General features: G+C 71.7%; 39 protein-coding genes and 1 tRNA gene. 16 read left to right on the forward strand and 24 right to left on the reverse strand.

Translation table 11 applies throughout. From position 1 onward, the window contains the following. The 3 genes from GSY69_RS06715 to ybaK form a co-directional block, all read left to right on the forward strand. Window positions 1-561: integrase core domain-containing protein (locus GSY69_RS06715; RefSeq protein WP_160953105.1), on the forward strand; the 561-nt coding region annotated here is incomplete at its 5' end. 117 nt (window positions 562-678) lie between these two features. Next, a complete protein-coding gene (locus GSY69_RS06720; RefSeq protein ID WP_160953106.1) occupies window positions 679-1,062 on the forward strand; it encodes a metallopeptidase family protein in 384 nt (127 codons plus the stop codon). 295 nt (window positions 1,063-1,357) lie between these two features. Beyond that, the gene (ybaK, locus tag GSY69_RS06725; protein WP_160953107.1) at window positions 1,358-1,858 is read left to right on the forward strand and encodes a Cys-tRNA(Pro) deacylase; all 501 of its coding nucleotides are present in this window, start codon (window positions 1,358-1,360) and stop codon (window positions 1,856-1,858) included. A 195-nt stretch (window positions 1,859-2,053) separates the two neighbouring features. Here ybaK and GSY69_RS06730 read toward each other — a convergent pair whose 3' ends face one another. Beyond that, window positions 2,054-2,680, reverse strand: coding sequence for a YigZ family protein (locus GSY69_RS06730; RefSeq protein ID WP_160953108.1), 627 nt, complete (start codon window positions 2,678-2,680; stop codon window positions 2,054-2,056). Window positions 2,681-2,985: 305 nt separating this feature from the next. Here GSY69_RS06730 and GSY69_RS06735 point away from each other — a divergent pair, with 305 nt between their 5' ends. After that, window positions 2,986-4,344 carry an aspartate aminotransferase family protein gene (locus GSY69_RS06735; RefSeq protein WP_160953109.1) on the forward strand — a complete coding sequence of 453 codons (1,359 nt, stop codon included), beginning with the start codon at window positions 2,986-2,988 and terminating at the stop codon, window positions 4,342-4,344. Window positions 4,345-5,152: 808 nt separating this feature from the next. On the opposite strand, the gene GSY69_RS06740 is transcribed toward GSY69_RS06735, so the two are convergent. The 7 genes from GSY69_RS06740 to GSY69_RS06770 all read right to left on the reverse strand — a co-directional run bounded on the left by GSY69_RS06740 (window position 5,153) and on the right by GSY69_RS06770 (window position 14,878). Continuing rightward, complete coding sequence (locus GSY69_RS06740; protein WP_160953110.1) at window positions 5,153-6,406, reverse strand: M20 family metallo-hydrolase; 1,254 nt, start codon at window positions 6,404-6,406, stop codon at window positions 5,153-5,155. A 431-nt stretch (window positions 6,407-6,837) separates the two neighbouring features. Continuing rightward, the gene (locus GSY69_RS06745) at window positions 6,838-8,469 is read right to left on the reverse strand and encodes an amidohydrolase (protein WP_160953111.1); all 1,632 of its coding nucleotides are present in this window, start codon (window positions 8,467-8,469) and stop codon (window positions 6,838-6,840) included. Between the two features lie 378 nt (window positions 8,470-8,847). After that, the gene (locus tag GSY69_RS06750; RefSeq protein ID WP_160953112.1) at window positions 8,848-10,518 is read right to left on the reverse strand and encodes a thiamine pyrophosphate-dependent enzyme; all 1,671 of its coding nucleotides are present in this window, start codon (window positions 10,516-10,518) and stop codon (window positions 8,848-8,850) included. Window positions 10,519-10,731: 213 nt separating this feature from the next. Further along, the gene (locus tag GSY69_RS06755; RefSeq protein ID WP_268526187.1) at window positions 10,732-12,057 is read right to left on the reverse strand and encodes an MFS transporter; all 1,326 of its coding nucleotides are present in this window, start codon (window positions 12,055-12,057) and stop codon (window positions 10,732-10,734) included. A 329-nt stretch (window positions 12,058-12,386) separates the two neighbouring features. Next, window positions 12,387-13,196 carry an amino acid ABC transporter ATP-binding protein gene (locus tag GSY69_RS06760; protein ID WP_160953114.1) on the reverse strand — a complete coding sequence of 270 codons (810 nt, stop codon included), beginning with the start codon at window positions 13,194-13,196 and terminating at the stop codon, window positions 12,387-12,389. 2 nt (window positions 13,197-13,198) lie between these two features. Further along, window positions 13,199-13,990 (reverse strand): amino acid ABC transporter permease, encoded by a 792-nt coding sequence (locus GSY69_RS06765; protein WP_268526189.1) that lies wholly within the window; start codon window positions 13,988-13,990, stop codon window positions 13,199-13,201. Window positions 13,991-14,056: 66 nt separating this feature from the next. Continuing rightward, window positions 14,057-14,878, reverse strand: coding sequence for an ABC transporter substrate-binding protein (locus GSY69_RS06770; RefSeq protein WP_160953115.1), 822 nt, complete (start codon window positions 14,876-14,878; stop codon window positions 14,057-14,059). A gap of 241 nt (window positions 14,879-15,119) precedes the next feature. On the opposite strand from GSY69_RS06770, the gene GSY69_RS06775 reads away from it, so the two are divergent. Next, window positions 15,120-15,860, forward strand: a complete 741-nt coding sequence (locus GSY69_RS06775) for a hypothetical protein (protein ID WP_160953116.1) — start codon at window positions 15,120-15,122, stop codon at window positions 15,858-15,860. A 64-nt stretch (window positions 15,861-15,924) separates the two neighbouring features. Here GSY69_RS06775 and GSY69_RS06780 read toward each other — a convergent pair whose 3' ends face one another. Both GSY69_RS06780 and GSY69_RS06785 read right to left on the reverse strand, forming a co-directional pair. Then, the gene (locus tag GSY69_RS06780; protein ID WP_160953117.1) at window positions 15,925-16,527 is read right to left on the reverse strand and encodes a TetR/AcrR family transcriptional regulator; all 603 of its coding nucleotides are present in this window, start codon (window positions 16,525-16,527) and stop codon (window positions 15,925-15,927) included. Then, window positions 16,517-18,235: an MFS transporter gene (locus tag GSY69_RS06785; protein ID WP_160953118.1), complete on the reverse strand. Its 1,719-nt coding sequence runs from the start codon at window positions 18,233-18,235 to the stop codon at window positions 16,517-16,519. Before GSY69_RS06785 ends, GSY69_RS06780 begins: the two co-directional genes overlap by 11 nt. A 175-nt stretch (window positions 18,236-18,410) precedes the next feature. Here GSY69_RS06785 and GSY69_RS06790 point away from each other — a divergent pair, with 175 nt between their 5' ends. Further along, window positions 18,411-19,697 (forward strand): NRAMP family divalent metal transporter, encoded by a 1,287-nt coding sequence (locus tag GSY69_RS06790; RefSeq protein WP_160953119.1) that lies wholly within the window; start codon window positions 18,411-18,413, stop codon window positions 19,695-19,697. A gap of 243 nt (window positions 19,698-19,940) precedes the next feature. Here GSY69_RS06790 and GSY69_RS06795 read toward each other — a convergent pair whose 3' ends face one another. The 8 genes from GSY69_RS06795 to GSY69_RS06830 form a co-directional block, all read right to left on the reverse strand. Beyond that, window positions 19,941-20,753 carry a GntR family transcriptional regulator gene (locus GSY69_RS06795; RefSeq protein WP_160953120.1) on the reverse strand — a complete coding sequence of 271 codons (813 nt, stop codon included), beginning with the start codon at window positions 20,751-20,753 and terminating at the stop codon, window positions 19,941-19,943. Continuing rightward, complete coding sequence (locus GSY69_RS06800; RefSeq protein ID WP_160953121.1) at window positions 20,750-22,588, reverse strand: acetyl/propionyl/methylcrotonyl-CoA carboxylase subunit alpha; 1,839 nt, start codon at window positions 22,586-22,588, stop codon at window positions 20,750-20,752. The genes GSY69_RS06795 and GSY69_RS06800 overlap by 4 nt, the downstream gene beginning before the upstream one ends. Continuing rightward, window positions 22,581-24,341, reverse strand: coding sequence for a 5-oxoprolinase subunit B/C family protein (locus GSY69_RS06805; RefSeq protein WP_328698788.1), 1,761 nt, complete (start codon window positions 24,339-24,341; stop codon window positions 22,581-22,583). Before GSY69_RS06805 ends, GSY69_RS06800 begins: the two co-directional genes overlap by 8 nt. Next, window positions 24,338-25,096 (reverse strand): LamB/YcsF family protein, encoded by a 759-nt coding sequence (locus GSY69_RS06810; RefSeq protein ID WP_160953122.1) that lies wholly within the window; start codon window positions 25,094-25,096, stop codon window positions 24,338-24,340. Before GSY69_RS06810 ends, GSY69_RS06805 begins: the two co-directional genes overlap by 4 nt. A gap of 230 nt (window positions 25,097-25,326) precedes the next feature. Next, a complete protein-coding gene (locus GSY69_RS06815) occupies window positions 25,327-26,061 on the reverse strand; it encodes a LutC/YkgG family protein (protein ID WP_160953123.1) in 735 nt (244 codons plus the stop codon). A gap of 1 nt (window position 26,062) precedes the next feature. After that, on the reverse strand, window positions 26,063-27,691 hold the full coding sequence (locus GSY69_RS06820) for a lactate utilization protein B (protein ID WP_160953124.1): 1,629 nt from the start codon (window positions 27,689-27,691) through the stop codon (window positions 26,063-26,065). Further along, window positions 27,688-28,506, reverse strand: a complete 819-nt coding sequence (locus tag GSY69_RS06825; protein WP_160953125.1) for a (Fe-S)-binding protein — start codon at window positions 28,504-28,506, stop codon at window positions 27,688-27,690. The genes GSY69_RS06820 and GSY69_RS06825 overlap by 4 nt, the downstream gene beginning before the upstream one ends. A gap of 355 nt (window positions 28,507-28,861) precedes the next feature. Beyond that, complete coding sequence (locus tag GSY69_RS06830) at window positions 28,862-30,100, reverse strand: MFS transporter (RefSeq protein ID WP_160953126.1); 1,239 nt, start codon at window positions 30,098-30,100, stop codon at window positions 28,862-28,864. Between the two features lie 510 nt (window positions 30,101-30,610). Here GSY69_RS06830 and GSY69_RS06835 point away from each other — a divergent pair. Next, the gene (locus GSY69_RS06835) at window positions 30,611-31,252 is read left to right on the forward strand and encodes a YitT family protein (protein ID WP_160953127.1); all 642 of its coding nucleotides are present in this window, start codon (window positions 30,611-30,613) and stop codon (window positions 31,250-31,252) included. A gap of 89 nt (window positions 31,253-31,341) precedes the next feature. Here the strand turns inward: GSY69_RS06835 and GSY69_RS06840 are convergent, their stop codons facing one another. Continuing rightward, window positions 31,342-31,656, reverse strand: coding sequence for a hypothetical protein (locus GSY69_RS06840; protein ID WP_160953128.1), 315 nt, complete (start codon window positions 31,654-31,656; stop codon window positions 31,342-31,344). 264 nt (window positions 31,657-31,920) lie between these two features. Between GSY69_RS06840 and GSY69_RS06845 the strand changes: the two genes are divergently transcribed. Genes GSY69_RS06845 through GSY69_RS06850 form a run of 3 tightly spaced genes read left to right on the forward strand, consistent with a single transcriptional unit; the run spans window position 31,921 to window position 33,811 of the window. Then, on the forward strand, window positions 31,921-32,466 hold the full coding sequence (locus GSY69_RS06845) for an RrF2 family transcriptional regulator (protein ID WP_160953129.1): 546 nt from the start codon (window positions 31,921-31,923) through the stop codon (window positions 32,464-32,466). Beyond that, a complete protein-coding gene (locus tag GSY69_RS15165; protein ID WP_328698789.1) occupies window positions 32,463-32,900 on the forward strand; it encodes a globin family protein in 438 nt (145 codons plus the stop codon). Before GSY69_RS06845 ends, GSY69_RS15165 begins: the two co-directional genes overlap by 4 nt. Next, window positions 32,897-33,811, forward strand: a complete 915-nt coding sequence (locus GSY69_RS06850) for an FAD-binding oxidoreductase (RefSeq protein WP_328698790.1) — start codon at window positions 32,897-32,899, stop codon at window positions 33,809-33,811. The genes GSY69_RS15165 and GSY69_RS06850 overlap by 4 nt, the downstream gene beginning before the upstream one ends. Window positions 33,812-34,065: 254 nt before the next feature. Here the strand turns inward: GSY69_RS06850 and GSY69_RS06855 are convergent, their stop codons facing one another. From GSY69_RS06855 to GSY69_RS06870, 4 genes are all read right to left on the reverse strand, one after another. Then, window positions 34,066-34,338, reverse strand: a complete 273-nt coding sequence (locus GSY69_RS06855; RefSeq protein ID WP_160953130.1) for a GlsB/YeaQ/YmgE family stress response membrane protein — start codon at window positions 34,336-34,338, stop codon at window positions 34,066-34,068. 380 nt (window positions 34,339-34,718) lie between these two features. Next, window positions 34,719-35,726: an inorganic phosphate transporter gene (locus tag GSY69_RS06860; protein WP_160953131.1), complete on the reverse strand. Its 1,008-nt coding sequence runs from the start codon at window positions 35,724-35,726 to the stop codon at window positions 34,719-34,721. Then, the gene (locus GSY69_RS06865; protein WP_160953132.1) at window positions 35,727-36,338 is read right to left on the reverse strand and encodes a DUF47 domain-containing protein; all 612 of its coding nucleotides are present in this window, start codon (window positions 36,336-36,338) and stop codon (window positions 35,727-35,729) included. 565 nt (window positions 36,339-36,903) lie between these two features. Continuing rightward, on the reverse strand, window positions 36,904-37,491 hold the full coding sequence (locus tag GSY69_RS06870; protein WP_160953133.1) for a hypothetical protein: 588 nt from the start codon (window positions 37,489-37,491) through the stop codon (window positions 36,904-36,906). 188 nt (window positions 37,492-37,679) lie between these two features. Between GSY69_RS06870 and GSY69_RS06875 the strand changes: the two genes are divergently transcribed. Together GSY69_RS06875 and GSY69_RS06880 are read left to right on the forward strand one after the other, a co-directional pair. Next, a complete protein-coding gene (locus tag GSY69_RS06875) occupies window positions 37,680-38,663 on the forward strand; it encodes a hypothetical protein (RefSeq protein WP_160953134.1) in 984 nt (327 codons plus the stop codon). A 214-nt stretch (window positions 38,664-38,877) separates the two neighbouring features. Next, window positions 38,878-38,950, forward strand: a tRNA-Lys gene (locus GSY69_RS06880). Here GSY69_RS06880 and GSY69_RS15360 read toward each other — a convergent pair. Then, window positions 38,912-39,265 (reverse strand): helix-turn-helix domain-containing protein, encoded by a 354-nt coding sequence (locus GSY69_RS15360; RefSeq protein WP_160953140.1) that lies wholly within the window; start codon window positions 39,263-39,265, stop codon window positions 38,912-38,914. The genes GSY69_RS06880 and GSY69_RS15360 overlap by 39 nt on opposite strands. A gap of 357 nt (window positions 39,266-39,622) precedes the next feature. On the opposite strand from GSY69_RS15360, the gene GSY69_RS06890 reads away from it, so the two are divergent. Genes GSY69_RS06890 through GSY69_RS06905 form a run of 4 tightly spaced genes read left to right on the forward strand, consistent with a single transcriptional unit; the run spans window position 39,623 to window position 43,312 of the window. After that, the gene (locus tag GSY69_RS06890) at window positions 39,623-40,483 is read left to right on the forward strand and encodes a hypothetical protein (RefSeq protein ID WP_160953135.1); all 861 of its coding nucleotides are present in this window, start codon (window positions 39,623-39,625) and stop codon (window positions 40,481-40,483) included. Continuing rightward, window positions 40,483-41,523 carry a DUF2637 domain-containing protein gene (locus tag GSY69_RS06895; RefSeq protein ID WP_160953136.1) on the forward strand — a complete coding sequence of 347 codons (1,041 nt, stop codon included), beginning with the start codon at window positions 40,483-40,485 and terminating at the stop codon, window positions 41,521-41,523. Before GSY69_RS06890 ends, GSY69_RS06895 begins: the two co-directional genes overlap by 1 nt. Beyond that, window positions 41,520-42,095, forward strand: a complete 576-nt coding sequence (locus GSY69_RS06900) for a hypothetical protein (protein ID WP_160953137.1) — start codon at window positions 41,520-41,522, stop codon at window positions 42,093-42,095. The genes GSY69_RS06895 and GSY69_RS06900 overlap by 4 nt, the downstream gene beginning before the upstream one ends. Continuing rightward, a complete protein-coding gene (locus GSY69_RS06905; RefSeq protein WP_160953138.1) occupies window positions 42,092-43,312 on the forward strand; it encodes a helix-turn-helix domain-containing protein in 1,221 nt (406 codons plus the stop codon). Before GSY69_RS06900 ends, GSY69_RS06905 begins: the two co-directional genes overlap by 4 nt. Window positions 43,313-43,374: the final 62 nt, after the last annotated feature.

Here is a 43,374-nt window from a genome sequence, read left to right on the forward strand (position 1 = left end):
TTCGGGAACATCCCCGATGGCGGTGGCTGGCGCTACGTGGGCCGCCGCCAAGGAGAGAAGAACCGTTCCGCCACCCCCGACAAGCCGAAGAACAAGTGGCGCGATCCCAAGCTCGGGTACGCCTTCATCCACACCGTGATCGACGATCACTCACGAGTGGCGTACTCCGAGGCCCACGACGACGAGACCGCCACCACTGCGGTCGCTGTGCTGCACCGTGCGGTCGAGTGGTTCACCGATCGTGGCGTCACTGTCGAACGAGTCTTATCAGACAATGGCGGTGCCTACCGCTCGCACCTGTGGCGCGACACCTGCGAGGCGCTGTCCATCACCCCGAAGTGGACCCGCCCCTACCGGCCGCAAACCAACGGCAAGGTCGAACGCTTCCATCGCACAATGGCCGACGGATGGGCTTACGCTCGCTGCTACACCAGTGAGCAGGAGCGTCGCGACGCACTCACTGACTGGCTCCACCAGTACAACCACCACCGGCCGCACACGGCCTGCGACTACCAGCCGCCCATCTCCCGATTGACCAACGTCCCCGGTCAGTACACCTAGAGGCCCGCGCCCCGGCCGCGACGGGCCCGTTCTGAGCAGCCTCGTATTTCGGTCCCCTCTCGAGGAGAGCGGCCTTTTAAACAGAGCGGCCTTTTAGACTGGGGCGATGGAGGGCACATGGAAACGGTAGGCGACGAGTCGGCTGGGGGCGGGGCGTTCGCTGGGGACGGAGTCTTCGACGGACTCGTCGAGGAGGCGATGGCGGCGCTGCCCGCCGAGGTGACCGAGCGCCTCGACAACGTCGCCTTCTTCATCGCCGACGATCCGCCGCCGGAGGCGCCGAGCATCCTGGGACTCTACGAGGGCATCGCCCTCACCGAGCGCGACGCGGCTTACGGATTCGTGCCCCCGGACACCATCACGCTGTTCAAGAACCCGCTCATCGCGTGCGCGCGGGACGAAGACGAGCTCTACGAGCAGATCTACATCACGATCGTCCACGAGGTCGCCCACCATCACGGCATCGACGATGACGAGCTCCACGAGCTGGGCTGGGGGTGAGGCGGGGGTGCCCCTTGCGGCTGCCGCGCGCGGTCCTTCGCGCCCGTGCGCGGTAGCGGCAAGTGGTCGGTCGCGCCCGTGCGCCGTCAGGTGGCTCCCGAGCGGTGAAGTGGGGTAGGCCAGGCGATATCGGTGCCGGTGTGACCCGCGCGACCTCTCAGTTGGCCTCGCCGCCCGCCTCTCCCTTACCCTTGGAGCAATTGCAGTCCGTCCACCCCCCCCAAGACCCGCTCGTCGAAGCACCGCCCCGGCCCCGCCGCCGCAGCTTCCCCGGGCAGGAGGCACGTCAGTCCACATGTCGATAGCAGCTCGTTCGCACACCGCATCCACTCCCGCACTGCGTGTGCTCAACCTGGCCGGCGTCGAATACAGCGTCTTCGAATTCGAGCACGATCCCAACGTCCGCCGCTATGGCACGGAGGTCTCGGAAAAGCTCGGGATCGCCTCCGACCGCGTGTTCAAGACGCTCATGATCCTCGTCGACGGCGAGCCCATCACCGCCCTCGTCCCCGTCTCCGGGCAGCTCGACCTCAAGGCTCTCGCTACCGCGATCGGCGGCAAGAAGGCGCAGCTGGCCGGCATCGCCGAAACGGAGCGCCGCACCGGCTACCAGACCGGCGGGGTCAGCCCGTTCGGCCAGCGCCGCACCTCGCCGGTCGTCATCGACCGCACCGCGCAGGACCACGAGACGGTCTACATCTCCGGCGGGCGGCGCGGCCTGGAGATCGAGATGCGCCCGGACGACCTGGCCATGCTCACCGACGCCCGGATCGCGAAGATCGCCGCCATCGACTGATCGCTGCTGCCCTGTTGGGGTGCTGCACAGACTCTTCACCTGATCGGCCCTGCCCGGGCGGGTGAAGACTTTTCGAGCGCAATCGCAGTGTTGCCGTGCAGAAGTCTTCACCGGATTGCGGCCGCGCCATCGCGTGGAGACTTCGCGCAGCACCCCCTCGGCCGCCCCGCTGCAGGCACCGCTACGCGCTCAGCGCTACAGGTACTCCGGCGCGCCCCGCTCCGGTGCCGCGCGGCCCCCGCTGAGGTCGGCGAGGAGGGCCAGCAGTGCCTCCGCCTCGGCCTCCGGAGCGCCCAGGCGCAGGCGCACCGCGGCATCGTAGTCCGCGCTCAGCACCCGCCACCCCTGCTGCTCGACGCGCGCCTTGACCTGCTCGGCGAGGCCGTAGTCGAACTCCGCGGCGACCGGGACGACGAGCTCGCGGGTGTCGATGCGCAGCCGGTCGGCCGCGTGGGCCGCGGCCCCGCCGTACGCGCGCACCAGACCGCCGGCTCCCAGCAGCGTGCCGCCGAAGTAGCGGGTCACTACCGCCACGACATCCGTGAGCTCCCGGCCGGCGAGCACCTCGAGGATGGGCGCTCCCGCGGTGCCGGCGGGTTCGCCGTCGTCGCTGAAGCGCTGCGTCTGGCCGCGCGGGTCCAGCACGAACGCCATGCAGTGGTGGCGGGCCTTCGGGTGAGCGGCGCGCTGCTCGTCGACGATTGCGCGCGCAGCGGACTCCGATTCCGCGTGCGCCACCCGGGCGATGAAGCGGGAGCGCTTGACCTCGATCTCCGCCACCGCCTCCCCACGGGGCGTGCGGTAGCTGGCAGCCTCGGACATGCCAGCCACCCTACGCGGTCGCACGTGCGATGAGCGCGCGGCGGCCGACGGGGTGAGCGCGGGCAGCCGGCGGGGTGACCACCGAACCGCCGGCGCGAGGAGCGCGCACCGGCCAGCGCCTCGGCGGCGTGTGGGTGCCCGTGTCCGCACTGCGGCCGTGGCCCGAGCGGGCAGTGCCCGTCCCCTACGATGGGGGCACCGCAGCGGTGCACGCGCAATCCGCCGTGGCGGGCCCGCCGGACAGCGCAGTTCGACGGGAACGCGCCCCATGACCACCAGACTTCGCACATTGTGGAAGGACGACAGTGACCAACTTCAGCGAGTCCGAACTCGACGACATCCGAGCCGAATCCGCCCGCGCCTACGAGCTGGACCGCGCGCACGTGTTCCACTCGTGGTCCGCGCAGAAGCAGCTCACCCCCATGACGATCTCGCGCGCCCAGGGCTCGCGGGTCTACGACGGGGAGGGCCGCGAATACCTCGACTTCTCCTCGCAGCTGGTGAACACGAACATCGGCCACCAGCACCCCAAGGTCGTGCAGGCGATCAAGGACCAGGCCGACATCCTCACGACCATCAACCCGGCCCACGTGAATGCGGCCCGCTCGGAGGCCGCGCGGCTCGTCACCGAGCGCCTGCCCGAGGGCCTCGACCACGTGTTCTTCACGAACGGCGGTGCGGAGGCCAACGAGCACGCCATCCGCATGGCCCGCCTCTACACCGGCCGGCACAAGGTGCTCTCCCGCTACCGCAGCTACCACGGCGGCACGAACCTCACGATCAACGTCACCGGCGACCCCCGCCGCGTGCCCAACGACCACGGCGATTCGGGTGTCGTCCACTTCTTCGGGCCCTTCCTCTACCGCTCCGAGTTCGCCGCCCAGACCGAGGCGGAGGAGACGGAGCGCGCGCTGCACCACCTGCGCCGGACGATCGAGCTCGAGGGCCCCGCCACGATCGCCGCCATCGTGCTCGAGACCATCCCGGGCACTGCCGGGATCATGGTGCCCAGCCCCGAGTACGTGCAGGGCGTGCGCGCGCTGTGCGATGAGTTCGGCATCGTCTACATCGCCGACGAGGTGATGGCCGGCTTCGGCCGCACCGGCACCTGGTTCGCGTTCGAGCAGGCCGGCATCGTGCCGGACATCGTCACCTTCGCCAAGGGCGTGAACTCCGGTTATGTGCCGCTGGGTGGCGTCGTCATGAACAATGCGATCTATGACCGCTTCGCCGACTCCCCCTACCCCGGCGGCCTCACGTACTCCGGCCACCCGCTGGCCACCGCGTCGGCCGTGGCGACGATCAACGCGATGGCCGAGGAGGGCATCGTCGAGAACGCCGCGAAGCTGGGCGAGGAGATCGTCAAGCCCCGCCTCGAGAAGATCATGGCGAACTCCAAGCACGTGGGCGAGGTGCGCGGCGTCGGCATGTTCTGGGCGATCGAGCTCGTTGAGGACAAGGACTCCCGCGAGCCGCTCGCACCGTACGGCGGCGGGTCCGAGGCGATGACGGACATCGTCGGCAAGCTCAAGGCCGGCGGGGTGCTGCCGTTCGTCAACTTCAACCGACTGCACATCGTGCCGCCGCTCAACATCACGGCCGAAGACCTCAACGCGGGCCTCGACGTCTACGAAGAGGTGCTGACGAACGCCGACTACAGCTGAGCGCTGAGCGGCATGGTCCCCTGAGCGGGCACGGCGTGGCTTCGCGTCCCTGAGCGGGCACGGGCCCCTGAGAGGCACTGCGCGGCTTCGCGCCCGTGAGCGGTGCGGCACCGCTTCCGCCTCGCAGCCCGCCGCGCCCTGCACTCGCTACGCCGAGCGGTCATTGTCGTACGGAATCTCCTGAGGAGACCGAACGACAATGACCGCTCAGCTGTTTTCCCGGGGTGGAGTGGGGCGCGGGATTTGCGAGGTGGGGGTGGGGGATGTGCGAGGCGTCCGTGCCGGTGGCATGTGCCCGGGGCGCCCTGGGGTCCGTGAGTGGTCGTTCCTGTTCGGTTCCGCGCTCTCGGACCCTACGAGAGTGACCGCTCGGTGCCCGCTTCGGTGGTACCGCTGCTGAGGTGGGGGTGGGGGAAGAACCGCGTTCGGCGGCTGTTCCCGTGGCTTGGCCCGGTGGCGCTGCGCGAGGCTGTGAGCGGTCGTTCCTGTTCGGTTCCGCGCTCTCGGACCCTACGAGAGTGACCGCTTGGTGCCCGCTTCGGTGGTACCGCTGCCGAGGCGCGGGGAGGCGGAGAACCGCATGAGGCGGCCGTGCCGGTGGCTTGGCCCGGTGGCGCCCCGCAGGTCTGTGAGTGGTCGTTCCTGTTCGGTTCGGCACCCTCGGACCGTATGGGAGTGACCGGTCGGGCTACTGCCTCTGAGCGAGAGGTCAGTCCTGTGCGGTCTGCGGGCGCTTCACCGCACGGGACTGACCACTCGACCGCCGCCGGGCGTGCCAGCGGCCGCACCACCGGCGGAAACCCGGCTGCTACTCGTCCAGCGCGCCGTCGAGGAGGCGGGTCGCGACCTCGGTGAAGAGGTTGACGCCGGCGCACATATCCTCGTCCTTCGTATACTCGCCCTCGTTGTGGCTGATGCCATCCACGCTCGGCACGAACAGCATGACGGAGGGCACAATGTCCTTCATGTTCGTGGAGTCGTGCCCGGCCACCGTCATGATGGGCCGGTGGCTGAGGCCCAGGTCCTCGGCCACCCGCCGGGAGAGCTCCACGCCGCGCGGGTCGTAGGGCAGCAGGTCCCACTGGTGGGCGGTGTCCTCCTCGATGCGCACGGCGGCGAGCTCCTCGATCTTGCGCATCCGCTCGCGCAGCCTGGCGTCGGCCGCCTCGACCAGGGCGGAGTCCGGGGAGCGCATGTCCAGGTGCAGGCGGGCCTCGCGCGGCACCACGACCGGCGAGTTCGGCAGCACCACGAGCTGCCCCACGGAGGTGTGGATGCCGAACTCGTCGGCGATCTCGCGGGCCAGCACCACGAGGTGGGAGGCGCCCAGCAGCGCGTCGTGGCGGTCGGAGATGATCGTGGAGCCGGTGTGCGCCTGGTCGCCGTGGACGATGAGGTGGTACTTCTTCGCCGCCCACGTCGCCTCGACCAGCCCGATCGCCACGCCCTCCTCGTCGAGGATGCGGCCCTGCTCGATGTGGATCTCCGCATACGCGGCGGCCTGCGGGCCATCGCCGGAGCCCAGGAAGCCGCCGTCCTCCAGCGCCTCGGCCACGCTGACGCCTGCCAAGTCCTCCGTCTTGAGCACCGTGTCCGCGTCGAGCTTGCCCGTGTAGACCCCGGAGCCCATCATGGAGGGCTCGAACCGGGAGCCCTCCTCGTTGAACCAGTTGACCACGGCGATGTTGTACTGCGGCACGTGCCCGGACTCGTCGCAGGCCCGCTTGATGCGCCAGGCGGCCTCGGCGGCGGCGATCACACCGTAGGCACCGTCGAACTTCCCGCCCAGCGGCTGGGAGTCCATGTGCGAGCCCAGCAGCACGTAGGGTGCGCCCGGGGTCCACTCGAACGTGCCGAACTGGTTGCCCACGCGGTCGATGTCCACGCTGAACCCGCGCTCCTCCAGCCATCCGCTCAGCCAGCGGCGCTGCTCGACGTCCGGCTGCGTCATCGCCTCGCGGTCCACGCCGCCGCGCGGCGTCTCGCCGAAGGCCGACATCGTCGCGAAGTCGGTGAGCAGCTCCGAATCCAGCTGCTCCTGTGGTGTGTCTGCGAATCCCATGGCCGCCCGTCCTTTACGCCAGTGCCGCCCGCGGCGGCCTGGCATTGTCGAAAACCGTGTCTCTGCCATTATCTGCGCATCACCCGCACCCGAGGCGCCTCGGGCGCCCGCAGAATCCGGGCTGCCGCTCACCGGCCCGCCGCGCACGGGGAACCCGCTCACGCGCGGCACCCGCTCATGAACAGCCCGCCCAAGCGGCAGCCTCTCAAACGCGGCCCCCGCTCGCCTGCGCCAGAGCCCGGCCCGCACAGCCCGGACCAGGGCCGGCCCGCACAGCCCCCACAGGGGCCGGCCCGCACAACCCCCACCGGAACCGGCCCGCACAACCCCCATCGGACCCGGCCTGACCAGTGGCACCCGTATCCCTGCCGCCGGACCGCCGGAGCGCGCCGCGTCGCCCAACAGCGCCGTCGCCCTACACCACCCTCGCCCTACAGTGCCGAGTGCGTGAACTCCCCGCCGCGCAGCGTCGCGCGGACCTCGATGTCGCGGATGGCCTCCGGATCCACCTGCGTGGGATCGGCGCCCAGCACCACCATGTCGGCGAGCTTGCCGGCGCTCAGCGTGCCCTTCGAGTCGAGCTGGCCCGAGGCCTCGGCGGCGACGCACGTGTAGGCGCGCACCGCCTCGAGCGGGGAGATGCACTCCTCGGGCACGCCGAACACGCCGCCGGAGCGGGTGCGGCGGTCCACGAACGCCTGGATCCCGCGCAGCGCGTTGCCGTCCGCACACGGCCGGTCGGAGGAGCCGGCGAGCATGACACCCCCGTCGACGAACGACTTGCCGCGGTAGAGCATCCTCACGCGGTCATCGCCCAGCGAGCGATTCATGCCGTCGCCGATCGCGTCGGCGAACGCCGCCTGCGGCGTCACCGCGATCCCGTAGTGCGCGAGCTTGGCCAGCGCGGCGTCGGAGACCATGCCGGCGTGCTCGATGCGGCTGGGGATCGCGTGGCGGCCATAGCGGTCGATCGCGTCGCCGATGTTCTTCACCGCCTCGTCCACGGCCAGGTCGCCGATCGCGTGCACCGCAACGGACCAGCCCGAGCGGTAGGCGTCGAGCGTCTGGCGGCGCAGCACCTCAGGGTCCTCCTGGAGGTAGCCAGGGTGGTCGCGGCCGGCGTAGTTGGCGTGCATCGCCGCCGTCTCGCCGGACATCGCGCCGTCCATGAAGATCTTCGTGGGGCCGATGGAGATGTCATCGTCGCCGAAGCCCGTGACGACGCCCAGGTCCAGGCCCAGCCCGAAGTCGTCCGCGCTGTTCGCCGCGACCTCGTGGAGCGCATAGATCGAGGGCATGAGCTGGGCGCGCACGCGCAGCCTGCCCTGTGCGAGCGCCCGCATGTAGGCGGTCACCTCGATGGGGGAGTGGCCGATCCAGCCGCCGCTGATCCCCGCCTCTCCGATGCTCGTGATGCCCTCCTTCGCGTACTGCGCGGTGGCGCGGTCCAGGCAGTCGACGATCGTGTCCGCGGAATAGGGCTTGATGAGGTCCTGCACGGCCTGCTGGGCGGTCTCCTCGATGAGGCCGGTGGGCCTGCCGTGCTCGTCGCGCACGACCTTGCCGCCGGCGGGGTCCGTGTAGCCGGGCTCCAGCATCCCGGCCATCTCCAGCGCCTTCGTGTTCACGATCGCGGCGTGCCCGCTGACCTGGCGCATGAACAGCGGCCGACCGCCCGTGATGCGGTCGAGCACCTGGATGTCAGGGTATGCGTTGTCGTAGTCCTGCTGCGAGAACCCGGTGGCCTCCACCCACTCGCCCTCGCCGGCGGCCCGCGCGCCCTGTTCGAGCGCGGCGTAGACGGCGTCCATGCCCCCGGGCAGGGCCTCGACGTCCACGCTGGCCAGCGTCAGCCCGAACCACGTCGTGTGGCAGTGGACATCGTTGAAGCCCGGCAGCACGGCGGCCCCGTCGAGGTCGACCGTCTGCCTCGCGCTCAGGCCGTCGAGCTCCTCATCGAAGCCGACGAGCCGGCCCTGCCACACCCCGATCCGGGCGGCGGTGGGACGGGAGTCGTCGAGGGTGAGCGCGCGGGCGTTGGTGAGCAGGAGGTCGAGTTCCACGGCGATCGGGGCCTTTCGTGTAAGGGAGCGGTGGTGGAGCGGAGAGCGGCTGGCGGATGCTGGCCGCGGGGTGGCGCGGGGTCAGTCGGTCGGGCGGGGAGGCGGCGCTGGGAGGTGGAGGTGGAAACGGGCGGTCGGAATGCGTGTGCGCGGCCTCGGGCCCCGTAATCCCGGCCCCGTAATCCCGGGCGCGTAACCCCGGGCCCCGTAACCCTGGGCCCCGGCTCCGCAACCCCGGGTCCGCAATCCCGCACCCCGTAGCCCCGGGCCCGTCGGGCGGTGAGCGCGGGCAGCGCCCGCGCGGCGGCGATGCGCGCCCGCCGTGCCCGCACAGCGCCTCCCCGGCGCGCACCCCATACGTAGCGACCACCGCGGCGCTCAGCGCCGCGTGGTGCGCACCTCGGGGTCGACGATCGCGTGGACGATTGCGGGTCCCGGGTAGTCGAGCGCCTGGGCGAACGCGTCGCGGAAGTCCGCGGTGCGCTCCACGCGGATGCCGAACCCGCCGAATGCCCGTGCGTACTCCGCGAAGTCCGGGTTCTGCAGGCCGGTGCCGGACGGGCGGTTCGGGTACTCGCGCTCCTGGTGGCCCACGATGGTGCCGTAGACGGAGTTGTCGTCGACGATGATCGTGATGTCCAGGCCGTGCGCCACGGCGGTCGCGAACTCCTGCCCGTTCATCATGAAGCAGCCGTCGCCGGCGATAGAGAACACCTTGCGGTCGGGGAAAACCAGCGCCGCGGCAACCGCGGCGGGCACCCCGAAGCCCATGGCGCCGTTGCGCGGGCCCAGCAGCGAGGCGGGCCCGTGGGTGGGCAGGTAGCGCGAGGCCCAGCCGGAGTGGTTGCCGGCGCCGTAGGCGATGACCGCATCGTCCGGCAGCAGCTCCCGGACGGAGGCGAACGCGACGTCGAGGTCGAGGTAGCCCTCCCGGGCGCGGTCGTCCGACGGCGTCTGGCGCCAGGCCGTGTAGGCCGAGCGGGTCTCCCGCACCCAGGCGGGCAGCTCGGCCGTGCGCGCGGGGCGCCCGGCCACGGCGGCCGCGAAGTCGGGCGTGCGGGCGACGACCTGCATGTCGAGCGGCCCCGTGTGCTGGCGCAGCTCCGCGTCGGGGTTGACGACGATCGTGTGCGCGGGCTCCATGCCGCGTTCGAAGCCGTTGGTCATGACGTCGGCGCGCGCGCAGCCCAGGAACACCTGCAGGTCCGCCCGGGCCAGCGCCTCGGCGGTGCCGGGCCAGGAGCCGTAGCCTGCGGCCCCCAGGTAGGCGGGGCAGTCGTGGTCGATGCCGTCGGTGGCGCGGAAGTCCGCGATGATCCCCATGCCCTGGCCCTGCGCCCAGGCGGCGATCGCCGCGGATCCCTCGTCGGTCCAGCCCTCGCCGCCCACCACGAGCAGCGGGCGCTCGGCGCGCGCCGCGGCGTCCTCGATCGCCGCGAGCTGGTGATCCGAGACGGGGGTGGCCGCCAGCGGCAGCGGCGGGACGGTCCGCCCGGAGGTCGGGGCGAGCAGCGTCTCCTCCGGCAGGCCGATGATGACGGGCCCCGGGCGCCCGGAGGTCGCGATGTGGAAGGCGCGGGCGACGAGGTCCGCGGCCTCACCCGGGCTGTCGAGGGTGAAGACCCGCTTGGCCGTCGTGCCGAACCAGCCCTCGAGCGAGAACTCCTGGAACGCCTCGTGCCCGCGCATGGTCTCCGGGATGAGGCCCACGAGCACGATGAGCGGCGTCGCGTCCTGGAACGCGGTGTGGACCGCGATCATCGTGTTCGCCGCCCCGGGCCCGCGGGTCACGGCGGCGACGCCGGGCAGCCCGGTGAGGCGGCCCTCCGCGACGGCCATGTTGCCCACGCCGCCCTCCTGGCGGCACACGACGGTCTGGATCTGCGAGTCGTAGAGCCCGTCCAGCACGTCCAGGTAGGACTCGCCGGGCACGCAGTAGACGCGCTCGACGCCCTGGCGCTCGAGCTGGCGGACGATGAGGTGGCCCGCGGAGCACCCGGGCTCTGCGGCGGGGACGGGTTCAGAGCGGCCATCGGTCTGAGTTCTCATGTGCTCACCCTAGCCCGCACCGGCCGCGCGCAGGCAGGCGCTCGCAGAGCAGACCGCGCCCGAGGCGCGGGCCAGGGAGATCCTGGCCTGCACCTCGGGCGCGGGGCTGGCTGTGCCGCCTGGAGGCGCGAGTGCCACCGGGATGGCGGCACCGCCGGCCGGGGCGAGGGCAGCCGAGGCGCCGGCGCGGTCGACGGGCGCCGGCGCCGCCGGTCAGTGGCGGTAGCCGGGCACGTCGATGCTGAGCCGCGGGGCGAGCACCGAGCACACGGCGGTGATGCCGGCGATGACGACGAGCATGATCGGGGCGGGCCACCAGGCGTCGCCGGCCATGTGCTGGAAGGCCGTGGCGAGCATGGGGATGAAGCCGGCGAAGATCGCGGAGATGTTCGCGCACAGGCTCACGCCCGACAGGCGGTAGTGGGCTGGGAAGAGCGCGGTGAGCAGGGCGCCGTTGACGGCGTAGGGGATCGACAGGCAGCACACGCCGATCGTCATGCCGAGGATGACGAGCAGCGGCTGCTTCGTGTCGACCATGAGGAAGATGGGGAACGCGACGAGGACCGTGGCGATGCCGCCGAACGTGGAGACCTTCGCCGCGCCCCAGCGCTCGCCCAGGCGGCCGAAGAAGACGATGATGAGGATCTCGCACGCCGCGGCGACGAGCGTGGCGCCCAGCATGAGGCTGTTCGACAGGCCCAGCGTGTTCTTGCCGTAGGAGACGACGAACGTCGTGACGAGGAAGAAGCCGCCCAGGCCCACGAAGTTCGTGCCGAAGCCCACGATGACCTGCAGCCAGGAGTGCTTGAGCACCTGGACGATGGGGGCGGCGGCCTTCTCGTGCTCGGCCTCGATCTCCTGGAAGACCGGGGTCTCCTCGAGCTTGCTGCGCACATAGACGGCGACGAGCAGCAGCGGCAGGGCCAGCAGGAACGGGATGCGCCAGCCCCACGAGTCGAATGCGCCGGGCTGGGTGATGAGCAGGCCGACGAGGAAGAACCCGCCGGAGGACAGGAGCGTGCCGATCGGGGAGCCGATCTGCGGGTAGGCGGCGTAGCGGGCGCGCTTCTCCGCCGGCGCGGACTCGACGGCGGCGGTCACGGCCCCGCCCCATTCGCCGCCCACGGCCAGGCCCTGGCAGATGCGCAGGACGACGAGGAGGACGGGTGCGGCCACGCCGATCGTCGCGTAGTTCGGCAGCACGCCGATGAGGCCGGTGGTGATGCCGATGCCGACGATCGTGATCATGAGGACCGTCTTGCGGCCCACCCGGTCGCCCAGGTGGCCGAAGATGAGCCCGCCGATGGGCCGGGCCACGAAGCCCACCGCCATCGTCGCGAATGACGACAGCGAGGCGAGGAACGGGTCGCCCTTGTCGAAGAACTGGACGTTGAACACGAGCGCGGAGGCGGTCGTGAAGAGGAAGAAGTCGTACCACTCCATCGCGGTGCCGACGAGGGCCGCGGTGGCGGCGGTGCGCGCCGTCTTCTCGTCCGCGACGAACGCGGGCGCGGGCTTGTCAAGGCGGGGGCTGGTCACGGGGTCTCCTGTGATCGGTGCCGCGCGGCGGCCGCTGCGTGTGCGGGCGCCGCGCGCCGGGGTGGGGCGGCGGACGTGCATCGGGTGGACCTGCGCGACTCTACGCGCATTCCGCCCGCGATGTGATGTCGGACTCACCAGCGGGACGGGTGCGGGCGGCGAGTGCGGGCCACGGGGCCGGCCGGAGCGCTGGGACGGGCACGGGCCGGTCGCCGCAGAGCAGAGCCGGGTCGCCTGAGTGCTCGGTGGCTGCAAGGCCAGGCGGCCGCAGTGCCGGGGGTATCCGTGCCAGGCGGCCGAAGCACCGGGAGACTCAGAGCCCGCCCGCCTCAGAGCCCGCCGGGGTGGAGCACGCGGGAGAGGAACGTCTGCGTGCGCTGGTGCTGCGGGTTGCGGATGACCTCGCTGGGCGGGCCCTGCTCGACGACGACCCCGCCGTCCATGAACACGACCTTGTCCGCGACCTCGCTGGCGAACGCCATCTCGTGGGTCACGACGATCATCGTCATGCCGGCCTGGGCGAGCTCGCGCATGACGCGCAGCACATCGCCCACCGTCTCCGGGTCGAGGGCGGAGGTGGGCTCGTCGAAGAGCATGAGCGCGGGCTCCATGGCCAGCGCCCGGGCGATCGCGACGCGCTGCTGCTGGCCGCCGGAGAGCTGGTCCGGGTAGCGGTCCGCCAGCTCGCCCAGGCCCACCATGTCGAGGCGGTCCTGGGAGATCCGGTTGGCCTCGCCGGTCTCGCGGCCCAGCACGCGGCGCTGGGCGATCGAGCAGTTCTCCAGGGCGGTGAGCTGGGGGAACAGGTTGAAGTGCTGGAAGACCATGCCCACGTGCCGGCGCATGACGTCGAGGTCCGTGTCCGGGTCCGTGGCGGTGTAGCCGGCGACTTCGATCGTTCCGGCGTTCGCCTTCTCCAGGACGTTGATGCAGCGCAGCAGCGTGGACTTGCCGGAGCCGGAGGGGCCGATGAGGCACACGACCTCGCCCGGGGCCACCGTCAGGTCGATGCCCTTGAGCACCTCGACGTCGCCGTAGGACTTGTGCAGGTCGGTGATCGTCACGTCCTCGGCGTGGATGTCCTCGGCGTGGAGGTCCGGGGCGCCTGCGGTGCGCCGGCGCGGGGTGGAATCGGCCATGGTCACTTCCTCATCTTTGCGGTGCGGGCTTCGAAGCGGCGGGCCAGCCAGCCCAGCGGCAGGGTGATGACGAGGTAGCAGGCGCCGGAGACCACGAGCGGCGTGAGGCCGGCCGAGGGCTCGGTGATCCCGTTCTGCCCGAACAGCGCCAGCTCGTACTGCTTGGCGGAGAGGCCCACGAGGAAGATGAGCGAGGAGTCCTTCGTCATCATGATGATCTCGTTGGTCAGCGGGGGCAGGATGATCCGGAACGCCTGCGGGATGATGATCGAGATCATCGCCCGGGTGTGGGTCATGCCCAGCGAGCGGGCCGCCTCGTACTGCCCGCGCGGCACCGCCTGCAGGCCGGCGCGCAGCGTCTCCGCGATGTAGGCGCTCTCGACGATGCCCAGCGACAACATGACCGTGAGGTAGGTGTTGAGGCTGAAGCCGAATGCGGTGGGAATGCCCAGGCCGAACGCGATGAAGACGATGAGGGCGGGCACGCCGCGGAAGAACTCGATGTAGCCGGTGGCGATCCACCGGTACGGGCCCACGGAGGATATCTTCATGAGGGCCAGGACGATGCCCATGGCCAGCGCCAGCACGAAGCCCAGCGCGGTGTAGATGATGGTGTTCTTCAACGCGATGGTGAGGACACCGGGGAACTGCTCGGCGATGACCTTCGGGTTGAGGAACGCATCGACGAACGTCTTCCAGTCCACCACGACGATGAGGACGATGACGATGATCGCGAAGATCGCGTATTGGATGCCGCGCGAAAGGCGGGCGCGCTGGCGCATGTTCAGTGCCACAGATGCTCCTCGGCATGGTCGAGGCGGCGCTCGCGCTGTGGCGAGCGCCGCCCGGGGCGGTGGGGGTCAGCCTTCCTTGGCCTCGGTGACCTTGGCGGCCTTGCCCACTTCGCCGAACCACTGGTCGACGAGCTTGGAGTAGGACCCGTCGTCCAGCTTGGACTTGAGCATCTCGTTGAAGGAGTCGGCGAGCTTCGTGTTGCCCTTCTTCACGGCGGCGCCGATGAGCTCGCCGGTGCCGAAGTCCTGGACCATCTCGAGGTTGTCGTGGGCCTGGGTGGCCGCGTAGATCGTCGAGATGTTGGCGACGGCGGCGTCGACCTTGCCCGAGGCCATCGCGTTGTTGAGCAGGCCCGTGTCCTTGAACTGGACGGGATCCACACCGTGGTCCTTCGCGTACGCCTCGCCGGTGGTGGCCTTCTGCACGCCCACGGACTTCGACTTCGCATCGTCGAGCGTCTTGATGCCGGAGCCCTTCTTCGTCATCATCGCAAGGTTGTCCTTGAGGTAGATGTCGGTGAAGTCCATCTTCGTCTTGCGCTCGTCCGTGGCGCCCATGCCGGACAGGGCGATGTCGCACTTGCCCGTGTTGAGCGCCACCCCGGACTCGATGGACTCGAACGGCGTGGTGATCGTGTCGAGCTCGACGCCCAGCTTCTTGGCCAGGGCGTCCGCCATGTCGATGTCGAAGCCGACGTTCTCGTTGTCCTTGGTGAACTCGAACGGCTCGTAGGGGATGTCCGAGCACAGGGTCAGCTTGCCCTCGTTGACGAGGTCGGGGCCGTCGGAGTCCCCGCCCTTGCTGTCGCCGCTGTCTGAGCCGCCGCACGCGCTCAGCGCGAGGGTCGCTGCCGCGGCCAGGGCGAGTATCGATACAGAACGCTTCACTGCTGCCTCCAGGGGTGGTCTCGGACTGGTCCCGAGCGCGTGAGTCCAGAATACAGTGGTTCACGTCACAATCCGCCGCCGGTTTCCGCATGAATCCGATGATCGTGCTCGAATCGTGTCCAACGGCCCGAAAGGGCGTTCTCGCCCGGACGGGTGGCCGCATTCGCTGCGCGCGCCCGGACAGCCGGGGCGCCACGGGCCGTCGCTAGACTGGCAGCCAACCGAGCATGAGGGGGAAGCGGTGGCCGAGGAGCCGGAGACCAGGCGGGCGCGCCGACGCGCCCAGCGCTCGCAGCAGCCCAGTGCGGCAGGCGAACCGGACGCGCAGGTCGTGCGCGCCTCGGCGGCGGATGGCCAGGCAGGCCCGGGGCGCGAGGCGGGCACAGGACACGAGGCGGCCCCGGGACCCGAGGCGGGGGCCGAGGACGGTGCGCCCGTCATCCGCGCGGGCTCGACGAGCACGGCGGGGCTGCCCAGCCGCCGCGAGCTGCGCGAGAGCTTCGATCCGGCCGAGCTCAGCCGCGGCCTCGCCCGCTACGCGAACGTGCTGCGCTGGGGCCTGGTCGCCTCCTTCGCCGCGTTCATCGCCCTGGCCGGGGCCTTCGCCTACTGGTGGACGCTGTGGACCGTGGCCGGGGTCGTGCTCATCCTGCTCATCCTGTGGGCTGCGCTCTACGTGGCCGCCCGGCCCGCCCGCGATCCCGTCCGGCCCATCGTCGACCCCATCAAGAACCGGATCGACCGGTGGGCGATCATCCCGTGGATCGGCTTCGGCGTCTCGATCGTCTTCGTCTCGCTCAAGAGCAACGCGCTCGAGGACGGCGGCGCCGGCCTCTGGGCGCTCGTCCCCCTGGTCTTCCTGCTGCTCACCCTGCTGCCCGACGCCCTGTTCGTGCGCACGCTCAACCGCATGTCGTATGACGCGGAGATCGCCGCCGGCGGCCGGGAGGCCGTCGAGGGCGAGCGCTCGCGCCCGCGGTGACGGCCGGATCCCAGGCGCGCTGAGCGCTTCCGCCAGGGTTCCGCGCGGTCGGGGTGTGCCGGGGTCACTCGTGGGGTGACGGCGCCTCCGCCAGCGCGAGCAGGCGGGTGCGGGTGAGCGCGAGCTCCTCGGCGGAGAGGAACACCGAGCCAGCGTTGGCCGCGAGCCCCTCGGCCGCGCAGCGCAGTGCCAGGCCGAGGTCGGTCGGCAGGCCGTCGGCGGCGAAGGCCGCGCGCCAGCGCTGCGCCTCCGCGGCGCTGTGGGCATCAACGAATTCGCCGCTGCCCAGGCTCAGGAGGATCGAGGACGGGAAGAAGACGGCGCGCGTGGCCTCGCTGTCGGAGGCGAGCACGCGGATATAGGCCCGGGTGAACATGCCGGGACGGGCCTCGGAGAGGTCGACGTCTGCGCTCACCTCGTCCCACAGGCGCTCGCCCACGTCCTCGATGAGGGCGGCGTGCAGCGCGGCCCGGGACGGGAAGTGGTGGGTCAGCGCGCCCTTGGAGACCCCCGCCTCGGCGGCGATCGCCGCGAGGCTGACCCCCGAGCCTCGCTCGGCGATGAGCCGACCGGCGGCGGAGATGATGGCCGCGCGGGTGCGCTCGCGGTCCCGGGTGGGCTGCCCGGCGCCCGCGGGGCCGCCGCGGTCCGGCGGCTCATTGCGCATGCGCGCCCCCCTTCGTCGCGGGCCGGGCGCCCGCCGCGGACTGGCTCTCCATCGCGGGCTGGGCCTCCGCCGCGGGCTGGGTTTCCGCTGCGGGATAGGTCGCCACGGTGGACTTGGCTTCCGCTGCGGGACGGGCTTCTGCCGCGGGCCGGGCCTCCGCCGCGGGCTGGGCGAGGGCATCCGCACCCCGTGGCGACGGGATGACCCGCCAGGCCACGACCGCCGCCGCGGCGAGCAGCAGGGCTGCGATGGCGGCCGTCATCTGCATGCCCTGTGTGAACGCCTCCTGGGCGGCCAGCAGCAGCCCGGTGTCCGGCCCGCCCGCGGGGCCCTGGGCGGCCTCCACGGCGGCGGCAAGGGACTCCCGCGCCGCCCGGCCCGCCGCCTCCGGCGTGCCCGCGGGGACGTGCAGGAGACCGCGGTACAGGGCGGTCTGGAGTGAGCCCAGCAGCGCGATGCCCAGGGCGATGCCGAGCTCGAACGAGGTCTCGGAGATCGCCGAGGCCGCCCCCGCCCGGTCCGGCGGGGCAGCGGAGACCACGGCATCGGTCGACAGCGTCATCGCCAGCCCCGTGCCCAGCCCGGTGATCGCCAGCGCGAGGCCCAGCCACGCGTAGGTGTCGCTGCCCTCCGCGATGCCGATCCCCACGAGGCCCGCGGCGCTGAGCAGCAGGCCCGCGGCGATCGCGCGGCCGGCACCCAGCCGGCGCAGCGCCGCGCCCACGATGACGGCGACGGCCATCGAGGCGAGCGTCGCGGGCATCTCCGCGAGCCCCGCCCAGAAGGGGGAGTAGCCGCGCACCAGCTGGAGGTACTGGGAGAAGAAGTAGAGGAAGCCGAAGAAGCCGAGCACGGAGAGCCCGTTGGCGATGACGGCACCGCGGAAGGCAGGGATGGCGAAGAGGGAGAGGTCGAACAGCGGCTGGGCGAGCCGGCGCTGGCGGCGCAGGAACAGCCAGCCGCAGACGACGCCGATCGCCGCAGCCCCGCCTGCGTCCAGGGTGGGTCCGTGCTCGACCACGGCCTTGACCGCGTAGACGAGCGGGACGATCGCGAGGACGGACAGCCCGGCCGAGAGCAGGTCGATGGGCGCGCTGCGCCGGGTCGGGGCGCCGGGCAGCAGGACGGAGCCGGCGACGATGATGAGCGCGACGACGGGCAGGTTGATGAGGAAGACGGATCCCCAGGCGAAGTGCTCGAGCAGGACGCCGCCCACGAGCGGGCCCACCGCCCCGCCCGCCATGGCCCCCGCCGACCACAGGGCCACCGCGCGGGTGCGTAGGGCGGCGTCCGGGAAGAGCGCGCGGATGAGGGAGAGGGTCGAGGGCATGAGCGTCGAGCCCGCCAGGCCCAGGAGCGCCCGCGCGAGGATGAGCAGCCCGGCGGTGGGTGCGAAGGCCGCCAGCAGGGAGGCGAGCCCGAATGCCGCGCTGCCCACCAGCAGCAGGCGCTTGGCGCCGAAGCGGTCGGCCAGGTTGCCCATCGTGATGAGGAGCCCGGCCAGCACGAACGAGTAGATGTCGCCGATCCAGAGCACCTGGGCCGCGGTGGGCGCCAGATCGCGGCTGAGGGCGGGCAGGGCCAGGTAGAGCACGGTGCCGTCGATCGCGAGCAGGGTGACCGCCAGGATGAGGACGGCCAGCGCCGCGCCCCGGCGGGCACCGATGCGCGTGTCCGCCGCGGCGGCGGGCGGATTCGGTGCGGTCATACCCCGAGGGTACGAACCAAATGGTTTGTTGTCCAGTCTAATTGGTTCACATCGACACGGGGTGCTGCAGGCGGTGCGCCGGGAGTAGGGGGATTGTTCAACAATCGCTTGCGCACCGCGTGTGATCTGGCCTACATTTGGCTCACCGCCTCGCCCCCCTATCGGAAGCCCCGCCATGACTGACGCCCCCTCCGAGCCCCAGGGCACCGAGCCCCAGGGCTCTGCGCCCCAGAGCTCCGCCGCCGAGCCCGCCTCCCCGGACACCGCCGCGGGCCTGGCCAGCAGCCGCAGGCTCACGATGATCGGCGCCATGTTCCTCATGGCGACGAGCGCGATCGGCCCCGGCTTCATCACCCAGACCTCCGTGTTCACGGTCCAGATGGGGGCGGCGTTCGCATTCGCGATCCTCATCTCCGTCCTCGTCGACATCGCCATCCAGCTCAACGTGTGGCGGGTGATCGGCGTGAGCGGCCTGCGCGCCAACGAGCTGGGCAACCGCGTGCTGCCGGGCCTCGGGTGGGTCCTCGCCGTCTTCGTGTTCGTGGGCGGGCTCATCTTCAACATCGGCAACGTGGGCGGCACCGGGCTGGGCCTCAACGCGATGCTCGGGCTCGATCCCAAGATCGGCGGCGCGATCTCCGCGCTCGTGGCGATCGCGATCTTCGTCTCCAAGCGCGCGGGCGTGGCGCTCGACCGCATCGTCGCCGTGCTCGGCGCGCTCATGATCGCGCTCATGCTCTACGTCGCGATCGTCTCGCAGCCCCCGCTGGGCCAGGCGCTGGCCAACACCGTGGCCCCCGAGCACGTGGACTTCCTCGTCATCACCACGCTCATCGGCGGCACGGTGGGCGGCTACATCACGTTCGCCGGCGCCCACCGGATGGTCGATTCGCGCGTCACCGGGATCGAGCACATCCGCGATATCACCCGCGCCTCGGTCATGGGCATCATCGTCACCTGCATCATGCGCGTGCTGCTGTTCCTCGCCATCCTGGGCGTGGTCGCCGGCGGCGTCCACCTGGCCGGGCAGAACATCGCCGCGGACGCCTTCGAGGCCGCCGCGGGGCAGATCGGCCTGCGGTTCTTCGGCGTCGTCCTCTGGGCCGCCTCGGTCACCTCCGTCATCGGCGCCTCGTACACCTCCGTGAGCTTCGTGACGAAGCAGTCGACCTCGCCGCGGGTGCGCAATGGGCTCACGATCGCGTTCATCGTCGTGGCCACGGCCGTCTACCTGGTGCTCAACCAGACCCCGCAGACGCTCCTCATCTTCGCCGGCGCAGTCAACGGCCTCATCCTCCCGCTGGGCTTCTTCGTCGTGCTGTGGGTGGCCTGGCGCCGCCGCGACCTGCTGGGCGGCTACCGCTATCCGCTCTGGCTGCTCATCCTGGGCGCGGCCGTGTGGCTGCTGACGATCTACCTGGGCTGGAATTCGGTGGCCGGCATCGCAAAGCTCTGGGCCTAGTTCCCCTGCCCACCGCCGAGGTGCGGGCCGGCCGGGTGCTTCCCGCGCCTCGGCGGCGGGCGGGCGCTGCCCGCCCTCTGGGTCGGCGCGCTGCTGCCCGCACCGCGGGCGCGCGGCAGCGGCACGGCCCGTGTGGCCGAGACCGCCTCGGGACTGTCTGCCCAGCACGGCCGTCCCAGTGCCGCCACCCCGGTGCCGCCACCCCGGTGCCGCCGCCTTCGTGCTGCCGTCCCGCCGCCGGCCTCAGCGGCCGGGCGGGGCGGGCGGATCGCCGAGTGCGCCGAGTTCTGCGCGCGCATCGTCGAGGTAGGCGCGCATCGATGCCGCAGCGCCCGCCCGGTCGCCGCGCTCGAGCAGTTCGACGACGCGCAGGTTGCCCTCGGCGAAGCGCGCGTGGAACTGGTCCTCGAGCCGGCTGGCGCGGGCGAACGCCAGGCGCATGAGCGCGGAGACGCGCCGCATGAGCGCATCGGCGTGGCGCGAGCCGGCGGCGGCGACGATCGCGGTGTGGAAGTCCTGGTTGGCCGCGGCCGTGCCCACGTGGTCGCCCGCGCTGCGGGCCGCCAGACCGCGCTCGACGATCGCGCGCAGGCCCGCGGTGTCGAGGCCGTCCGCCCACTGCAGGGCGCCGGCCTCGAGGAGGATGCGCAGGCGGTAGATCTCCGCGATCTCCCGCTGCGTGGGCTCGGCGACGAAGACCCCGCGGTGGGGGATCCGCTCGACGAGGCCGTCGGCGGCCAGTGCTGCGAACGCCTCGCGCAGGGTGTTGCGCGACACGCCCAGGCGGGCTGCCAGCGCCACCTCGCTGAGCTTGTCGCCCACGCTCAGCTGCCCGCCGGCGATGAGGCCCATGAGCTCGGCGTGCGCTCGGCTGCGGGCCGTCCCGTCCTCCGCGCCGCGGTCCTCGGTGTTGCGGTCCTCGGTGCTCCGGTCAGCCGCGCCCCCGTCTGCCGTGCCCCCGTTCTCCGCGGCCCCGGTGCATGCGGTGTGCGCGATGGGTGCGGAGCTTCGCTGCCCACCGTCGGCTCCCGCGGCCGCGGTGCCCGCGTGCCTCATGCGAGCTCCGCGAGCACCTGGCCCGCGGCCACCTCGTCGCCCTTGGCCAGGTCGCGCAGCCGCACGGTGCCGGCGGCCGGGGCGAGCGCCTCGGATTCCATCTTCATCGCCTCGATGACCGCGACCGCCTGGCCCGCCTCGACCTCATCGCCGTCCGAGACGGAGAACGCCACGAACGAACCGGCGTAGGGGCTCGTGACGGCGGTCTCGGATGCCTGCGCCCCGGAGTCCTCCCCACCTGCGGCGCCACCCCCGTTGCCCCCGAACTGCGCGCGATCGGATTGCACACCCCCGGCGCCCTCGCCCGCGCCACCGGCCGGGCCGCTGCGCCCGGCCAGCAGCGCCAGCGCCTCGGCGGGCAGGGCGATCTCCCGGCGGCGGCCGTCGATCTCGATGCCGAAGCGGCGCAGCTGCGCCCCGCCGTGCGCGGGCAGGACCGCCCCGGCGGCGCGGTCGGTCATGCGCTCCTGCGCCGCCTCGTCCTCCGCGAAGTCCGTCTCGATCCACCGGGTGTGCACGGCGAAGCCGTCCTCGGCCGTGAAGTCCGGATGCTCGAGCACGGCGGCATCGAAGGGCACCACGGTGGCCACGCCCTCGATGACGAGTTCGTCGAGGGCCGCCCGGGCGCGGCTCAGCGCCTGCTGCCGGTCCGCGCCCACGACGATGAGCTTGGCCATGAGGGAGTCGTAGGCACCGGGGACCTCCGAACCGGTCCGGACCCCGGAGTCCATCCGGATGCCGGGGCCCGTGGGCGCCTCGAAGCGCGTGACGGTCCCGGGGGAGGGGACGAAGCCGTGCACGGCATCCTCGGCGTTGAGCCGGAACTCCAGCGCGTGGCCGCGCGGCGCTGGCGCCTCGGAAACGGAGAGCGGCTCGCCCGCGGCGATGCGCAGCTGCTCGGCCACGAGGTCGACCCCGCTCGTCTCCTCCGTGACCGGGTGCTCCACCTGCAGGCGGGTGTTGACTTCGAGGAACGAGATCGTGCCGTCCTCGCCCACGAGGAACTCGACGGTCCCGGCGCCCACGTAGCCCGCCGCCTCGCACACGGCGACCGCGCCGGCGCGCAGCCGCTCCTCCTGCTCCGCGGTGAGGAACGGTGCGGGGGCCTCCTCGATGAGCTTCTGGTTGCGCCGCTGCAGCGAGCAGTCGCGCAGCCCCACGACCACGGTGTGCCCGTGCTCATCGGCGAGGATCTGCGCCTCGACGTGGCGGGGCCGGTCGAGGAACTTCTCCACGAAGCACTCCCCGCGCCCGAACGCCGCCTCGGCCTCGCGCTGGGCGGCGATGAACGAGGACTCGATGGAATCGAGCGAGCGGGCGACCTTGAGCCCGCGCCCACCGCCGCCGAAGGCCGCCTTGATCGCGATCGGCAGGCCGTGCTCCTGGGCGAAGTCGCGGGCGTCCTCCCAGCTCTCGACGGGCCCGTCGCTGCCGGGAGCCAACGGCGTCCCCACCGAGGCCGCGAGCTCGCGGGCGCGCACCTTGTTGCCCAGCGCCTCGATCGTCTCCGCGCGGGGGCCGACCCACGTGAGGCCGGCCCGTTCGACCGCGCGGGCGAAGTCCGCGTTCTCCGACAGGAACCCGTAGCCGGGGTGGACGGCATCCGCGTGGGCCCGCCGCGCGGCGTCGAGGAGTGCCTCGATGCTCAGGTAGGTCTCCGCGGGGCTGGTGCCGGGCAGGGCGAGGGCCTCGTCGGCCAGCCGGGTGTGGACGGCGTCCGCATCCGGGTCGGCGTAGACCGCAATCGAGGTCAGCCCCGCATCGCGAAGCGCGCGCACGATGCGCACGGCGATCTCCCCGCGGTTGGCGATGAGGACGCGGCTGAGTTCAGCCATGGTCGGGCTCCTTCGGTGGGGCGAGCGCGAAGCGCAGCGCGGTTCCGGGCGCCGCCTGCGCGGCAATGGGCAGATCGGCGGTGATGACGGTGGCGATGACGGGATAGCCGCCGGTGACGGGGTGGTCGGCGAGGAACACGACCGGCTGGCCGCTGGGCGGTACCTGCACGGAGCCGAAGACCATGCCCTCGCTGAGCAGCTCGCCCTCGCGCGCCCGCTTGAGCGGGCGCTCGCCCTCCAAGCGCAGGCCCACCCGGTTCGAGCGCTCCGTGACCGTCCATGCACCGGCCGTGAGCGCCTCGAGGGCGGCGGGCTCGAACCAGTCCGCGCGGGGCCCGGGGATGACGCGCAGCACGGCCTCGCGCAGGGTGGTGGGCTCGGGGTCGCCCGCCGCGCTGAGCCCGCACCCCGGGTTCGGCGAGGCGCCCGCCGGGTCCGCGGCCCCGCCCGGTGCGCTGGCGGCGGGAATGGGGGCGCGCAGCTCATCACCGGCCGCAAGCGGGGGCGGGCCCAGACCGGAGAGCACGTCCGAGGCGCTCGAGCCCAGCGTGCGGGGAAGGTCGAAGCCGCCGCGCAGCGCCAGGTAGGCGCGCATCCCGGCGCTGGGCCGGCCGAGTGACAGGCGTGCGCCCGCGGGCACCGCGAAGGGGGCGCACAGCGGCATGCGGTGGACGGCGCCGTCGTACTTGACGTCGATCGGGCACTGCGCGCCGGTGACCGCCAGCGCGCAGTCGGCCAGCGCGGTGGCGGTGAGGCCGCCCAGCAGGATCTCGATGGCGGGCGTGCCCTCCGGGTTGCCCACCAGGCGGTTGGCCTGGGCGAAGGCCTCCCGGTCCGCGGCCCCCGAGCGGGAGACGCCCTGATCGCCCAGGCCGGCCCGGCCGGCGTCCTCGCTGAGCGCCTGCAGCCCGGGGGACTCGATGCGCAGGACGCGCGAGCCGGGCTGCGGCCGGGCGGCGGGCGCCTCGGCGGGGGGCGCGGCAGCCGAAGGAGTGGGGGAGGTGCCGGAGGCGGTGGCGGCAGGGCCATGCGCGGCCTGGGACGCCGGCTCCGCGGGCTGGGCCCCGGCCGCCGGCTCCGCGGTCTGCGGGCGGTCCCCGGTGTCCGCGGCGGCTCGAGTGCCTGCGGTGGCCTGGGCGCGCACCGCCCGGTAGCGCACCCGGTCGCCGGGCGCGATGAGGGCGGGCGGGGTGCGGTCGGGGTCGAAGAGCCGAGCGTCCGTGCGGCCGATGAGCTGCCAGCCGCCGGGCGAGGCGGTGGGGTACACGGCGGAGAATGCGCCCGCCAGGCCCACGGAGCCCGCGGGCACGCGCGTGCGCGGCTCGTCCCGGCGCGGGGTCTCCCAGCCGCCATCGGGTGCATCGCAGTAGACGAAGCCGGGCGCGAAGCCCGCGAACGCCGCGCGCCAGGCCTGGCGGGTGTGGCGCTCGATGAGCGCCTCGGTGCCGATCCTCAGGGCATCGGCGGCGACCTGGAGGTCCTCGCCGTCGTAGACGACGTTGATGGCAATCTCCCGGCCCTCGGGAGCGTGTGCGGCGTCGACGTCGAGTGCGCGCAGGCACTCGGCCCCGCTCGCCGCGGACCGCGGGGTCTCGAAGCGCACGAGGACCGTGGCCGCGGCCGCGACGGCCTCGACCTGGCCGGGCAGCGGTTGGGCGGTCAGGGCGGCGTGCGCGGCCATGACGGCGTCGATCGAGCCCAGCTCCACGAGCAGCGCGCGGTCGCCGGCGGGCAGCACCGCCCGGGGCCTCACGCGAAGCTCCGGACCTGCACGCCGGCCTCCTCGAGCCCCGCGCGGACGCGACGGGAGAGCTCGACGGAGTCGGGCGAGTCGCCGTGGACGCACACGGACTCCGCGCTCAGGCGGATGACGCTGCCGTCCACGGCCTCGAGGGTGCCGTCTGTGGCCAGGCGCACCACGCGGTCGGCCGCGGCCTGCGGATCGGCGATCACGGCACCGGGCTGCGTGCGGGGGACGAGCGTGCCCTCGGGGGTGTAGCCGCGGTCGGCGAAGGCCTCCGCGACGGCCCGGATGCCGGCCGCCTCGGCCAGGCCGATCGCGACGGAGCCCGGCAGCAGGAGGAGCGCGAGACCACCGCCGAAGGCGCGCACGGCGTCGACGACCGCCCGGGCCTGCTCCTCGTCGTGGACGATGCGGTTGTACAGGGCACCGTGCGGCTTGACGTAGGACACGCGGGTGCCGGCCGCGCGGGCCAGCGTGTCGAGCGCGCCGAGCTGGTAGAGCAGCTCATCGGCGAGCTGGGCCGCGTCGTAGTCGATGGCGCGGCGGCCGAAGCCGGCGGGGTCGTTGTACGAGGGGTGGGCGCCGACGGCCACGCCCCGCTCGGCGGCGGCGGCCAGGGTGCGGCGCAGCAGGTGCGGCTCGCCGGCGTGGTAACCGCAGGCCACATTGGCGCTCGTGACGATGTCGAGCACCGCCGCGTCGTCGGCCAGCGGGAAGCCCGCGACGGACTCGCCCAGGTCGGAGTTGAGGTCGATCGTGGTCATGCACCCTCCTCGTGGATTGTTGAACAATCCTAGCGCGAGGCGGGAGGCCTGTCGAGACGTGGATCACATTTTCCGGAGGGCGGACCGGGAACCGAACCGGGCCGGTCGGCGAACCGGCCCGGACCGGGAATCGAGCCGAACCGCCCGGGCCCGGCCGGGGCACGGTCTCGGTGGCCTGCCCCGACGTCGCCTCAGGCCACCCGACCAAGCGACCGGTTCAAGCCACCGGCTCAGGCGCTGTCCCGAGGGTCGGCCTGGGCGGCCGCCTGTGTCCCGGCATGCGCCTCGGGCTCGTCCTCGTCGACGACGATGACGACGTCGAGCCGGCGCGGGCCGTGCACTCCGGCCACGCGCTCGAATTCGATGTCGACGGTGGCCGAGGGGCCCGAGGCCCACGTCTGCGGCGCGGTGGACAGCCCGGCCTCCTGCAGGCGGGCCACCGCCTGGGGCACGATCTCCACGATGTCCGCCGCGCGCACCACGCACACGTGGTGGTCCGGCACGAGGGTGATCACCCGTCGCCCGCAGTGAGGGCCGGAGAGGCAGATCGTGCCGGTGTCGGCGATCGCGGTGGTCGAGCCGGTGACGACGGCGCCCACCGCGTTGAGCACGTCGACGGGCTGCGGCTCCTCGCGCGAGTCGGTGAGGACCCTGCCGGCAAACTCGCCCACCCAGGCGCGGTCGAGGTCGGCGGGGATGACGATGTCGTCGGCCTCGTCCAGCAACCGCGCCACCGTCGCGGGGAGCTCGGCCGCGCTCACCCGCGCGACGCCCGCGTTGTAGTCGGCCAGCCGGTCGGCGAAGATCTCGATGAGCCGCTCCGTGCTCAGGTCCGAGGCGGTGCGATAGGCGTGGGGCACCTCGGGCGCGGGGGCGGTGATCGGCACATAGCCCTCCGCATTGAGCCGGCCGGTGCGGCCCAGGCTCGAGGAGATGCGCTCGAGGATGACACTGCGCGCGTCCACGTCAGGACTCCTTCGTCTCGTGCTGGTTCTCGGACCGCGGGGCCGGGCCCGCCTCCGGGGCGGGCTCGGCGCCCGAGCGGGCCTCGAAGCGGCGGAACTGCGCGCGGTCGCGGGCCTCGCGGCGCTCCTCGCGCGCCTCCTCGCGGTGCTCGGCGCTCCACCACGAGCGGAAGGACTGCCGCGGCGGGCGCGGGATCGTGCGCGAGGAGGTCCAGGCGCCGGCGATGCCGGGCAGGCTGCGGATGCCGGCCTTGGGGGAGAGGAGCTTGGCGAGCGGCAAGCCCTTCTCCATGAGCGCCATGCGGCGGCCATCGGACATGAGCCACGAAGCGCCGGTGAGCGCGACGTCGAGCTGCGTCTTCGGCAGACGGCCGTGCTCGGACTCCTTGACGACGTTGCCCTCGTTGCGCAGCCGCACGAGCATCTGCGGGATGTCGATCTTGACGGGGCAGGCGTCGAAGCACGCCCCGCACAGGCTGGAGGCATAGGGCAGCGTGCTGTTCTCCTCGGCGTCCGTGCCGGTCAGCAGGGGCGTGAGGATGGCGCCGATCGGGCCCGGGTAGACCGAGCCGTATGCGTGCCCGCCCGTGCGCTCGTAGACGGGGCAGACGTTCATGCACGCCGAGCAGCGGATGCAGCGCAGGGCCTGGCGCCCGTGCTGGTCGGCCAGCGCGCGGGTGCGCCCGTTGTCCAGGAGGACCACGTGGACGTTGCGGGGGCCGTCGCCGGGGGTGACGCCGGTCCAGAAGGACGAGTACGGGTTCATCCGCTCACCGGTCGACGAGCGCGGCAGCAGCTGCATGAACACGCCCAGGTCGTCGATCGTGGGCAGCAGCTTCTCGATGCCCATGACGGTGATGAGGGTCTCCGGCAGCGTCACGCACATGCGGCCGTTGCCCTCGGATTCGACGACGGAGAGCGTGCCGGTCTCCGCGATGCCGAAGTTGGCCCCGGAGATCGCGACCTTCGTCGTGAGGAACTTCTTGCGCAGGTGCTTGCGGCTGGCCTCGGCGAGCTCGCGCGGCTCCGTGCCCAGGTTCGGGTCCGCGTCCTCCATGCCGCGCAGGAAGATCTGGCGGATCTCGTGGCGGTTGCGGTGGATGGCGGGCACGAGGATGTGGCTGGGCTTGTCGTGGCCGAGCTGGACGATGAGCTCCGCGAGGTCGGTCTCGTAGGCATCGATGTCGTGGTCTTCGAGGTACTCGTTGAGCCCGATCTCCTGCGTGGCCATCGACTTGACCTTGATGACCTCGCGCCGGCCGTCCTCATTGAGCGGCGCACTGTCCTCGACGAGGCCGCGGACGATCGCGTTGGCCTCCTGCGCATCGCGCGCCCAGTGGACGGTGCCGCCGGCGGCGGTGAAGGCCGCCTCGAACTGGGTGAGCAGCTCCGGCAGGCGGGCCAGCACGACGTCCTTGGCCGCGGCCCCGGAGTCGCGCAGGTCCTCCCAGTCGCCCAGCTCGGCCACCCGGGCCGCGCGCTTCGTGCGGATGGCGGTCGTGGCCTTCGTGAGGTTGGTGCGCAGCTGCACATTGCCCAGCTCGTGCTGGGCGACCTGCGGGAACGGCGCGCGCTCGAACAGGTTGCCGGTGCCGGGCACGGTGGGCATGCCGATGAAGGTGGTGCTCATCGCAGCGCACCCCCGCTCACGAGCTCCTCGTTGAGAATGAGCGGGTGCTCCCGGGTGGCGGCGAGCACGCGCGCGAAGTGCACGGTGGCCGGGGGCGTGGCCTGCGCGGGCAGCAGCTCGTGGCGGCGCTGCAGGCCGCCGCCGATGTGCATGAGGCACGAGGCGTCGCCGCCGGAGCACACGCTGGCGCCGGTGTTGATGAGCGCCTCGACCTTGTCCGTGAGCATCGCAGTGGAGACCTGCGGGTTCTTCACGGAGAACGTCCCGCCGAAGCCGCAGCAGGCGTCCCAGTTCTCCGGGCTCACGACGACGGCCCCCTCGACCGTCTGCAGGAGGTCGGACTGGCGATCGCCCAGGCGCAGCAGGCGCATGCCGTGGCACGAGGGGTGGTAGGCGATGGTGTGGGGGAAGTACGAGCCCAGCTGGGCGGCGGCGTCCGTGACGCCCAGGACGTCGGTGAGCAGCTGGCTGAGCTCGTAGGTGCGCCCGGCCACCTGTGTGGCCCGGGAGGCGAGGTCCTCGTCGCCCATGTACTCCGCGATCATGGGGTGCTGGTGGCCCAGGGAGGCGACGCAGGAGCCGCTCGGTGCCACGGCGTAGTCGAAGTCCGCGTCCTCGAAGGCCTCCACGTGGTTCTTCACGACGGGGTAGGCCTGTGCGAACTTGCCCGAGTTGATGTGCATCTGGCCGCAGCAGGCCTGCCGCTCCGGGAACGTCACGGTGTGGCCCAGACGCTCGAGGATGGACACGGTTGCCTTGGCGACCTCCGGGTACATCGCGTCGACGATGCACGTGGCGAACAGCGCGATCCGCACCGGTGCCTCCTTAGGGAGAGGGGATAGTGCGCACACCGTACGCCCGGCGGACGCCGCGGCCCGCCTCGCACGGCCACGGTCCCCGGGCGCCTGCGGCGCGGCGATCCGTACCGCAGGCGCCCCGGGGGTGGTCTACGGGGTGCGCGGCAGCAGTCCGTGACCGCCGCGTGCGGCGAATCCGCGCGGATCGCGGGCCTCGACCGCGCCCTGTCCGGGTGCGCTGCGGACTGGCATTGGGTGCCGTCCGGGCCCGAGGCGCGGCCCGGCTCCGGTGTGGGCGCGCGGCTCCGCTCGGGCAATTAGCGCACGGCCGCGACGCGAAATTCTGCGCTGCCGGATGGGGCCGCGGGGGAGTTCAGGCGGGCGCCTCGGACGCGGGGGCGGCGGCGCCGGTGTCGACGATCTGGCGCTCGGAGCGCCCGCGGGTCGCCACGGCGACCAGCGTGACGGCCAGGCCCACGACGGACAGGCCCGCGCCCACGAGGGCGGGGGCGCGGTAGCCCCAGCCGGCGTCGATGACGACGCCGCCCAGGAAGGCGCCCAGTGCGTTGGCGAAGTTGAACGCCGCATGGTTCATTGCGGCGGACAGGGAGGGCGCGTCGCGGGTGTCGCGCAGCAGGCGCACCTGGAGCGCGGAGGTGAAGATGGAGCCGCCGATGCCCATGAGGAACAGGAGGACGAGGGCCACGGGGGTGAGCTGGAGGAAGAGTCCCAGGCACAGCAGGATCGCGCCCAGGGCCGCGATGCCCGCGAGCGCGGTGCGGTCGATCGACCGGTCGACGAGCGGGCCCACGATGAGCGAGCCGGCCGTCATGCCAACGCCGTAGCACACGAGCACCCAGGGCATCGCGGACTCGGGCACCCCGGCGATCTGCGTCATCGCGGGGGAGATGAACGTGTAGACGGCGAACATCCCGCCGAAGCCCACGGAGCCCGCGACGAGCGTGAGGATGACCTGCGGCCGCTTGAGAGTGCGCAGCTCGCCGCGCATCGAGGGCGCCTGCGCCGCTGGGGCCGAGCGCGGCACGAGGAGGAGCACGAGGACGAGCGTGATGAGGCCGATGCCGGCGACGAGGCCGTAGGCCGTCCGCCAGCCCCAGGCCGCGCCCATCGCGGCGGCCGCGGGCACGCCGAAGATGTTGGCCACGGTCAGCCCCAGCATGACGCGGGCCATCGCGGTGCCCTTGCGCGCCGGATCCACGAGCGTCGAGGCCACGACCGCGGCCACGCCCAGGAAGGCACCGTGCGGCAGGCCGGTGACGAAGCGGGCCAGCAGCAGCGTGCCCATGGTGGGCGCGAGCGTCGAGCCGACGCTGCCGATGACGAAGACCGCCACGAGCAGCAGCAGCAGTGCTTTGCGGTCCAGCCGTGCGGTCAGCGTTGTGATGAGCGGGGCGCCCACGACCACGCCGATCGCGTAGAGCGAGACCGCGTGGCCCGCCTCCGTGATGGAGGCGCCCAGGCCGTCCGCGATGTAGGGCAGCAGGCCCATCGTGGCGAATTCGGCCGTGCCGATGCCGAATGCCCCGGTGGCCAGGGCGAAGATCGCCAGGCGCGCCTGCGCGCTGGCGGTGGCCGGGCGGTCTGCGGTCATGGCGGTGCCTTTCGGGATGGGCGGCAGGAGACAGTGGGCGGTGAGGCGGGGCGATCGGCGGGGACGGCGGAAGTGCGGGTCGGCGACGGTGCGGTGTGCGCGGCGGTGCGGTGTGCGCGGCCGCGCGGGGAGGCTCGCGGTGCTCGGTGCGCGAGGAGCGCGGTCCGCGCCGAGGTGCGGGTGCAGGTGCGGTGGTGGCGTCCCGCCGGACGAGTTCGGGCCGGAAACCGAGCTGGGCCCGGAAACGCAGATCGGGCGATGGGGTGGTCCCATCGCCCGCATCGGCAGCCGCCGCGGCTCGGGACCGCGGCGGAGCGCCCAGTCTAGGGCGGTGCGGCCAGAGCCCTCAAGGCGCGGGGGGCTGTGGGCGTTTGAAACGCATCACACTGGGCGCGCGCTCGGCCCGATCGGCCACCGCGTGCGCCGCCGCGGCATTAGGATCGGCTGGCGGACCGGGCCGGGGATTCCGGCCCGCTGGTGGAGCGCGCGCGGCGCGGGGAGGCACGGCGGATGAGCGAGGCGGCGGCGGCCGAGGAGGCCCAGGGGTATGAGGCGCCCGGGGTGCGGCACCGGTGGTATGAGAACCTCATCGGCCTGGCCACCGGCCTGTTCCTGTCCTCGCTGGGCGTCTTCTTCCTCCATTCCGCCCACGCCGTCACGGGCGGTACGGCGGGCCTGAGCCTGCTCGTCTCCTACCTGGTTCCGCTGCCCATCGGCGTGCTGTTTCCCCTGGTCAACGTGCCGTTCTTCGCGCTTGCCCTGTGGAAGAAGGGCTGGCAGTTCACGCTGCGCACGTTCGTGTGCGTCACGCTCGTGGGCATCATGGCCGATCTGCACGGCCTCTTCGTCCACCTGGGCTCGCTCCAGCCCGTCTACGGCACGATCGCCGGCAACCTGCTCGCCGGGGTGGGCCTGCTCATCCTCTTCCGCCACGGCGCCAGCCTGGGCGGGGTGAACATCCTCGCGCTGCTCCTGCAGGAGCGCCTGGGCTGGAATGCCGGGGCCGTGCAGATGTGCTGCGACATCGTCATCGTGGGCGCCTCGTTCTTCGTGGCGGGGCTGCCCACGATGCTCGTCTCCGCGCTGGGCGCGGTCGTCATGAACATCGTCATCGCGTTCAACCACCGGCCCGGCCGCTACATGGGCTACTGAGGGGGCCGCGCCGCCGCGTCCCGTGGTTCGGTGTCCCTCGGCGACCCTGCGGAATCCCCCTGGAGACCCCGCGGAGTGGAAGGCCGGCCTCAGCCGCGCTTCGAATCCGACATGAGCCACGCGGCGCCGGCGCTCGCCGCGGTGACGGTGAGCACCGCGGGCCAGGCACCGATCTTCTTGGCCAGCGGGTGCGAGAGGCCGAATCCAAGCAGGTACGTCGCGGCCAGCGCGGTCGCCACCGCGGGGCCGGACTTCTTGAGCCACGTGCGGCCGGCGTAGGCGCCGGCGGCGGCGAGTACGGCGCCGCCCAGCGGGCGGTTGAGGGTTTCGCGGGCCGTCAGATAGCCGCCCAGCAGGCCGAGTGCGACGACGGGGGCGGTGGAGACCTCTGCAGCATTCTTCATGGCATCGATCGTAGTGGCGTCCGCGCCGGATGCGCCGCCCGGCCGCGGCTTGTCTTGCCATGTGGTCGCCGGAGGGCCGAGGCGTGAGGCCGCGCGTGTGTCCCCTGCCTCAGTCCGGTGTCCCCGGCTCGTCGCCCTCGACAGAGTGGAGGCCCGTGACCAGCGGGAATACTGAAACGTCGATATCCGCCCCCATTTTCTACGTGATGTAGAACAGGGTCGGCTCACTGGAGTCGGCAGGTCCGAATATCTAGCGTCGAGGGCATGGAGCTGACCCGGTTCACCGACCTCGCGCTGCGGGCGCTCATGCGCATCGCCGCGCAGCCGGAGCGGGTCACGGCCGCCCAGCTCGCGGCACAGGTCGCCGCCCCGCCGGCGTTCATGGCCAAGGTCGTCACGCGGCTGTCCGGCATGGAGCTCGTCGATGCCCGCCGCGGCCGCACAGGCGGGCTCACGCTGGCTCCCGGGGTGCTCGAGCGCAGCGTGGGCGGCATCGTCCGCGAGCTCGAGGCGGGCCCCGTCATCGACTGCCTGCACCCCGAACCGTGCCCCCTGCTCACCGGCGGCTGCCTGCTGCGCGCGGCACTGGGCCGGGCGCAGGAGGCCTTCTACGCGAGCCTCGACCCGATCCGCCTGCGCGACCTCGTGCCGGCGGCGGCGGCCCGGCCCGCGCCTCGGCGGCGGCACTCCCCGCTGCCTCACCCCGCACCCACCGCGCCGCGCACGGCCCCCGCCGGGGGCCGCGCGCTGCGCGCGGATCCCACAGGGAATCACACGACGGCCGTTCTGGCCGGTCAGGAGGAACGATGACCACGACACTGCCGGGCCTGCGGCCCATCGAGCGGACTCAGCTGAGCCAGGAGCACGCGGACACCATCCGCGCGACGCTGCCGTTGGTGGGGTCGAAGATCGACGAGATCACCCCGCTCTTCTACTCGACGATGTTCGAGCGCCACCCCGAGCTCATCGACAACCTCTTCAACCGGGGCAATCAGAAGCAGGGCGCCCAGCAGCGCGCGCTCGCGGCTTCGGTCGCGACGTTCGCTGCGGCGCTCGTCAACGAATCGGTGCCGGATCCGCGCGATCTGCTCGAGCGCATCGGCACAAGCACGCCTCGCTGGGCATCACGCCGGATCAGTACCAGATCGTCCACGACAACCTGTTCGAGGCGATCGTCAAGGTCCTGGGCGCCGATGTCGTCACCCCGGATGTGGCGGCGGCCTGGGATGCCGTGTACTGGATGATGGCCGAGTCGCTCATCGGCTTCGAGCAGGACCTCTACGCGCAGGCGGGTGTGGAGATCGGCGATGTGTTCCGCCGCGGTGAGGTTATGCGGCGCCGGGAGTTGTCCGATGATGTCTTCCGCTTCACCGTGGCAGCGCAGGACGGGCAGGCCTTCCCCGCGTACCTGCCGGGCCAGTACGTGTCCGTGGGCGTCACGCTGCCCGACGGCGCGCGCCAGCTGCGCCAGTACAGCCTGGTGGGCGAGCCGGAGGGCGGGGCAGGCACCCTCACCTTCGCGGTCAAGCGCGTCGCCGCCGTGGACCGGCTGCCCGCCGGCGAGGTCTCCAACTGGCTCGCCGACCACGTCCAGGAGGGCGATGTCATCGACGTGACGCTGCCCTTCGGCGATCTCGTCGTCGACGTGCGCGGCACCGAACCGCTCGTCCTGGTCTCCGCGGGCATCGGCACGACGCCCATGCTCGGCATCCTGCAGGCGCTCCACGCTGTGGGCGCGCCCCGGCCCGTGACCGTTCTCCACGCCGAGGCGAATCGCGGGGCCGACGTCTTCGCCGCCGAGCGCGCGGCGCTCGTCGCCGACCTGCCCCACGGCCGGCTCATCACGTGGTACGGCGATCCGCAGGCCGGTGAGGACCTGGACCCGGGCACCGCCGCCGATGCGGCGGAACCGCGCGAGGAGGCCGGTGCGGGAGAGGCTGCGGCGGCAGGCCGCGAGGCGGGCGCGCGGGGCGCCGAGGTGCGCACCGGCCGCCTCGATGTCGCGGTGGCCGGGCTGTCGGACGATGCGCTCGTCTACGTGTGCGGCTCGAATGCCTTCCTCCAGGGCGTACGCGAGCAGCTCAGCGCTGCGGGCGTTGCCGATGAGCGCGTGCACTTCGAGCTCTTCGCCCCCAACGACTGGCTGCTCGGCTGAGTCCAGCCTGGGGCACCGCGCGCGGCTGAGGCGGCCGCGCGCGGTGCTTCGCACGCACACAGAGCGGCCCGTGGGATCGGTCAGCGCGGTGCTGGCAGTTGCACTGCTCAGCCCGCTCGCGGCGCGGCCAATGGGATCGCCCGGCGCGGTGATCGGCGCTGCCGGGCAATGCAAGAGGGGGTGGGCAGCTCGAAAGCTGCCCACCCCCTGCTGTGCTCGTCAGCGCGCTGCGCTGGCGGGGATGATCGTGGCGATCAGTCGCGCGGTGCCTTGCGGCCCGTGATGAGGCCCCAGATCAGCAGCACGATGATCGAGCCGACCACCGCGAGGATCCAGGTCATGGGGTTGGACATGCTGCCGCCACCGGTGCCGAACAGCGAGCCGATGAAGCCGCCCAGGAGGCCGCCGACGACACCCAGGATGAGGGTCGCGATGATGCCGCCGCCCTGGCGGCCGGGGAGGATGAGCTTGGCGATGGCGCCGGCGACGAGGCCGACGACGATCCAGCCGATGAAACCGAGTTCCATAGTGGTTCTCCCTTGTTGTCGAGCCAACCAGGAGGTTGACCATGTGTAACGTGGAACGCTTCAAGGCTACCTGTAAGAATCCTGAAACGCACAGGAAACACGCAGTGCCTACCCCGGAAAATGACCGGCTGCTGGGCGGTCAGCGCACCCGAATCGCGCGGGATCCGCGAGAAGACGCGGGTGCCAGCGGGTCGAGAGCGGATCTTCGGGGTGACATAACACACGCCGCCACGCCCGGCTCGCGGCGCGAGCAACGCTTCCAAAGGCCCGTTGTGCTGCGAAAACGTGGGAATCCGGGGCGAAAACCGGCACAGACACCGGGAGAGACGGCGGCGGCGCGAGCGGCGAGGCGACGAGACGGTCAGTGCTCGGTGGCGCGCTCAGCGCGCGAGGACCAGCAGCGGCCAGGCGATGATCGCCGCGCACAGCGCGGAGGCCGGCAGGCCCAGCAGCCAGGCGCCTGCGACCGCAGCGAGGACGCGGGGCTGCACCGCGCCTCGGCGGCGGCCCACCTGGGTGCCCAGGTTCGATGCCGCGACGATGAAGCTCATCGCCAGCGGGACCCGCAGGGCGAAGGCCGCGATGTACATGAGCACGGTGGACACGCCGTCGGCGATGACGGCGCGCGGGGGGTCCATCGATACGAGGCGGCTGCTCATCGTGTAGGCGACGCGGGTGCCGCTGGTGTACGTGCCGAGCGCCAGGGCCAGGGCGACGACGAGGATGATCCACCAGCTGCGGTTGTCCGCGAACATCGTCTGCGGCCGACCGGTTGCCGCCGCGAGCGCGACCGCCAGCACCGCGCCGATCTTCTGCGAGTCCTGGGCTCCGTGGGCGAAGGACAGGGCCGCGACGAGCACGCTGTCGGACTGGCGCATGAAGCGGAAGAGGGGCTTGGGTGCCTGGGCGCGCAGCAGGGGCAGCACGACGAGTGTGACGAGCAGTGCCAGGAGGAAGGCCGCGAGCGGGCCGAACAGCAGGCGCGGCAGATTCGCGTCGACGAACAGGGACTGCGCGCGCGTGATGCCGAAGACGAACCCGGCCCCGATCATCCCGCCCACCAGGCAGTGGGTGGAGGCGATGGGCAGGCCCAGGAAGTAAGTGCCGAGGTTGACGAGGCCGCCGCCGGCCAGCGCGGCGATGATGATGAGGAGGATGCTCGCATCCGCGTGCGGCGCATCGAGCAGGCGCATGACGAGGCGGTCGACGATGCCCTGGCCGATGAGCGCGCCGGCGAAGTTGAACACGGCGGCCAGGGCGAAGGCGGCGCGGCGGGTCAGTGCGCGCGTGGCCAGGGCGTTGCCCACCGCCACGCCCGTGTCGTGGAAGCCGTTGATGAAGGCGAACGCGACGCCCAGGGCCAGCGCGACGGCGAAGGCGGCCTCCACCTAGGACTCCCGCACGGCGATCTCCGCGACGACCCGGCCCACCGAGGTGAAGCCCTGGGAGGCGGCCATGAAGGCCTCGCTCAGCTGCATGGCCGCCGCCAGGTGCGTCAGCCCCAGGCGCGCGGCGGGCACCGCGTCGGTGACGCGCTGCTGGAGCTTCACGGCCCGGCTGTGCAGGGTGTTCATCGTCTCGACGTACTCCCATTGGTCGAGCTTGGCCGACAGCCGCTGCGTCATGCGCAGCGTGTGGTCGGCCTGGTTCGACAGGAGCGCGAGCATCTCGAGGACGCCCACCGGCAGCTCCTCGAAGGCCGGCGAGGTCAGCGCGAAGCCCACCGAGTCCAGTCGGTGGCAGGTGGTGCGCAGGGTGTCCGCGAGCACGTAGATGTCGCGCCGGTCGAAGGGGGTGAGGTAGTTCTCCCGCAGGGCGCGGACCACGGCCCCGGAATCGGCGTCCGCGTCATCGCAGATGTTCTGCATGCGCCGGGCTGCGGCGCGGCGGTCCTCCACGGGGATGCCGGAGAGCTCCGCCAGCACGAGGTTGGATTCCTGCAGGCGGCCGGCGATGCTGGCCAGCAGCACGGTGAAGGCCGCGTCGTTCGACTTCCGCATGCGCACGTGTGTCCCCGGGGTTGAGTGGCGAGGCGTTGCCCTGGCACCTTCATTGTGCCCGCCCCCGAGGCCCGCCGGCGGGAGGCCCTGCCCGTGCGCGTTTTCGCGTGCGGATCCGCAGGGCGGTTCGTGGTGCGGAGCGGTGGCTCGGCGGGGAAGGCGGCCGCTCGGTGGGAAGAGGGGCGGCGGAGCGGACGGGTTGCCGCAGGAGGGAGCGGGCCGCGGAGCAGGGGTGACCGCAGGGGGATTGCGGCGGAAGTGGGGGTGGGTGCCGAGCCGCGAGCGCCTCTCGGCGGAAGGCCGCTCGAAGCGGCATATTTTGGAGCCCGGGGCTTCAGCGGCTCGGCACCCGTGGCCCTTGCGGGCCGCACCCCACGATACGCACTGGGCGCTGTGGGGCAAGGGGGGTGTCCACATGCACTGGGCATGTGCGGCCCGAGTGCGCCCTGCGCCGTGGTGCGAGCGGGGCTGCGGCCGGCGGGTCGGCGGCGGCAGCCCCGGCCTGGCGGCGGAGCTCCGGGTGCGCCGAGGCCCGCGTCGCTCGGGCCCGCGAGCCGGCCGCCGTTCAGGCGAGCGAGCCCGCGCGGTGGGCGCGGGCGGCCGCGGTGAGGTCCTCGCCCAGCTGCACGAACGAGGCGAGCTCCGGATCGCTCGCGTCGTCCGCCGCGCGCCCACGGGCGGCGACCGCAACAAATGCCGCTGCGCGGTCGAGCGCGGTTGCGTAGTCGCCCCGGAATGCGCCGGCGAGGATCCGGTCCGCGGCATCGGCGACCTCGGCGGGACCAGGCGGATCGGCGATGCCGGCCACCGCCTCGGCGGGGGACTGCGAGCGACCGGCGCGGAACCATGCGCTGGCCTCCGCGCTGCGGTTGTGGATCCAGGTGCGCAGGGCGTACAGGCGCCAGAGCGAACCGGGCAGGGACACGGCGGGCGCGGTGGACCAGAGCCCGGCGATCGTCTCGAGGCCGTGCTCGTCGGCGAGCGTGACGAAGCGCCGGGAGGCCTCCGCGTCGCGGGGGCGAGTGGGGTCTGCCACGAGCATCGCGGCGAGGTCGTGGGCCATCTGGACCCGTTCGTCCGGACCCGGGGAGGAGTCGAAGCGGTCGAGGTCCGGGTAGATCGCGGGCTTGTGGAAGCGGGGCTGCTGGGCCATCGGCTCAGTGTAGGCGGTGGTGGCGCAGACGGGGCGGGCGTGCGGTGCGGCGGGGCGGTTGTGCGCAAACCCCCAAGGTGGCCTCCTAGAATCGTGGGGAAGGCGGTGGACGCACACGCGCGTGCGCCGCACCAGTGCGGCGGCGGCCGCGTGCCGCGCGTGCCGTCCGCCACCGGGAAGGAGTGCTCATGTCACCGTCGAAGGTCGTCAACAAGGGCATCGAGAAGGCCTCGGGCCTGGCGTTCAAGAAGGACGGCTCGCTGCGTCCGGGGGCCGCGGGCATGCTGACGAAGGTGCTCAGCGTGCAGCGGCCGGTCGTGCTCGCCTACGTGCGCAGCGTGCGCCGCCGCAACCCCGACGCCACGCCCGAGGAGCTCATCCAGATCATCTCGAAGCACTACCTGACCGTCACGATGGGCACGGGCGCGGCCGTGGGAGCCACGGCCGTGGTGCCCGGCATCGGGACGATGGCTGCGCTGGGCGTGGCCGCCGCGGAGACGGGCGGCTTCCTCGAGGCCAGCGCGCTCTACGCGCAGTCGCTCGCGGAGATCCACGGGCTCCCGGTCCGCGATCCCGAGCGCGCGAACGTCCTGGTTCTGGGCCTCATGCTGGGCGATTCGGGCCGCGAGCTCGTAAAGCGCTTCACCGGACACGCGGCCGGCGGCGAAGCGCTCACCGCCAACTGGGGGCAGGTCGTTGCCACCCAGATCCCGTCGTCGTTGCTGAACTCGCTGGTCAAGCGGATGCGCCGGACGATGGTGAAGAAGTACGCCTCGCGCACCGCGGGGTCGATGTTCGGACGGATCCTGCCGTTCGGGATCGGCGCCGTGATCGGCGGCGTCGTCAACCACCGGATGGCCAAGAACGTCGTGTCCAATGCGAAGGACGCCTTCGGCCCCGCCCCCGCGCACTTCGAGAAGGAGCTGAATCCCGGCGTGAGCTCGCAGAAGAAGGACTCCGACCTGCTGGGCGGCCTCAAGAAGCTGCTGAACTCGCGCAAGGAGCGCGCCAAGCGCGGCGCGGTGGTGGAGGGGGAGTCGCAGGTGGTGCCGGTCGACGGCCCCGCCGCCGAGGCGCACAACGACGCCGAGCGCGGCACCGGCACCGATTCCGGGTTCAGCGCCGCGGATGACGACGCGCCCAGGACGTACCGTCCCGATACGAAGCTGTGAGGGTTCGGCGCCGGGGCGGCCGCGCCGGGCAGGGCCGAGCCGGTCAGGGCAGCGGTGTGCAGGGACGAACCGGGCAGGTCAGCGGTGTGCGCGGCCGCGGTGTTCGGACCGACGGTTGGTGGGCCCGCACGCCACGGCTAGACTGCCTCTGACGCGCCGAGGCGCGGTCGGCGCCGCTCGCTGAATGCGGCCGCGCGGCCGTTTCCGGGCGCGCGGGCCTCTAGCTCAGTTGGTAGAGCAGCGGACTTTTAATCCGCGGGTCGTGGGTTCGATCCCCACGGGGCCCACCCGTTCGAAGCTTCCTGGTAGATCACTTCAGCTCCTCCATCCGTGCGCGGATGGGGGAGCTTTTCATTCACCACGTCGCCCAGTAGTTCACCGAGAGAGATGTCCAGGGCAGCAGCGATGGTGAATAGTTCGGGCACTGTGAAGGGAAGTACGCCGCGTAGGCGCTTCGATACGGCAGATTGCCCGACGCCCAGAAGATCGGCGAGCCACGCCTGGCGCAAGCCTCTTCGCCCCAGCCACGCGCGGATTTCTCCGCTGACTTGAAGATTGGCGGCCTGCTCCGATAACTGCGGGCCGTGCGCTGTTGTCGTCATGGGTTCAGTCTAGTGCTTCACGGACATTGTGAGCGGCACTGAGCAAAAAAATTTCGCTCAAATCGTGTTGCTGCGCTTGTAAATAGTCCTCACAGGACTACTGTTGCCGTCATGAGACATGAATCGATCGTGGCGGCAACGTTAAAGCCGAGCTTGCAAGGCGGGACTGGCAGGGGCGTCAGGCAGCGGAGGCGATTGGAATGACGCCGGCGATGTTTTCTTCCCGCCTCCACGGGCGTACGCAATGGCGAATCGCGGAACTTGTCGAACTCTCCCAAGTGCTCGATGTTCCGTTCTCGCGGTTGATTGCGGGAGTTGACGAGGCACAGACGGTGCCTCTCCCAGAGGTGAGCGCTCATGGGTGAGATCCTGCGGTCCAAGTTCTCCGAGGCGGAAGCGCGAGAGCTTACGGATGAGATCAAAGCGGATTACGGGGCGCTCCAAGTGAAGATCGCCGCCGCGTGGCGCGGTCGCGTCTGGTTAGCCCTTGGGTATGAGTCGTGGCAGGACTACCTCGACGGAGAGTTCTCCGACGTCTCGATACGACCGCCGAAAGAGCTAGAGCTTCAGGTCGTTCAAGAGTTGCGGGATGCGGGCATGAGCACGCGTGGGATTTCTGCGGCGACGAACTTGAGTAAGGGCACGGTCGACAACCGGCTGCGGACGGCAGGTGCCCAAAATTGGGCACCTGACACGCCCGAGCGCGGGACCACTCCGCCGCCAGTTGTAGGGCTGGACGGCAAGGAGTACGCGCAGCCGGCACCGCGGCGGCCGGCCGAGGAGATCCATGACGCGGAGATCGTGGACGACGATCCGGGTTCGCGGCCGGTCTCAGATTTGGGTCTCGATCCGATCCCGGTTGACCTCAGCGGCCGGCCGGCATTCGGCCCGGAGAAGGTCAACGGCCTCATCCGTGAGCTGCACGAGGGCGGGGCTGCCGCGCTGCCGATGGCACGCAAGCGCGCAGCGAACCTGGAAATGGCGTTCCAGTCCGGTCAGGTCGATGTGCACAACCTCGATCGTGTGCGCCTCGAAGCGCTCGGCGCGGATCTCGCCGATGCGGTGAAGGTGCTCGCCGGGCTGCTCTCGACGCTGATCCACGAGCACCCCGATTGGCAGGACGCCACGGCGAAGGCCGATGGGGTCGATGCGATGAAGACGACGGCCCGGATTCTGCGCGAGCTGATGGGCTTCCTCGGTGAGGAGGGTGATCGGTAATGGCGATGTCACACGAGCACTTCGGTGCGGACGAAGCTGTGGCCACGGTCTCGGAGGAACACGTGGCCACAGCACCCGAAAGCGATGGACGAGCTAAGTTCAGCGCAGTGGGTGAGGCCCATAGTAGCGGCTCGACCTCGCAGCCGGTTGCACCGTCCGCAGGTGTGGGGAAGTCCTCACGGATCAACCCGGACGATCCCAGGTTCATCCGCGCGATCACTGTCGGTGTGGCCTTTGCCGGGCTGGTGGCGTTCGCGATCAGCTTCGTGGCTCTCTCGGAGATCGCGGCGTGGCTGGGGCTGCCGCACTGGATGCACTGGGCGGTCCCGCTGTTCATCGACACGGGGATCTTGGTCTACGCCGGCAGCGTCCTCATCCACAAGGCCCGCGGGGAGCGGACCTGGCCGTCATGGCTGATGTTGGGCACGTTCACCGCGCTGTCGGTGGTGGCCAACGCCGCCCACGCGCTGTCGTTTGGATCGGCTGCCGCGCAGTCGTGGCAGGCCCTGGTGGGCGCAATCATCGCGGGCATGGTGCCGGTGGCCGTGTTCACCGCTACCGAGCAGCTGTCGCGGGTGGCCGTTGAAGATCCCGTCTCACGCCGCCGGGAGCTCCAAGCACTGGCTGAGTGGCACGCGCAGCAGGCTCAGCGTGAGCGCAAGCAGCTGGAAATGGAAGCGGAGCGGGAGCGTGCCCGGCAGGCATCCGAGCTTGCCAAGGAGGAGCACCTGACGCGCATCGCGGAGGTGCGAGCTGCCCGGGAGCTGCGCGCGGAGCGGGCAGCGAAGCAGCTGGATTCGGGGCAGGACCGCGGCCTGCACCTGGTGGCTCAGTCCGCGCCGGCGCAGGTGGGTGCGGCTGAGGCCCCGGACATTGATGAGGTTGCCGAGTTCGTAGCCGAGCGCGCCGGGCGCGGGGTCGATACCTCGGGTGCGGATCTTGCCGAGCGGTTCGGGTTCAGCGCCAAGACGGGCCGCCGGCGGCTGGCGAAGCTGCGCGAGGAGCGCCCGGAGATCTTCACAGGGGAGGAGCAGCGATGAGCACGACATGGAAAGAGGCGATCGCCAACGTCGAAGCCCCGAGCGGGCCGTGGGTGATGAGGCGGTTGATCCGGTCGATCGTGTTCGTGGTCGTGTTGATGATCGCCACGGCGACGGGGGTGACCGATTGGGCCATTGAGCTGGTGCAGTACGCGGCCACCTCGGACGTGGCCTCGGTTCGCAGCATGGTGCTGTGGTTGTGCCTGGCCGGCGTGCTGATCTGGCTGGCCTTCGGCGTCCTGGTGGAGATGGTGGTCTCTGTCCTGTACTACAAGCGCAACCATGAACGCGAGACTCGCTTCGCCGCCTACCTCAACGCGGGAGGGCCGAGTGCAGGCACTCGCGCAAGTGCGACGGTGGGCTCCCCGCGAGCACGACCCGAGAAGCCGGCGCCGCGCCCGGCGCGGGTGGAGGAGGCTCCGACGGAGTTCCTGCCGTCGAGCGAGATCGCGGGGCAGGGGGATCTGCTCGACTGCATTCCCGGCGAGGAACGAGGCACCGAGGCCATCGCCGCGCGCTTGGAGGCATCCGAGTGCCGGCAGCCGGGTGGCGATAAGGAGGCTGTGCGATGAGCGTTCAGGCACTGAACTGGGCCCGGCAGATGGGCGCGGCGGCTGACTTGCCGGCGGCGCAGTTGCTGCTGCTGTGGCTGCTGGCCGATCAGGCCAACGGGCAGTGGGAGTGCTGGCCGGGGGTGGCTCGCCTCGCCCGTGAGTCCAACCAGTCGGATAAGAGCGTCAAGCGCCACCTTCGCGCCCTCGAAGAACACGGCATCATCGTCCGCTATGCCCGCCGCGGGTCGATGAAGAACCACGAGACCGGCGAGGTCTACGTCAACGTGCGAAAGTCGGATCTCATCGTGCTGCAAGCCGAGGCACTTGCTGCGCTGGCGCAGCGTGAAGAGGCGGTCGCGGTCGACGAAAGCGAGAGCTTCGGCGGGTGGGTCGCTGGTCACGCCGACGACGAGGAGGGGCATGGGGACAATTTGTCCCCTAGCCCGGGAACCCCGGAAACAAGCGAAGGGGACAATCTGTCCCCTAGCCTCCGGGTTGTGGAAACCCAAGGGGACAATCTGTCCCCCTGGGGGCATGGGGACAATTTGTCCCCTAGCCCGGCAGCCCCGGAAACAAGCGAAGGGGACAATCTGTCCCCCTGGGGGGCTAGGGGACAAAACGAGCAGGGGCTAGGGGACAAATCGCCTCGCGTACACGCGGGCGTCAACCGCGCGCGCGGATTGAACCCTCATAAAGAACCCTCATCGTCGTCGTCTTCACGTGAGTCCTACAGTGCCGAGTCGGCCGGCGACGGCCGAGACGACGACGCGATCGCAGCCAATGAGGGTGTGGGGGGCAGCCATCGCGGTGTGAGCCTCCACGCGCTCGACGGGGTCGTGGCCCAGGCCGTGGGCTGGGAGTGCACGAGCGAGCAGCTGATGTGGCTCGTTGACGTGATCCTCGATCGCTCCGCGCGGCCCGTGGGACGCCCAGCACGGTTCGTCACCGCCGCGGTGAAGAACGATCCCGCAGCGATCCGGGAGGAGCTGGCGGGCCGGTTCGGCCGCCCGGGCAGCGAGGCGGCCTCGGCGCCGGCGGCGGTGGGCTGCCCGATTCCCGAGCACGCCGAGCAGGGGCTGCTTGCGGTCAATTGCCCAGCGTGCCGGAAGTGGCGGGACTTCCCACCGCGGATCAGTGCCGGCGTCCTCGATCGACTCGACGCGCAGATCCGCCGGCATGTCCTCGACCGTGAGGACGTCGCGGTGGTCGATGACGAGTCTCAGCGGACCGGCTGAGGGTGGGAGTAAGCGATGGACGAGCTAAGAGACGAACGCGACGAGGGCGGGGGTGGGCCGTT

Origin of the sequence: Brevibacterium rongguiense (assembly GCF_009857845.1) — a bacterium.
GTDB lineage: Bacteria > Actinomycetota > Actinomycetes > Actinomycetales > Brevibacteriaceae > Brevibacterium > Brevibacterium rongguiense.

Coding starts and splice junctions, on each gene's coding strand:
- GSY69_RS06820 (WP_160953124.1), bottom strand. CDS start 27,691: ATGAGCACCACCTTCATCGGCATGCCCACCGTGCCCGGCACCGGCAAC.
- GSY69_RS15360 (WP_160953140.1), bottom strand. CDS start 39,265: ATGACGACAACAGCGCACGGCCCGCAGTTATCGGAGCAGGCCGCCAAT.
- GSY69_RS06780 (WP_160953117.1), bottom strand. CDS start 16,527: ATGCGCAATGAGCCGCCGGACCGCGGCGGCCCCGCGGGCGCCGGGCAG.
- GSY69_RS06830 (WP_160953126.1), bottom strand. CDS start 30,100: ATGACCGCAGACCGCCCGGCCACCGCCAGCGCGCAGGCGCGCCTGGCG.
- GSY69_RS06740 (WP_160953110.1), bottom strand. CDS start 6,406: ATGGGATTCGCAGACACACCACAGGAGCAGCTGGATTCGGAGCTGCTC.
- GSY69_RS06865 (WP_160953132.1), bottom strand. CDS start 36,338: ATGCGGAAGTCGAACGACGCGGCCTTCACCGTGCTGCTGGCCAGCATC.
- GSY69_RS06800 (WP_160953121.1), bottom strand. CDS start 22,588: ATGGCTGAACTCAGCCGCGTCCTCATCGCCAACCGCGGGGAGATCGCC.
- GSY69_RS06730 (WP_160953108.1), bottom strand. CDS start 2,680: ATGTCCGAGGCTGCCAGCTACCGCACGCCCCGTGGGGAGGCGGTGGCG.
- ybaK (WP_160953107.1), top strand. CDS start 1,358: ATGTCGATAGCAGCTCGTTCGCACACCGCATCCACTCCCGCACTGCGT.
- GSY69_RS06720 (WP_160953106.1), top strand. CDS start 679: ATGGAAACGGTAGGCGACGAGTCGGCTGGGGGCGGGGCGTTCGCTGGG.
- GSY69_RS06905 (WP_160953138.1), top strand. CDS start 42,092: ATGAGCGTTCAGGCACTGAACTGGGCCCGGCAGATGGGCGCGGCGGCT.
- GSY69_RS06795 (WP_160953120.1), bottom strand. CDS start 20,753: ATGAGGCACGCGGGCACCGCGGCCGCGGGAGCCGACGGTGGGCAGCGA.
- GSY69_RS06890 (WP_160953135.1), top strand. CDS start 39,623: ATGGGTGAGATCCTGCGGTCCAAGTTCTCCGAGGCGGAAGCGCGAGAG.
- GSY69_RS06840 (WP_160953128.1), bottom strand. CDS start 31,656: ATGAAGAATGCTGCAGAGGTCTCCACCGCCCCCGTCGTCGCACTCGGC.
- GSY69_RS06810 (WP_160953122.1), bottom strand. CDS start 25,096: ATGACCACGATCGACCTCAACTCCGACCTGGGCGAGTCCGTCGCGGGC.
- GSY69_RS06835 (WP_160953127.1), top strand. CDS start 30,611: ATGAGCGAGGCGGCGGCGGCCGAGGAGGCCCAGGGGTATGAGGCGCCC.
- GSY69_RS06900 (WP_160953137.1), top strand. CDS start 41,520: ATGAGCACGACATGGAAAGAGGCGATCGCCAACGTCGAAGCCCCGAGC.
- GSY69_RS15165 (WP_328698789.1), top strand. CDS start 32,463: ATGACCACGACACTGCCGGGCCTGCGGCCCATCGAGCGGACTCAGCTG.
- GSY69_RS06785 (WP_160953118.1), bottom strand. CDS start 18,235: ATGACCGCACCGAATCCGCCCGCCGCCGCGGCGGACACGCGCATCGGT.
- GSY69_RS06845 (WP_160953129.1), top strand. CDS start 31,921: ATGGAGCTGACCCGGTTCACCGACCTCGCGCTGCGGGCGCTCATGCGC.
- GSY69_RS06750 (WP_160953112.1), bottom strand. CDS start 10,518: ATGAGAACTCAGACCGATGGCCGCTCTGAACCCGTCCCCGCCGCAGAG.
- GSY69_RS06855 (WP_160953130.1), bottom strand. CDS start 34,338: ATGGAACTCGGTTTCATCGGCTGGATCGTCGTCGGCCTCGTCGCCGGC.
- GSY69_RS06790 (WP_160953119.1), top strand. CDS start 18,411: ATGACTGACGCCCCCTCCGAGCCCCAGGGCACCGAGCCCCAGGGCTCT.
- GSY69_RS06850 (WP_328698790.1), top strand. CDS start 32,897: ATGATGGCCGAGTCGCTCATCGGCTTCGAGCAGGACCTCTACGCGCAG.
- GSY69_RS06895 (WP_160953136.1), top strand. CDS start 40,483: ATGGCGATGTCACACGAGCACTTCGGTGCGGACGAAGCTGTGGCCACG.
- GSY69_RS06760 (WP_160953114.1), bottom strand. CDS start 13,196: ATGGCCGATTCCACCCCGCGCCGGCGCACCGCAGGCGCCCCGGACCTC.
- GSY69_RS06875 (WP_160953134.1), top strand. CDS start 37,680: ATGTCACCGTCGAAGGTCGTCAACAAGGGCATCGAGAAGGCCTCGGGC.
- GSY69_RS06870 (WP_160953133.1), bottom strand. CDS start 37,491: ATGGCCCAGCAGCCCCGCTTCCACAAGCCCGCGATCTACCCGGACCTC.